This window comes from Pelomonas lactea, from assembly GCF_043555885.1.
GTDB lineage: Bacteria > Pseudomonadota > Gammaproteobacteria > Burkholderiales > Burkholderiaceae_C > Pelomonas > Pelomonas lactea.
In genome coordinates this window covers 451,041-507,488 of record NZ_JBIGHX010000004.1, presented here as the reverse complement: position 1 = coordinate 507,488, position 56,448 = coordinate 451,041, and the positions used below count along the sequence as shown (strand labels likewise).

The 56,448-nt window shown below is 70.8% G+C and carries 50 protein-coding genes and 1 other RNA gene (2 of these 51 running past the window's edge); 23 read left to right on the top strand and 28 right to left on the bottom strand.

Features of this window, described 5'->3' with window-relative positions; all coding sequences use genetic code 11:
- Positions 1-72, bottom strand: partial view of a GNAT family N-acetyltransferase gene (locus tag ACG04Q_RS15010; RefSeq protein ID WP_394511732.1) — the 5' end (the start) only. It extends 450 nt beyond the left edge of the window; 72 of the gene's 522 nt are visible here — the first part of the coding sequence; it begins with the start codon at positions 70-72; the stop codon falls past the left edge of the window.
- A gap of 37 nt (positions 73-109) precedes the next feature.
- Complete coding sequence (locus tag ACG04Q_RS15005; protein ID WP_394511731.1) at positions 110-1,258, bottom strand: pectinesterase family protein; 1,149 nt, start codon at positions 1,256-1,258, stop codon at positions 110-112.
- Positions 1,259-1,465: 207 nt separating this feature from the next.
- Between ACG04Q_RS15005 and ACG04Q_RS15000 the strand changes: the two genes are divergently transcribed.
- Positions 1,466-2,557 (top strand): hypothetical protein, encoded by a 1,092-nt coding sequence (locus tag ACG04Q_RS15000; RefSeq protein ID WP_394511730.1) that lies wholly within the window; start codon positions 1,466-1,468, stop codon positions 2,555-2,557.
- 154 nt (positions 2,558-2,711) lie between these two features.
- On the opposite strand, the gene ACG04Q_RS14995 is transcribed toward ACG04Q_RS15000, so the two are convergent.
- From ACG04Q_RS14995 to ACG04Q_RS14985, 3 genes are read right to left on the bottom strand one after another with little or no spacing between them, the layout of a single operon-like run.
- Positions 2,712-2,858 carry a hypothetical protein gene (locus ACG04Q_RS14995; protein ID WP_394511729.1) on the bottom strand — a complete coding sequence of 49 codons (147 nt, stop codon included), beginning with the start codon at positions 2,856-2,858 and terminating at the stop codon, positions 2,712-2,714.
- Positions 2,859-2,889: 31 nt separating this feature from the next.
- Positions 2,890-3,447, bottom strand: coding sequence for an Lcl domain-containing protein (locus tag ACG04Q_RS14990; protein WP_394511728.1), 558 nt, complete (start codon positions 3,445-3,447; stop codon positions 2,890-2,892).
- Positions 3,448-3,461: 14 nt separating this feature from the next.
- A complete protein-coding gene (locus ACG04Q_RS14985) occupies positions 3,462-4,790 on the bottom strand; it encodes a hypothetical protein (RefSeq protein ID WP_394511727.1) in 1,329 nt (442 codons plus the stop codon).
- Between the two features lie 83 nt (positions 4,791-4,873).
- On the opposite strand from ACG04Q_RS14985, the gene ACG04Q_RS14980 reads away from it, so the two are divergent.
- Positions 4,874-5,434: a YceI family protein gene (locus ACG04Q_RS14980; RefSeq protein WP_394511726.1), complete on the top strand. Its 561-nt coding sequence runs from the start codon at positions 4,874-4,876 to the stop codon at positions 5,432-5,434.
- Between the two features lie 252 nt (positions 5,435-5,686).
- Here the strand turns inward: ACG04Q_RS14980 and ACG04Q_RS14975 are convergent, their stop codons facing one another.
- From ACG04Q_RS14975 to ACG04Q_RS14955, 5 genes are all read right to left on the bottom strand, one after another.
- The gene (locus ACG04Q_RS14975; protein WP_394511725.1) at positions 5,687-7,885 is read right to left on the bottom strand and encodes a S46 family peptidase; all 2,199 of its coding nucleotides are present in this window, start codon (positions 7,883-7,885) and stop codon (positions 5,687-5,689) included.
- 230 nt (positions 7,886-8,115) lie between these two features.
- Positions 8,116-8,493 carry a hypothetical protein gene (locus ACG04Q_RS14970; protein ID WP_394511724.1) on the bottom strand — a complete coding sequence of 126 codons (378 nt, stop codon included), beginning with the start codon at positions 8,491-8,493 and terminating at the stop codon, positions 8,116-8,118.
- 98 nt (positions 8,494-8,591) lie between these two features.
- Positions 8,592-9,404 carry a cupin domain-containing protein gene (locus ACG04Q_RS14965; protein WP_394511723.1) on the bottom strand — a complete coding sequence of 271 codons (813 nt, stop codon included), beginning with the start codon at positions 9,402-9,404 and terminating at the stop codon, positions 8,592-8,594.
- 9 nt (positions 9,405-9,413) lie between these two features.
- Positions 9,414-10,124, bottom strand: a complete 711-nt coding sequence (locus ACG04Q_RS14960) for a sigma-70 family RNA polymerase sigma factor (protein WP_394511722.1) — start codon at positions 10,122-10,124, stop codon at positions 9,414-9,416.
- An 8-nt stretch (positions 10,125-10,132) separates the two neighbouring features.
- Entirely contained in the window at positions 10,133-10,540 is a 408-nt protein-coding gene (locus tag ACG04Q_RS14955; protein ID WP_394511721.1) for a cupin domain-containing protein, read from the bottom strand.
- A gap of 85 nt (positions 10,541-10,625) precedes the next feature.
- Here ACG04Q_RS14955 and ACG04Q_RS14950 point away from each other — a divergent pair, with 85 nt between their 5' ends.
- Complete coding sequence (locus ACG04Q_RS14950) at positions 10,626-11,114, top strand: SRPBCC family protein (protein WP_394511720.1); 489 nt, start codon at positions 10,626-10,628, stop codon at positions 11,112-11,114.
- A 5-nt stretch (positions 11,115-11,119) separates the two neighbouring features.
- On the opposite strand, the gene ACG04Q_RS14945 is transcribed toward ACG04Q_RS14950, so the two are convergent.
- Positions 11,120-11,908 (bottom strand): substrate-binding periplasmic protein, encoded by a 789-nt coding sequence (locus ACG04Q_RS14945; protein WP_394511719.1) that lies wholly within the window; start codon positions 11,906-11,908, stop codon positions 11,120-11,122.
- 97 nt (positions 11,909-12,005) lie between these two features.
- Here ACG04Q_RS14945 and ACG04Q_RS14940 point away from each other — a divergent pair, with 97 nt between their 5' ends.
- Positions 12,006-12,758 carry an alpha/beta fold hydrolase gene (locus ACG04Q_RS14940; RefSeq protein WP_394511718.1) on the top strand — a complete coding sequence of 251 codons (753 nt, stop codon included), beginning with the start codon at positions 12,006-12,008 and terminating at the stop codon, positions 12,756-12,758.
- Positions 12,759-12,774: 16 nt separating this feature from the next.
- On the opposite strand, the gene dcd is transcribed toward ACG04Q_RS14940, so the two are convergent.
- Genes dcd through ACG04Q_RS14915 form a run of 5 tightly spaced genes read right to left on the bottom strand, consistent with a single transcriptional unit; the run spans position 12,775 to position 18,157 of the window.
- Positions 12,775-13,341 (bottom strand): dCTP deaminase, encoded by a 567-nt coding sequence (gene dcd, locus ACG04Q_RS14935; RefSeq protein ID WP_394396407.1) that lies wholly within the window; start codon positions 13,339-13,341, stop codon positions 12,775-12,777.
- A gap of 14 nt (positions 13,342-13,355) precedes the next feature.
- Entirely contained in the window at positions 13,356-14,915 is a 1,560-nt protein-coding gene (locus ACG04Q_RS14930) for an ABC transporter substrate-binding protein (RefSeq protein ID WP_394511717.1), read from the bottom strand.
- A complete protein-coding gene (locus tag ACG04Q_RS14925) occupies positions 14,912-16,948 on the bottom strand; it encodes an amidohydrolase family protein (protein WP_394511716.1) in 2,037 nt (678 codons plus the stop codon). Before ACG04Q_RS14925 ends, ACG04Q_RS14930 begins: the two co-directional genes overlap by 4 nt.
- A gap of 19 nt (positions 16,949-16,967) precedes the next feature.
- Positions 16,968-17,456 (bottom strand): ribonuclease HI, encoded by a 489-nt coding sequence (gene rnhA, locus ACG04Q_RS14920; protein WP_394511715.1) that lies wholly within the window; start codon positions 17,454-17,456, stop codon positions 16,968-16,970.
- A complete protein-coding gene (locus tag ACG04Q_RS14915; RefSeq protein ID WP_394511714.1) occupies positions 17,453-18,157 on the bottom strand; it encodes a class I SAM-dependent methyltransferase in 705 nt (234 codons plus the stop codon). The genes rnhA and ACG04Q_RS14915 overlap by 4 nt, the downstream gene beginning before the upstream one ends.
- A 34-nt stretch (positions 18,158-18,191) precedes the next feature.
- Here ACG04Q_RS14915 and gloB point away from each other — a divergent pair, with 34 nt between their 5' ends.
- Both gloB and ACG04Q_RS14905 read left to right on the top strand, forming a co-directional pair.
- Positions 18,192-18,974, top strand: a complete 783-nt coding sequence (gloB, locus tag ACG04Q_RS14910) for a hydroxyacylglutathione hydrolase (protein WP_394511742.1) — start codon at positions 18,192-18,194, stop codon at positions 18,972-18,974.
- The gene (locus ACG04Q_RS14905; protein ID WP_394511713.1) at positions 18,953-20,578 is read left to right on the top strand and encodes a transglycosylase SLT domain-containing protein; all 1,626 of its coding nucleotides are present in this window, start codon (positions 18,953-18,955) and stop codon (positions 20,576-20,578) included. Before gloB ends, ACG04Q_RS14905 begins: the two co-directional genes overlap by 22 nt.
- Here ACG04Q_RS14905 and ACG04Q_RS14900 read toward each other — a convergent pair.
- Genes ACG04Q_RS14900 through dnaX form a run of 4 tightly spaced genes read right to left on the bottom strand, consistent with a single transcriptional unit; the run spans position 20,575 to position 23,820 of the window.
- Positions 20,575-20,964: an MAPEG family protein gene (locus ACG04Q_RS14900; RefSeq protein WP_394511712.1), complete on the bottom strand. Its 390-nt coding sequence runs from the start codon at positions 20,962-20,964 to the stop codon at positions 20,575-20,577. The genes ACG04Q_RS14905 and ACG04Q_RS14900 overlap by 4 nt on opposite strands.
- 11 nt (positions 20,965-20,975) lie before the next feature.
- Complete coding sequence (gene recR / locus ACG04Q_RS14895; RefSeq protein WP_394511741.1) at positions 20,976-21,566, bottom strand: recombination mediator RecR; 591 nt, start codon at positions 21,564-21,566, stop codon at positions 20,976-20,978.
- Positions 21,554-21,880 carry a YbaB/EbfC family nucleoid-associated protein gene (locus ACG04Q_RS14890; RefSeq protein WP_268165600.1) on the bottom strand — a complete coding sequence of 109 codons (327 nt, stop codon included), beginning with the start codon at positions 21,878-21,880 and terminating at the stop codon, positions 21,554-21,556. Before ACG04Q_RS14890 ends, recR begins: the two co-directional genes overlap by 13 nt.
- An 11-nt stretch (positions 21,881-21,891) precedes the next feature.
- On the bottom strand, positions 21,892-23,820 hold the full coding sequence (gene dnaX / locus ACG04Q_RS14885; protein WP_394511711.1) for a DNA polymerase III subunit gamma/tau: 1,929 nt from the start codon (positions 23,818-23,820) through the stop codon (positions 21,892-21,894).
- An 89-nt stretch (positions 23,821-23,909) separates the two neighbouring features.
- On the opposite strand from dnaX, the gene ACG04Q_RS14880 reads away from it, so the two are divergent.
- The 6 genes from ACG04Q_RS14880 to ffs all read left to right on the top strand — a co-directional run bounded on the left by ACG04Q_RS14880 (position 23,910) and on the right by ffs (position 28,804).
- Complete coding sequence (locus tag ACG04Q_RS14880; RefSeq protein WP_394511710.1) at positions 23,910-24,572, top strand: response regulator; 663 nt, start codon at positions 23,910-23,912, stop codon at positions 24,570-24,572.
- A complete protein-coding gene (locus tag ACG04Q_RS14875) occupies positions 24,569-25,894 on the top strand; it encodes a sensor histidine kinase (protein ID WP_394511709.1) in 1,326 nt (441 codons plus the stop codon). Before ACG04Q_RS14880 ends, ACG04Q_RS14875 begins: the two co-directional genes overlap by 4 nt.
- A gap of 49 nt (positions 25,895-25,943) precedes the next feature.
- Positions 25,944-27,137 carry a serine hydrolase domain-containing protein gene (locus tag ACG04Q_RS14870; RefSeq protein WP_394511708.1) on the top strand — a complete coding sequence of 398 codons (1,194 nt, stop codon included), beginning with the start codon at positions 25,944-25,946 and terminating at the stop codon, positions 27,135-27,137.
- Between the two features lie 43 nt (positions 27,138-27,180).
- Positions 27,181-28,290, top strand: a complete 1,110-nt coding sequence (locus tag ACG04Q_RS14865; protein WP_394511707.1) for an AIR synthase related protein — start codon at positions 27,181-27,183, stop codon at positions 28,288-28,290.
- Positions 28,291-28,309: 19 nt separating this feature from the next.
- A complete protein-coding gene (locus ACG04Q_RS14860) occupies positions 28,310-28,696 on the top strand; it encodes a SirB2 family protein (protein WP_394511706.1) in 387 nt (128 codons plus the stop codon).
- A gap of 10 nt (positions 28,697-28,706) precedes the next feature.
- An RNA gene (gene ffs, locus ACG04Q_RS14855) (signal recognition particle sRNA small type) lies at positions 28,707-28,804 on the top strand.
- A 99-nt stretch (positions 28,805-28,903) separates the two neighbouring features.
- Here ffs and ACG04Q_RS14850 read toward each other — a convergent pair.
- From ACG04Q_RS14850 to ACG04Q_RS14815, 8 genes are all read right to left on the bottom strand, one after another.
- Positions 28,904-29,296 (bottom strand): hypothetical protein, encoded by a 393-nt coding sequence (locus tag ACG04Q_RS14850; protein WP_394511705.1) that lies wholly within the window; start codon positions 29,294-29,296, stop codon positions 28,904-28,906.
- Between the two features lie 11 nt (positions 29,297-29,307).
- Positions 29,308-30,225: an OmpA family protein gene (locus ACG04Q_RS14845; RefSeq protein WP_394511704.1), complete on the bottom strand. Its 918-nt coding sequence runs from the start codon at positions 30,223-30,225 to the stop codon at positions 29,308-29,310.
- Between the two features lie 17 nt (positions 30,226-30,242).
- Entirely contained in the window at positions 30,243-30,611 is a 369-nt protein-coding gene (locus ACG04Q_RS14840) for a DUF4398 domain-containing protein (RefSeq protein WP_394511703.1), read from the bottom strand.
- Between the two features lie 179 nt (positions 30,612-30,790).
- On the bottom strand, positions 30,791-33,181 hold the full coding sequence (locus tag ACG04Q_RS14835; protein WP_394511702.1) for a protein kinase domain-containing protein: 2,391 nt from the start codon (positions 33,179-33,181) through the stop codon (positions 30,791-30,793).
- A 12-nt stretch (positions 33,182-33,193) separates the two neighbouring features.
- Complete coding sequence (locus tag ACG04Q_RS14830) at positions 33,194-34,987, bottom strand: HDOD domain-containing protein (RefSeq protein WP_394511701.1); 1,794 nt, start codon at positions 34,985-34,987, stop codon at positions 33,194-33,196.
- A 274-nt stretch (positions 34,988-35,261) separates the two neighbouring features.
- Positions 35,262-37,010, bottom strand: coding sequence for a methyl-accepting chemotaxis protein (locus ACG04Q_RS14825; RefSeq protein WP_394511700.1), 1,749 nt, complete (start codon positions 37,008-37,010; stop codon positions 35,262-35,264).
- 346 nt (positions 37,011-37,356) lie between these two features.
- On the bottom strand, positions 37,357-41,196 hold the full coding sequence (hrpA, locus tag ACG04Q_RS14820; protein ID WP_394511699.1) for an ATP-dependent RNA helicase HrpA: 3,840 nt from the start codon (positions 41,194-41,196) through the stop codon (positions 37,357-37,359).
- A 26-nt stretch (positions 41,197-41,222) separates the two neighbouring features.
- Positions 41,223-41,618 carry a VOC family protein gene (locus tag ACG04Q_RS14815; RefSeq protein WP_394511698.1) on the bottom strand — a complete coding sequence of 132 codons (396 nt, stop codon included), beginning with the start codon at positions 41,616-41,618 and terminating at the stop codon, positions 41,223-41,225.
- Positions 41,619-41,705: 87 nt separating this feature from the next.
- On the opposite strand from ACG04Q_RS14815, the gene argA reads away from it, so the two are divergent.
- The 11 genes from argA to dnaK all read left to right on the top strand — a co-directional run.
- Entirely contained in the window at positions 41,706-43,049 is a 1,344-nt protein-coding gene (argA, locus tag ACG04Q_RS14810; protein ID WP_394511697.1) for an amino-acid N-acetyltransferase, read from the top strand.
- A 78-nt stretch (positions 43,050-43,127) separates the two neighbouring features.
- A complete protein-coding gene (locus tag ACG04Q_RS14805) occupies positions 43,128-43,406 on the top strand; it encodes an oxidative damage protection protein (RefSeq protein ID WP_394511696.1) in 279 nt (92 codons plus the stop codon).
- 343 nt (positions 43,407-43,749) lie between these two features.
- Positions 43,750-44,025, top strand: a complete 276-nt coding sequence (locus ACG04Q_RS14800; RefSeq protein ID WP_394511695.1) for an H-NS histone family protein — start codon at positions 43,750-43,752, stop codon at positions 44,023-44,025.
- A gap of 267 nt (positions 44,026-44,292) precedes the next feature.
- Positions 44,293-47,448 (top strand): putative bifunctional diguanylate cyclase/phosphodiesterase, encoded by a 3,156-nt coding sequence (locus ACG04Q_RS14795; protein WP_394511694.1) that lies wholly within the window; start codon positions 44,293-44,295, stop codon positions 47,446-47,448.
- A gap of 9 nt (positions 47,449-47,457) precedes the next feature.
- Entirely contained in the window at positions 47,458-49,350 is a 1,893-nt protein-coding gene (dnaG, locus tag ACG04Q_RS14790; RefSeq protein WP_394511693.1) for a DNA primase, read from the top strand.
- A gap of 334 nt (positions 49,351-49,684) precedes the next feature.
- Positions 49,685-51,901 (top strand): RNA polymerase sigma factor RpoD, encoded by a 2,217-nt coding sequence (rpoD, locus tag ACG04Q_RS14785; protein ID WP_394511692.1) that lies wholly within the window; start codon positions 49,685-49,687, stop codon positions 51,899-51,901.
- A 57-nt stretch (positions 51,902-51,958) separates the two neighbouring features.
- Complete coding sequence (locus tag ACG04Q_RS14780) at positions 51,959-52,927, top strand: adenylate/guanylate cyclase domain-containing protein (RefSeq protein ID WP_394511691.1); 969 nt, start codon at positions 51,959-51,961, stop codon at positions 52,925-52,927.
- Positions 52,928-52,930: 3 nt separating this feature from the next.
- Positions 52,931-54,028: a ferrochelatase gene (gene hemH / locus ACG04Q_RS14775; RefSeq protein ID WP_394511690.1), complete on the top strand. Its 1,098-nt coding sequence runs from the start codon at positions 52,931-52,933 to the stop codon at positions 54,026-54,028.
- Positions 54,025-54,447 carry an RNA-binding S4 domain-containing protein gene (locus tag ACG04Q_RS14770; protein ID WP_394511689.1) on the top strand — a complete coding sequence of 141 codons (423 nt, stop codon included), beginning with the start codon at positions 54,025-54,027 and terminating at the stop codon, positions 54,445-54,447. Before hemH ends, ACG04Q_RS14770 begins: the two co-directional genes overlap by 4 nt.
- A gap of 80 nt (positions 54,448-54,527) precedes the next feature.
- Positions 54,528-55,052: a nucleotide exchange factor GrpE gene (grpE, locus tag ACG04Q_RS14765; protein WP_394511688.1), complete on the top strand. Its 525-nt coding sequence runs from the start codon at positions 54,528-54,530 to the stop codon at positions 55,050-55,052.
- A gap of 36 nt (positions 55,053-55,088) precedes the next feature.
- Positions 55,089-56,448: the 5' portion of a molecular chaperone DnaK gene (gene dnaK, locus ACG04Q_RS14760; protein WP_394511740.1), read on the top strand. 644 nt of this gene lie beyond the right edge of the window; only the first 1,360 of its 2,004 coding nucleotides appear in the window; its start codon is at positions 55,089-55,091; its stop codon lies off the right edge, out of view.

The window sequence follows — 56,448 nt, the reverse complement described above, 5'->3', positions numbered from 1 at the left end:
GTTGTCGGTCTCGAAGCGCAGCAGTTCGTCGGCGCAATCGGGCGTGGGCGGGGTCAGGTGAAGTGCAGGCATAGGCTGCGCATTTGAACCCCGATCCCGCCTGCGCCGCTCACGGAGCGGCGCCGCTGCCGGTGTTGGCGTACTCGGCCAGCCGCCGGTTGCCCGCGCTGCCGTAGTTGACGGGGTTGCTGCTGTTCCAGTCGGCCCAGGGCGCGGTCTTCTTGATGTGGCCACCCAGCACCACCTCGCGCACGATCATCTGGCCCGTCGTGCCGCCGTTCTGCGGCCACTGGCGCGCGAACGACACACTGTTGCTGCCGCCCGTCGTCGTGAACGAGCCGCCCGTGAAGAGAAAGCCCTTGTTGCCGATCACATGGCTGGGTGCGGCAATGACGCCGGTGCTGGTGCGCGCGTTGGTGTAGCGGATCTCGCAGCCGTCGAACACGGCGGTCATGTCGCCGAAGATGAAGTCCACGTCGCCCTGGATGAAGCTGTTGCGCACATGGGTGCGCTTGCCCGCCCCGGCCAGCCACAGCGTGTCCTGGTTGCCCAGCAGGCGCACGGTGTCCAGCTGCACCTGGTCACCGCCGTTGTTCAGGTAGGCGACGGCCTGATGCTGGCCGTTGGCGGCCGCGTTGTTCTCGCCGTAGGTGTTCTGGATGGTGAGGTTCTTGATCTGCAGCTGGCTCGCGTAGCTGACGACGGTTGCCGTGCAGTTGGTGCCCAGCGTGCTGCGGCCACCACAGTCGTTGTAGTAGGCGCTGACGCGGCTGGGCGCGCCGCTGCCGTAGTCCGCGGAGGGCCCGGCCGCCGACTTGAACGCCGAGCCGGTCATCGCGTAGTGCGCGCCCAGCTGCAGCACGACGCCGGTCTGGCTGTCGCCGTAGAGCGTGAGCGGCACACCGGACGGGATGACCACCAGCCCGGTGTAGGTGCCGGCCTTGATCTGGATGTACTTGCGGGTGGTGCCGCCGGCCGCGATGGCGGCGTTCACCGCCGCCTGCACGGTCTTGTACGGGCCGCTGGGGCTGACGACATAGTCACCCGTGCTCTTGGTGCCCACCGTGCCGGGCGCCCAGCTGCCGAGGAAGCTGGCAAGCGTGTAGCTGCCCTGTTCGGACGACGACAGCTGGGGTCGCGTCGCGGTGGACGTGGCGGCCCAGGCCGGCATTGCCATGCCGGCGGCGATGGCAAGCGCCACTGCGGCCTTGCCGTGCAGCGCACGGCGGTTCGAAGCGAAGGAATGATGTGCCGTCATCTCGGTTGTCTCGTAGGTGGTATGCGGGGCCCTTGGGGGGGCGACACATGCACCGACGATCTGCGCGGCATGGCACAGCGGCTGACGTGCAACAAATGCCTGGCGATGGAGACGGCCGGGCGGCGGCGATTCTGCAAGCGCTGCGGCCGAGCGGCACTATGGGTTTCCCGGTACGCGGCGCGGCAGCGCTCGCCGATGCTGCGGGCCGTGAAACGCTCGACCGCCCTCCTGACGATGCTGGCCTGCCTGCCCGCGCTGCTGTGGCTGGCCGTGACGGGCGACGCGCTGCCCGAGCCGCCAGCCGAAGCCTCGGCCGCTGCCGCCGAACTGCCCGCGCCTCCGCTGCCTGCGGCACCGGCCGACGCCTCGCAGCCCGTGCCTGCCACCCTCAGCCCGCAGCCGCCCGCGACCAGCACCACCGAGCTCTGCGGCAGCGGCCGCTTCGCGCTGAGTGCCCCGCAGGACGACGCCGACGCCAACGCCGACGCCTTCGCCCGGCTGCCCGCTCCCGTGGGTCGGCTGGCGCTGCAGGAGCTGCAGGACCGGCTGTTGCCGCTGCTCGCCGCAGGCGACGCGCGCCAGCGCGCGGCCGCCTGGCTGCTGCGGCAGCCCGCCGACGGCGCCGCTCAAGCGGCTTGGGCCGCTGGCCAGCTGGCAGAGGCCCACGCAGGGGGCGACGCCCAGGCGCTGCGCTGGGCTGCCAGTGCCTGCGCCCACACCGACGACGCCTCAGCCTGCCGCCTCGCGCTGGCGCGCGCACGCGTCAACGCCGAACCGGACAACGGCCTGCACTGGCTGGCGTTGGCGCAGGAGGCGCCGCAACCGCGTGAGCAGGCGCAGGCCTGGCAAGGCATCGTGCAGGCAAGTGCTTGGCGTGAATATCCGGCGGGCCTGACCGCCACCACCCAGGCCGCGCTGTCTCATCTGCGGCCCGCACCGGCGGGCTATCTCCGTGCACGGCTGGCCCGCGACACGCTCGGTCCGGACGCCGCGCAGGCGCTCGACGGCGCCGACTGGCTGGTGTCGCAATGCGCGCACCACCGAAGCGACTGCGCACAGGTGGCCGACCGCATCGCGGCCCGCGCCGATTCCGCGGCGCTGCTGCAACTGGCCGCCACGCTGGGCCGTCAGCTTGACTGGCCGCAGGAGCGCCTGGACGCCGTGTCGGCGGTGACACAGGCCTTTCACACCACGCTGCCCGCCTGGCAAGACAGTCCGCTGGCCTGCGGCGCGGTCGACCCACAGCTCGCCCATGTCGACGCGGTGGCGCAGCGCGGCGAAGTGCCTCGCACGCGCTGACGGCGCGCCGGGTAGGTCAAGGCGTCGGCACGCGGACGGGCGTCATGGCAGGCCTGGATGGCAGGCTGGCATCAGCCCGCGGAGCGCGGGCCGAACATCATGCCCGCCATGCCCGCCATGCCGGCCAGGCAGCTCGCGGCACCGGTCCCGCCGTTCATCGTGGGCTTGATGCCATCCCCGTCGGCCAGAGCGGCGCCACGCCGATGTAGACGCCATCGCGGGCCGCGGAGACCCCAGCCGCAGCCACCGCGTGCAGCGACCGCTGCCACGCCAGCAGCGCAAAGGACTGGCGCATGTCCATGGCCGCGCATTGTCGGCGCGGCGCCACCGGCTCAGGGCGCCAGGCTGCGCACCAGCCGCAGCGGCAGGCGCTCGCGCTTGGGCATGTCGCCGCGCACCTCGCCACTGTGCGGGTCTGCCGCCCAGCCGACCTGCACCACCAGCCGGTTGGCTTGCGTCTCGGTCACGCCGCGCTGCACGTTGCGGTAGGCGTAGGGGTTCACCGACTCGCTGTCGATGCGCACGGTGCTGCTCCAGTACCAGCCCGCGGGCGCGGCCGGGGCCAGCGTGGCGCGCTGCGGCGCATGCGCCAGCCGGTCGGCGAAATGCTTGAGCTCGGGCACGCGCGGCACGCGCCAGGTGCGGCCCTCGGCCTCGCTGCGTGCCCGCGCAATCGCCAGCGCCTCGGCATGCGTGAACAGCGCCGGGCGCCCCTGGCAGGCGCGGCCATCCCAACGCATGCCCTCCACACAGCGCGACCAGGCCTGGCCGCCAGCGGCGTCCAGCAGCTCCGCGCCATCCGCGCTGGCCACGAGGCCCGGTGGCGCGTCGGCGGCACGGGCCGATGTGGCGAGCATCAGCAAGACGGCGGCGGCAATGGCGATGCGCATCGCCGCATCCTGCCTCAGCGGCCGGCCGCCGTCACCAGCGCCAGCGCCTCGGCCGGCGTCACGGCGCCCTGGCCGGGCAGTTCCACGACGATCAGATAGCCGGCCAGGTCCTGCCGCGCACCGGCAGCCGCGTAGGCCTGCGCCAGCGCGAGCTGGCCGCTGGCCAGCAGCCGGCCGCTCGCCGCATCCCAGGTCTCGGCGGAGATCATGCAGCCCTGCTGCGGCGTACCGGGGAAGTAGCTCGTGCCGGCGTAGTAGGCGGGGTTGATCGTCGTGCCGTGCACGATGAGTTCGTCGCGCCCGGCGCGGCCGGCCAGCCAGGCCTCCTGGAACGGCGCCCAGCCTCGCCAGCTGGCGGGCAGAAAGCTGTTGTAGGTGGCCAGACTCCAGTCGGCGGGTGCGGTGTCGGCATGCTCGAACTCGGCCGGCGTGGCTTCCACCGGCAGCTTGCTGTGCAGATAAGGCGTGGGGCCGATGTTGGGGTTGCTGGCCGTGCCGGCGCCGACCAGCGTGAACAGGCCCTGGGGCGTGTTGCCATTGGTGATCGTGCCCGGCAGACCGGTCCGCGCCAGCGCGAGCTGAGGCGACGTGAACAGCTGGCCCGACGCCTCGCGCACGAAGCGGCCGTCGGCGCCGCGCACCAGTGCCAGGCCCATCTGCTGGCGGCCCGGGCGCTGCAGGCTGACGATGACCGGGAAACCGGGCCGCAGCGGGGCGGCCAGCAATTCGGGCAGCGGCGGCGGCACGGCGGCAGACGGCTGCAGGCGGTGCATCAGCGCGGCCAGCCGCGGGTCGTCGGCCCAGCCAGGGAATTGCTGCGGCACCAGCACGCGCAGCCGCTCGCCGTAGCCGGCATCGGCCTGCAGCAGCGTGTAGGCGGCAATCGCGAACGGCTTGCTTGCCGTCAGCTGCGGCAGCAGCGGCCAGATCAGCGGCGCGGCGTCCGCGGCGTACAGCGTATGGGCCGCGGTCAGCACGGCGCGCTGGAACTCGGGCTCGCGCGGGCCCAGCGTGGGCAGCGCCTCAAGCAGCAGCGGTCGGGCTGCGGCGATCTCGGCGTTGTACTGAGCGACGAGGTCGAACAGCTTCGGCAAGGCCGCATCGCGCTCGGCGCCCGGCGACAGCGCGATGCGAGCCCGGATATCGGCCAGCGCTGCCTCGCGCAGCGCGCGCTCGCCGTCAGCGGACGCAGCGGGCCACGCCAGGCCGGCGGGCTGCAGCGCCAGCAGCTCGGTGGCGGTATAGCGCTTCTCTGCGGGCTTCTCGGCGGGCCGCTGCGGCGTCAACGGCGCGCATGCGGCCAGTGCCAAGGCAAACAGGGCGGTCAGTGGGCGGGCATTCATGGCGGCGATGATGGCTCCTGTCGAAATCGGGTGGCCTGCTTCGTCATAGTGTCAGGCATCCCCCACCCCACCTCAGGACCCCGATGAAGCCCCTCGCACTCGCCGCCACCCTGCTCGCCGCCTCGCTGGCCCAGGCCGCCCCGGTCACCTACGACATCGAGCCCACCCACACCTACCCCAGCTTCGAGGCCGACCACATGGGCCTGTCCTACTGGCGCGGCAAGCTCAACAAGAGCGCCGGCACCATCGTCTACGACAAGGCCACCGGCAGCGGCAGCGTGGACGTGCAGATGGACCTCGCCAGCATCGACTTCGGGCTGGACGCGATGAACGCCTGGGCCCGAGGCGACAAGTTCTTCAACGTCGACAAGAACCCCAGCGCCACGTTCAAGGGCCGCTTCGACGGCGCGCTGCCCGCGAAGCTGGTGGGCGAGCTGACGCTGAACGGCCGCACCCAGCCGCTGACGCTGACCATCCACCAGCTCAAGTGCATCCCGCACCCCATGCTCAAGCGCGACTTCTGCGGCGCCGACGCGTCGGGCACGTTCAACCGCGACGACTTCGGGCTGGGCGCCGGCAAGGACTGGGGCTTCAAGATGGACGTCAACCTGCGCATCCAGGTCGAAGCCATCGCGAAAGAGTGAAAAAGGAACGGCGGCCAGAGGCCGCCGTTTTCTATTCCGTATTTCGGGCCGAGCGCCGGGCCGACCCAAGCCGGCCCGCCTGGCGATGTGCGAGCGGCTCCATGCCGCGAGCATCGCCGTCCCCTCGGAGGCTGAGACCGGACACATTGAGTCCAGTGGGCTCGATGTGCCTGACGAAGCGCAGCGGCCACTGGCCGCGGCGCGGCCCCGACCAGACTGCCCGCGTTCAGCGGGGCAGCCTGGGCGAGGGGCTCATTGCTTGACGCCCATTTCGTCGAGCAGGCGGGTCGTCTTGTCCACGGTGCTCATCTGCCACAGCATGTAGCGCGAGTCGACGCAGATGCTGCGGACCATCTTGGGGTTGAAGTCCCAGTCGGAAATGACGGCGTCCAGCGTGCCGTCGAACAGCAGGCCCACCAGCTCGGCCTTCTTGTTCAGCACCGGCGAGCCGGAGTTGCCGCCGGTGGTGTCCAGCGTGGCCAGGAAGTTCACCGGCACGGAGTCCAGCGCCTTCACGCCGTAGGGGCCGAAGTTGCGGGCCTTGATGGCGGCCAGCTGCGCGGCCGGCGCGTCGAACTCGCCGCCGGCCTCGTTGGGGCCCTTGTGCTTGGCGACGATGCCGCGCAGCGTCGTGAACGCCGTCCAGGTTTCGCCGTCGCGGCCCACCGGGCGGCCCTGCACCTTGCCGAAGCTGATGCGCAGCGTGCTGTTGGCATCAGGGTAGACGGCGCGGCCCTGGGCCGCGTTGAAGTCGATGACGGCCTGCATGGTGCCGGCATAGGCCTGCTGCAGCTTGCCCGCCAGTTCCTTGTCGCGGTTCTCGCGCTTCTGGTCGTCGTCGTACAACGCCACGGCGGCCTTGATGAAGGCGTCGTCGCTGGCCTTGAAGGCGGCCACGTCCTTGCCCAGCCAGGCCAGGCGCGTCGCGCTGTCGGCCAGCTTGGAGCCGGCATAGAAGCCGTCGAGCTTGGCGCGCACGGCAGCCTCGTCCATGCCGGGCTTCAGGCCCAGCGTGTCCAGCAGCGCGGCGTTCAGCGTGTCGGCCGGCTGGGCCAGGTACTTGGCCAGGAAATGCGAGGCGCTCTTCTTGTCGGTGGGCTCGTCGTAGCGGCGGTCCAGGCGTTCCTGGTTGGCCTTGATGCGCGAGGCGTCGCGGTCCTGGTAGCCGCTCTTGCGCTCGGCGTCGGGCTTGGCGCGTTGCACGGCGGCCTCGTACAGCTGGCGGGCGGCCTGCAGCAGTGCCGGCGACGAGAAGCCCAGCAGCAGTTCATTGCGCGTGATGGCCTCGCGCTCGGCCAGCAGCGCCTCGGTGGCGGCGATGTCGGCGCCGTAGCGGGCCTGGCGCTTCGCGTCGGCCTTGACCCAGGTCTTCACGGCGTCAAAACCGGCCGTCTTGCGGGCCAGCACGTCACCGCCGTCATAGCTCTGCTGCTGCCCTTGCAGGTTCTTGAAGTAGTTCTGCAGGCCCTGCATGCGCGCGGCAATCTTGATCTCGGCATCGCGGCGGTTGGCGGTCTCGGCCTTGATGAGGTCGATGGCCTCGCCCATGGTCTCGATCTGCTTGGGATGCTGCCAGCCGAAAGCGAAGTCCACCTCGCGCGGCAGGCGGTGGCGGTCGGTGTGGCCCGGGTAGCCGGCCACCATGACGAAGTCGCCCTCGTTCAGCGGGCTGGTCGTCGGCGACGCCACTTTCAGGTGGTGCTTGGGCTGGTAGGGCTTGTTGTCCTTGCTGAAGTCGGCCGGCTTGCCATCCGCGCCCACGTAGGCGCGGTAGAAGCTGTAGTCGCCGGTGTGGCGCGGCCAGATCCAGTTGTCGGCATCGCCGCCGAACAGACCCACGCCGGTGGCCGGCGCGTGCACCAGGCGCACATCGCGGATTTCCAGCTGCTTGATGAGCTGGTACTGCAGGCCGCCGTAGAAGGCGTAGACGTTGCAGCGGTGGCCAGCGTCGGCCTCGCAGGCGGCGACGAGCTTCTTCTCGGTCGCCTCGATGGCGTCGGTGCGGGCCTTGCCCGTGAGCTTGACCGTGTTCGCGTTCAGGATGTCCGCCGTCACATCCTTCATGTCGACGGTGACGAGGATGCGGCTGCCGGGCGCGGCGGGCAGTTCGTCGGCCAGCGTCGTGGCGTAGAAGCCGTTCTTCAACAGGTCGCGGTCGGGCTTGGAGTTGTACTGGATGCTGCCGTAGGCGCAGTGGTGGTTGGTGACCACCAGGCCCTGCGGCGACACGAAGCTGGCCGTGCAGCCGCCCAGCGACACGACGGCGCCCATCGGGAACGCGGTCAGGTCATTGAGCTTGGCCGGGTCCAGCGCGAGGCCGCCGGCCTTCAGCGGCTTGGCGATCTGCGGCAACTGCTTGGGCATCCACATGCCTTCGTCGGCATGGGCGGCGGTGGCGGCCAGCGCGGCCAGGGTGGCGGCAGCCAGCAGCGAGAGGGAGTGACGGTTCATGGAGCGGTTCGGCGAGAAGACGAAACCGCGAGCGTACTGCGGGAAGGCCGGCGCCCCCGAGTGAGGAAAGACAGGCTTCGGTCTCGGGAAACCCCTGGGGTGGCCTCAACCACCTTTCCCGCGTGGGCGGGCCGAGCGACGGGCCGCCCCAAGCCGGCAAGCATCGCCGTCCCCTCGGGGGACCGGCCAGCCGCGCGCGCGTCCAGCGTCGCGCGGCTGGACGAGAGGCATCAATGCGCCAGGCCTATCCACTCACCGGCGGACTGGTAGGCCTCGAACAGCTCCAGCGCCAGCTCGCGCAGGCCCGGGTGGGCGCTGCCATGGCCGTCCGCCAGGCGCTCGTAGGCGTAATGGCGGTCGTACAGCATGCGGGTGGGGTTGATGGGCAGGCCGGCGTCGTTCATCAGCTGGCCGAAGCGCAGCAGGCTGCCGGTGCTGACCGGGCCGTTGGTGGCGCCATGCACGGTGAGGCCCAGTGCGCGGATGTCGCCCAGGTGCACGCCGGCCGCGATCTTCAGGCCGCCGTCACCCTGCCACGCATGGCCCGGGTCGCCCAGGCCGCGGGGTTCATCGGCGGGAACGGGGATCAGGTGCAGGGGGATGAGCATGGCGGACCTCGGTCGTGTGCCGCCATGGTGCCGGGGGATGAAAAAACTGAAGGGCGGATAAAGGCGGAAAAGCCGCCCTTCACCGCCGCTGATGTCGCTCAAGTACCGTTGAACTGCAGGTCCAGATCGCCGTGCGCGTAGATGATGACGCCGGTGTCCGTCTGCGTGATGCGGTGCCCCGTGCCCGCCGGCGCGAGCTGGTAGTCGCCCGGCTGCAGCAGCACGTCGTCCAGGAACAGCTCGCCCTGCACCATCAGGCATTCCTCGTCGTGGCCATGGCTGTGGCCCGGCACCGCGGCGCCGGGATCGGCGCGGTACAGCAGCGCGGCCTGGCCGCCGGCCGTCCACAGCACGCGGCGGCGGATGCCCGGCGCGAACTCGGGCCAGCCGGCCTCGCGGTCGCGCACCAGCGTGCGCCCGGCCCCCGGCTCATCGGCCTCACGCACGAAGACATGGGCGCCGTCGGTGCTGCGCAGGCGCGGCGCATTGCCAGCAGGAAGCAGCAGGAAGTCGCGCAGGCTCAGGCCTTCGCCGTCCACGTCGACACTGCCGCGCAGCACGAGGAACTCGCGCGCGCCCCCTGCCGGCAGCGCCAGCGCGGCGCCGGCCTGCAGCTCGACGACGCTGGCCGCCCGCGGCTCGCCGGGGCGGGCCGGGCGGTCGGCAGGCGCGCGGTACAGCGGGCGCTGCAGCGCGCCGTCGCCCAGGGGTTGCGCGGCCGCGTGCCGCCGGCGCACCGTGCACATGCCTTGCTCGGCCCGCAGCGAGCGAGCCAGGCGGTCACCCAGGCGTTCGGCCAGCCTGCGCGGCAGGCCCGGCGCAGGCGCGGCCCAGGCACGGGCGAAGGGCTCGCTGAGCAGGAGGCTCAGGTCGTCGTCTTGCGGTTCAGGGGTGGTGGGCATTGTCGTCATGGCGGCCCCTCAGGCTGGCAGCGCATGGGCGCCAGTGTCACCCAGCGATTCGCGCAGCGTGATGAGCGCGCGGCGGATCTGGGATTTGACGGTGCCCAGCGGCAGATGGGTCTGGCTCGCGATCTCCTCGTGCGACAGGCCGTTGAAGAACGCCAGCGCAACGAGCTGGCGCGGCTGGGGCTTGAGCAGCAGCAGCGCGCGGTGCAGCTCGGCGTGGCCTTGCGCCACGGCCAACAGCTCATCGCCCGATGCGGCGGCGGGCGATGAGCTGCTGGCCACGTCATCGTCCAGCTCCTCGTGCTGGAAGCGGGCTTCTCGGCGGATGGCGTCGATGGCGCGCGAGCGGGCCATGCCCAGCAGCCACGTCAGCGGCCGGCCGCGCGCAGGGTCGAAGCGCGGCGCCTGGCGCCACACCTGGAAGTACACGTCCTCCGCCACCTCCTCGGCCAGCTGGCTGCGCCGCACCAGCCGCAGCACCAGGCCATAGACGCGCGACAGCGTGGCCTCGTACAGCGCCAGCAGCGCGCGCTCGTCGTGGTTGACGATGGCGGCGATCCAGCCCTCCAGCTGCACGTCGTCCAGCGACGGGCAACCCGCCGGGGCAGCATCGCGCTCGGCGCAGCTGTCCTCGCCCCCGGCATCGTGCAGCTCGGCGTCGTCGAACAGCTGGGCAGCCTCGGGCGGCGGGTCGTCGGGCTCGGACGGTTGCGGATAGACCATGTCAAACCTCACACCAGCAGTTGGTCCACATGCGGCTCGGCGCCGCGCAGGAAGAGGGTCGCCCCCGTCTCGGTGCTGATCGGCGCGTGCAGGCTGCCCGCGCGCGCCAGATGGTAGCCGCCCGGCCCCACCTCGACGCGGCTGCCCACCTTGAGCACACCTTCCAGCACCACGCACTCCTCGTCCGCCGGGTGGCGGTGCGCCTCCAGCCGGGCGCCGGGGGCCAGCTTGAGCAGATAGCTCAGCAAGCCCGCCTGCCCGTGCAGCACCTTGATCTGCACGCCGTCGCCGAATGGCTGCCAGCCGACCGCGCCAGGCGGCACGGTCAGGTGGCTGTCATCGGTGTCGGCCACCCGCTCCAGCAGGCGCCGGCGGATGGCGCGGGCCTGGGCGGGGGTGGCGGCGGACGAGGTCATGGCAAGCTCTACGGGGCGTGAAGTTTTTTGGATGCAGCCTACTCCTTGGCATCTGCCCTGCCCAGCCGCACCGTATCCCTGTTGCATGTCTCAGACCGCTTACTTCGACCTCGTCAGCCACTGGCGCCTGGATGCGCCGGTGCCGCGCGTCTGGCAGGCCATCACCAACACCGAGCACTGGCCCCGCTGGTGGCCGGGCGTCGTCGCCGTGCAGCGGCTGGCCCCAGGGGACGCGACGGGCGTGGGCCGCGTGCAGCGCATCAGCTTTCGCACCGGGCTGGGCTACCGGCTGCACCTGGCGCTGGAGGTGACGGAGGTGGTGCACCAGGAGCGGCTGCGCGCCCGTGCGGGCGGCACGCTGGCCGGCGAAGGCATCTGGCTGATGAAGCAGGCCGCGCCCGCAGCCGGCGGCCACACGGACGTGACCTTCGTCTGGCGCGTGACGCTGCCGCCAGGCGTGCTGCGCAGCCTGGCCCCTGTGCTGGCGCCGCTGTTCCGCTGGAATCACAAGCGCGTCATGCGCGCGGGCCGGCTGGGTCTGGAGCGCCACCTCGCCCGTGCGCAGCCGGGCTGAACGGCTCAGGGCGCCGCGTCGGCACCGCCATGTTCGCGCAGCAGGGCCGCTGGCACGCCGCGGCGCTGCAGCGCGGCCCAGCCGGCGCGCAGACGCTGCACCGTCGGCTCGGGCAGGTCGCGCCGCGCGAACAGCGCATAGCCGCTGCCGCCGACGCTGATGGGCGGGGCGAACGCGGCGCGCTCCAGGCCCGGCTGGCGCAGCGCGTGCATCAGCAACAGGTCGGTGGAGATGACGGCATCCAGCCGCCCCAGCGCCAGCATGCGCAGCCCCTGGTTGGGATCGACGATGGTGAACTTGCGGATGGTCTCGTCGTCGTTGATCAGCGCGTTGTAGTAGGCATTGCGGGCGATGCCCAGCAGCTTGCCGCGCAGCTGCGCGGGCTCGGTCAGCGGCGCGTCGGCGCGGCTGATGACGAGGTAGCGCACCGGGTGCAACACGGCCACGCGCTGGCCCTGGGCGTCCTGGTCGGGCGTGGCCAGCGTGACGACCAGGTCCGCCACGCCGTCGGCCAGCGCCCGCGATGCCCGCGCGTACAGGCCGGCACTGAAGTCGAACTGCAGGCCGGCTTCCGCGGCCAGCGCGCGCAGCAGGCTGGGGTGCAGGCCGGCCAGCTCGGCACCGTCGCGCCAGCTGTACGGCGCCACCTCGTTGACCATCACGCGCAGATGCAGCTCGGCGGCGACGGCCGGCAGCGGGCCCAGGTCGGCCAGGCCCACCAGCCAGGCAAGACAGCGGCGCCGCGCGGCGGCGGGCGACGGCAGCAGCGGGCGTTGTGATCCGGTCCATCCCATGCGGGCAGTATGCAGGCCTCACGGTGAGTCTGACGGGTTTGGCTGTCGTTGGGCTGGCTGCGTTTCCAATGCCTGGACGTCCCCACACCGAACACGCATGTTGCTGAACAAGACCCTGCCCCTGCTGCTCGCCTGCCTGCTGCTGCCTGCCTGCGCCAGCGAGGCGCCGCCGCCCGAGGCGGCCACGGGCCCCGTCGTCGTGCTGCAGGCCGGGCTGGGCGACGACTCGGGCGTCTGGCAGCGCGTGCGGGCGGCGCTGCCGGCCGGCGCACTGACCGTCGTCGCCCCCGACCGCCCCGGCTATGGCCGCACGCCGGCCACGTCAGCCCCGCGCGACCCCTGCACCATCGCCGCCGAGCAGCACGAGTGGCTGGCGCGCAGCGGCCTGAAGCCGCCCTATCTGCTGGTGGGCCACTCCATCGGCGGGCTGTACCAGTACGCATTCGCGCGGCTGTACCCCGGCGAGGTCAAGGGCCTGCTGCTGCTGGAAGGCACGAACCCGCAGCACCTGGCGCGCGTGAAGGAGAAGGCGCCGGCCATCGCCACGATGCTCCGCGTCGTGCGACTGGCAATGACCGGCGCCACCGCCGCCGAGTTCGACGCCCAGGCCCGCTGCACCGATGCGTGGGACGCCGCCCCGCCGCTGCAGCTGCCGGTGCGCGTGCTGGCGCGGCGCGACTTCCGCGGGCTGGAGCAGGGCGCGTTCGAGGCCGTGTTCCGCGAGCTGCAGCAGGACTGGCTGCGCCGCACCGGCGCCGCCCGCGTGGAGCTGCTGCCCGACACGGGCCACTACCTGCAGAAGGACCAGCCCGCCGCCGTCGCGCAGGCTATCGTGGAGATGGCGCGCTGAGGTCGCCGCCCGTCGCTCAGGTCTTGGGCAGCGTGACGCCCACCTGGCCCTGGTACTTGCCGCCGCGGTCCTTGTAGCTGGTCTCGCAGACCTCGTCGCTCTCGAAGAACAGCACCTGCGCGCAGCCTTCGCCGGCGTAGATCTTGGCCGGCAGCGGCGTCGTGTTGCTGAACTCCAGCGTCACATAGCCCTCCCACTCGGGCTCGAACGGCGTCACGTTGACGATGATGCCGCAGCGGGCATAGGTGCTCTTGCCCAGGCAGACCGTCAGCACGTTGCGCGGGATGCGGAAGTACTCCATCGTGCGCGCCAGCGCGAAGCTGTTGGGCGGGATGATGCAGACGTCCTTGTTGACGTCGACGAAGCTGTTCTCGTCGAAGTTCTTCGGGTCCACCACCGTGGAGTGGATGTTGGTGAAGACCTTGAATTCGGGCGCGCAGCGGATGTCGTAGCCATAGCTGCTGGTGCCGTAGCTGACGATCTTGCGGCCGTCCTGCTCGCGCACCTGACCGGGCTCGAACGGCTCGATCATGCCGTGCTGCTCGCACATGCGGCGTATCCACTTGTCGCTCTTGATGCTCATCTCGTTGTCCTTGCTCAGCGGGGCAGCGCCCCATCGAAATATGTGCTGCCGTCCATCTCCAGCACGAAGCCCTTGACCGTCGCGCGCATCGGCACGGCGACGCGGCCATAGGCCATCGGCGTCCACGGCAGTTGCTCCAGCACCAGCTTCTGCGCCTTCGCGTAGAGCGCCTTGCGCTCGCCGGGCTGCTGGGCCTGGCGCGCCTGGGACAGCAGCTGGTCGTAGGCGGGATTGCACCAGAAGGTGCCGCTGGCCGACCCGCAGGCCAGCTGCGCGAAAGTGCCGGAGGGCTCGGGGTCGCCATTCCAGCCGGACATGGCCACGTCGTGCTCGCCGGCATCGATGCGCCGCAGGTACTCGCCCCACTCGTAGGTGACGATGCGCGCCGTCACGCCCACCTTGGCCCAGTCGGCCTGGATCATCTGCGCCATCACCTGGCCGTTGGGGTTGTAGAAGCGCACCACGGGCATGGCCCACAGCGTCAGGTTCAGCGGCAGCACGCCGGCCTTCTTCAGCAGCTCGCGCGCCTTGGCCGGGTCGTGTGGCGCGGGCTTGAGCGAGGCGTCATGCGCCCAGTTGGAGGCCGGGATGATCGTCGTGGCCGCCGTGCCGGCGTCGCCGTAGACGGTGCGCAGGATGGCGGCCTTGTCGATGGCCATGTCCAGCGCCTGGCGCACGGCCAGGTTGGCGAGCACGGGCTTGCGGGTGTTGTAGGCCAGGATGCCCACGTTCATGCCGGCCGCGGTCGCCAGCTTGATGGCGGGGTCCTTCTGCAGCTGCGCCAGTTCGGCCGGGCCCACCGGGGCGGCGATGTCGCATTCGTCGCGCCGCAGGCGCTGCGCGCGCACGGTGGCATCGGGCGTGATTGCGAACACCAGTTGGTCGGCGCGCGGCACCTCGGCCTTGCGCCACCAGCCCGGGTGGGCGGCGTAGCGGATGACGCTGTCCTTGCGGAAGCTCTTGAGCTGGAACGGCCCCGTGCCCACGGGCAGCTGCGCGATGCGTTGCGGCGTGCCGCGTTGCAGCAGCTGCGCGCCCAGTTCGGCGGACTGCAGCGACGTGAAGGCCTGCGTCAGCGTGAACAGGAAGCCGGCATCGCGTTCGGCCAGCGTGATGCGCACCTCATGCTCCGACAGCTTCTCGACCTGCCGGATCAGCTTCTCCCACCCGAAGGACACGACGTAGGGCACGACGCCGGGCAGGGCCTTGGCGAAGGCACTGTCGCGGTTCAGCAGACGGCTGAACGTGAAGACCACGTCGTCGGCATTGAACGGCCGCGTGGGCTTGAAGTCGGCGCTGCTGTGCCAGGCGACGCCGCGGCGCAGCTCGAAGGTGTACGTCAGGCCGTCGGGGCTGACCCGCCAGCTCGTGGCCAGCCCGGGCATCAGCTCGTCGGTGCCGCGGCGGGTTTCCACCAACGTGCCGAAGATGGGCAGGTGGGCGATGTGGTCGATGCCGCTGTCGGTCACCGCCGGGTCGAAGGTCTTGGGGCTGCCGGCGGCGCAGAAGCGCAGCGTGGTGTCGGCGCCGGCGAGCAGCGGCAGCGCCAGCAGCAGCGGGGCCAGTCGCTTCATTTCAGGATGTCCGCAGCCGGCACGAACGGCAGGATGCCCATCGATTGATACAGCGCCGCCGGCGACAAGGCCCGCGTCTCGCCTCCCTGCCCCTGGATGACCAGCGCCACGCGGCGGATGGCGCGGATGTCGGCCACCGGGTCGCCGTCCACCAGCAGCAGGTCGGCACGCTTGCCGCGTTCGATGCTGCCCAGGTCGTTCAGCCGGTCGCTGTACTTCGCGCCGTTCCACGTCGCGATCTTCAGCGCCTGCGCGGCCGGGATGCCGGCCTGCACGTACAGCTCCAGCTCGCGCTGCAACGCGAAGCCGGCCGTCGCGTCGGTGCCGGCCACCAGCGGGATGCCGGCCGCATGCATGCGGCGCAGCAGGTCGGTCATGACCGTCCAGCTCGCGCCCCAGCGCCTGGCCTTCGCATCGTCCAGCTCCGACTCGGCCGACAGCAGGCTGCGCTGCACCGCGGCCGGCAGGTTGGCCGCCACCACCGCATAGCTGGGGTTGGGCTGGCCCTGGCGCTGCGTGTACTGGCCCTCGAAGGCCACCAGGGTGGCGTCGACGACGGTGCCCTTCTTCTTCAGCAGCGCGATGAAGTCCTGCGTGCGGCGGTCGTTGAGCTTCAGGTCGGCCGCCTTGTCGCCGACGAGGGTGAAGCGCAGCAGCGTGCGCGTGTCGTCGGTCTTGCTGACGAGGAAGTTCAGCGTCACCTGGTTGATGTGGTGCAGCTCGTCGTAGCCGGCCTCGACGGCCTCGCGCGCCGTCATGAACGCCGGCACATGGCCGCCGGTGCGCAGCCCCAGCGAGCGTGCATGCGCCACCATGGGCTTCACCCACTCGGGGCGGATGGAGTTGTAGAGCTTGAGCTGGCGGTAGCCGTGCGCGGCGTACCAGTCGATGGCGGCCAGCGCATCGGGCAGGCTGTCGGGCACGAAGTCGGCCTGCGATGAGAACGGGCTCTTGCCCTCGATGAAGCCGTTGGCCGCGATGTCCGTGCCCAGCAGCTCGCCGCGCCCGATGCGGCCGCGCAGTGCGGCCAGCTCGGCGTTGTTGTTGCCCACGTCGCGCACGGCCGTCACGCCGGCGGCCAGGTTCAGCAGCAGGTCGCCCGGCGTCACGTGCGCATGCATGTCGACGAAGCCCGGCAGCAGCGTGCGGCCGCGGCCAGCGATGCGCTGAGCCGGCGCGGCGTTCTTCAGGCTGCCAGGCTTGGCGATGAAGGCGATGCGGCCGTCCTGCAGGTAGACGTCGGACGGCCCGCGCAGCTGCGCCGCCTGCGCGTCGAACCAGCGCACGCCCTCGATGACCGTCAGCCCCGGCAACGGCTGCGGCAGCTCCTTGGCGATGCGCTGCAGACGCGCGAACTGCGCGGCGTTCTGCGCGTCGCCCAGTCGGTCCACCTCGGCCTCGAAGCCCTGCAGCACCGTGCCGCCCCAGCCCGGGTAGACCTGCGCGAACAGCGCGCGGTTGTCCTCGCGCAGCCAGACGTAGACCGGCTCCAGGTCCAGCCCCGTGATCGCGTACAGGCCGACCTCGTAGGCCTGGCCCGGCACGGCCAGGCGCTGCACGCGCTCGATGGACAGCCGCCCGACGGGCAGCACCTCGGTGCGCTGTGTCTTGCTGGCCAGCAGCGCCTGCGCCAGCCGCGCGGTCCAGGCCGGGCTGGCGGCTACCGGCAGGTAGACGGCGTCGCGCGCCAGGCCGGCGCGTTCGCCGCGGTCCACGGGCGAGCGCCAGGTGGCCTTGTCGGCCGCGTCGCGCTCGAAGCTCTCGTCGATGCGCGCGCCGAAGGTCGCCACGCCCTCGGTGCGGTAGCGCAGCCAGGCGCCGTCGGGCGCGGTCTCCAGCAGCTCCTTCTGCTCCGGCCCGCGGCCGTTGTTGCGGTAGCGGTAGTCCACCTCCAGCCGGCCGCCGTTCTCGGTGGCCTTCAGCTGGCCGCACGGCGTCTTCTTGCAGATGACCGTGTAGTTCGTCTGCGTCTGGGCCTGGGCCGCGCCGGCCGCCAGCAGCGCGGCAGCGATCAAGGTGGGCAACAGCTTCACGGGCGACTCCCTGCGGTGTTTAGGTGGAGCGCACTTTACTGATCGAGGCCACCCCCTTGTTGGCCAGCATGTCGGCGCGCTCGTTGCCCGGGTCGCCCGCGTGGCCCTTCACCCAGCGCCACTCCACCGCGTGCAGCTTGCGCAGCGCATCCAGCCGCATCCACAGGTCGGCGTTCTTCACCGGCTTGCCGTCGGCCGTCTTCCAGCCACGACGCTGCCAGTTCGTGATCCATTCGGTGATGCCCTTGCGGACGTACTCGCTGTCCAGGTAGACGACCACGTCACAGCTGCGCTTGAGCGAGGCCAGCGCCTCGATGGGCGCCGTGAGCTCCATGCGGTTGTTGGTGGTCTCGCGCTCGCCGCCGAACAGTTCCTTGTCATGCCCGGCGCTGTGCAGCCATGCCCCCCAGCCGCCAGGGCCCGGGTTGCCCTTGCAGGCGCCGTCGGTGTAGATCGTCACCTGGGGCTTCTTGATCGCCACGGCAGGTCGGGTCGCTTCTTCGGTCATCGTTTCTTGTGGTTGTTGTTCAGCGCGACGGCCGGTGCCTTCTTGGCCGCCATGCGCGCATTCTTGGCCAGGCCGATCATGCGCATGCCATGCACGCGCTTGACCGCCTGGATGAAATAGACGGCGCCCAGCACCGGCCACCAGCGAGCGCCCACGCCCTCGACCCACTGCCAGCGGTCCAGCCAGGCCTCGGTGCGCAGCGGCGGGCGGTACACGCCGAAGCGGGCCGCCTCCACCTCGAAGCTCAGCAGCTTCAGCCAGTCGCGCAGCCGCCAGTAGCCGATGAAGTCCCCGTCCTCGGGCAGGTAGGGCTCGCCGCGGCGCTTGAGGCGGCCGAGATTCTGGCGCAGCCCCCACAGGCTGGCCGGGTTCAACCCGAAGACGATGAGCCGCCCCTCGGGCCTCAGCACCCGCTCCACCTCGCGCAGCAGCGCGTGGGCGTCGCAGGCCAGCTCCAGCGCGTGCGGCAGCAGCACGAGGTCCAGGCTGGCGCTCTCGAACGGCAGCGCGTCAAAGTCGGCCTGCAGGTCCTGCCCCACCAGCCAGCGGTGCGGCATGCGGTTGGCCTGCAGGCCGTCCAGCTCGGGCATGCCCAGCTGCAGTGCATGGAAGCCGAACAGGTCGGCCACGGCCGCGTCCACCTGCGCCTGCTCCCACGCCAGCAGGTAACGGCCGGGGGGAGTCTGCAGCCACGCAGCCAAATCTATACTCGACCCTTTATTGGTGACGCTCACGTTGACGCTCACGCCTCTCCCCGCTTTCGACGACAACTACCTCTGGCTGCTGGACAACGGCCGTGAGGCCCTGGTCGTCGATCCCGGCGACGCAGCGCCGGTGGCCGCTGCGCTGGACGCCCGGGGCCTGACGCTCGCGGGCATTCTATTGACCCACCACCACGGCGATCACGTCGGCGGCGTCAACGCGCTGCGCGGCCGGCTGCTGGGTCCCGTCTACGCGCCGGCCCACGAACAGATGCCCGAGCCCGTCTCGCGCGTGCAGGGTGGCGACACCATCGAGCTGCTGGGCCTGCGCTTCGCCGTGCTGGACGTGCCGGGCCACACCGCCGGGCACATCGCCTACTTCGCCACACCCCACGGCGCCGATCCGCTGCTGTTCTGCGGCGACACGCTGTTCAGCGCCGGCTGCGGCCGGCTGTTCGAGGGCACGCCCGCGCAGATGCACGCGTCGCTGCAGGCGCTGGCCGCTCTGCCCGGCGACACCCGCGTCTGCTGCGCCCACGAGTACACGCTGTCCAACCTGCGCTTCGCGCGCGAGGTGGACCCCGCCAACCCGGCGCTCGCCGCCTACGCCGCCTGGTGCGAAGCCGAGCGCGCAGCCGGCCGCCCGACGCTGCCCGGCCGCGTCGGCACCGAGCGCCAGATCAACCCCTTCTTGCGTTGCGCCGAACCGGCGCTGCGTGAATCTGCGCGGCGCCATGCGCCGCTGAAACTCCCGGCCGCGCCCAGCCCGGTCGACGTCTTCGCCACGCTGCGCGAATGGAAGAACGGATTCCGATGACGCTGATCCACCGCCTGACCCCGCTCGCGCTTGCACTGCTGCTCGCCGCCTGCGCCACCACCGCCCCGCCGCCCGCCGCCACCGCGGAGCCGGCCGCCCTCCCCACCCCCGCCCCCAGCGTCGAAGCCGCCCCGGTCACCGAGGCCACCACCGCCGTGCCCGTGCGCACGATGGCCTCCGAGCTGCTGGAGGACAACCTGCGCCCCGGCGAGAAGATCGACCTCGATTCGCCCGACGCCAGCGCCGACCTGTGGGCGCGGCTGCGCGGCGGCCTGCAACTGCCCGATCTGGACGACGACTGGGTGCGCAAGGCCGAGGCCTGGTACAGCGCGCGGCCCGACTACGTCGAGCGCATGACCACACGCGGCAGCCGCTACCTGTTCCACATCCTCGAAGAGGTCGAGAAGCGCGGCATGCCCGCCGAGCTGGCGCTGCTGCCGTTCGTCGAGAGCGCCTTCGTCACGCATGCCGTGTCCAGCGCCAAGGCCACCGGCATGTGGCAGTTCATGCCGGCCACGGGCCGCGACTTCGACCTCAAGCAGAACATCTTCCGCGACGACCGCCGCGACGTGCTCGCGTCCACGCGCGCCGCGCTGGACTACCTGGGCCGCCTCTACAAGCAGTTCGGCGACTGGCACCTGGCGCTCGCCGCCTACAACTGGGGCCAGGGCAACGTCAGCAAGGCCATCGCACGCAACCAGCGCCTGGGCCTGCCCACGGACTACGCCAGCCTGAAGATGCCGGACGAAACCCGCTACTACGTGCCCAAGCTGCAGGCGGTCAAGAACATCGTGCTGAACCCCGACCGCTTCGCGCTGTCGCTGCCGCCGGTGGCCAACCACCCCTACTTCCTGAGCGTGAAGATCGAGCGCGACATCGACGTCGCGCTGGCCGCCGAGCTGGCCGGGCTGTCGCTGGAAACCTTCCAGCAGTTCAACCCGCAGATGAACAAGCCCGTCATCCTGGCCGCGGCCACGCAGCAGGTGCTGCTGCCCTACGACCAGGCCGGCAACTTCGCCGAGAACCTGTCGCGCCACACCGGCCCGCTGGCCACGTGGACGGCCTGGGTGGTGCCCAAGACCATGAGTCCGTCGGAAGCCGCCAGGCGCACCGGCATGGCCGAGGCCGCGCTGCGCGACGTGAACCGCATCCCGCCCAAGATGCTGGTCAAGGCCGGCTCCACGCTGCTGGTGCCGCGCGCCGCGCATGTGCAGGACGACGTGTCCGAGCGCCTGGCCGACAGCGCCAGCCTCAGCCTCGCGCCCGACGCGCCGCCACCGGGCGCGCTCAGGCGCGTCAGCTTCAAGGCCGGCAAGGCCGATACGGTGGCCGGCGTGGCCGCACGCTACAAGGTCAAGGCCGAGCAGGTGGCGCAGTGGAACAAGGTGGGCAGCGGCACCCGCTTCAAGCCGGGTCAGTCGATCGTGGTCTACACCGCGGCGCAGCCCATCGTGGCCAAGGCCGCCACGCCTGCGGCCCGCCCGGCTGCCAAGGGCAAGGCCACGACGACGGCCCGCGCTGCCAAGCCCGCCGCGCCCCGCGTGCTGGCCAAGGCTCGCGGCGGCAAGGGCCGCGGCAACGTCGTCGCGTCCGCCGCGCCCTAAACGAAGAACAGCGCGACGCTGGCAGCCAGGCCCGCCACCCACAGCAGCGAGCGCAGCGACGCCAGGTCGGCCAGGTACAGGCCGATGTAGGCCAGCCGGGCGGCCAGGAAGCCCAGCGCCAGCATGTCCACCGTGCCCTGCGCAGCCTGGTGCTGGTGGGCCACGAACAGGCCGGCGATGAACACCGGCAGCGCCTCCCAGCTGTTGGCCTGTGCCGCGTTGGCGCGTGCCTGCCAGCCCTGCAGCGTCGCCAGCCATTCGCGCGGCGAGTGGTTGTCGAAGCCACCATCGCGGCGGCGCTTGCCGAAGCCCTTGGACTTGGCCAGCGCCGCGCACGCGACGGGCAGCACACAGGCCACGAGCAGGCAGAGTTGGGCGAGGGTCATGAGGGGCTCCTTCAGCGCCGGTCAGACAGGGCGTGGGCGATGGTGCCCAGGTCCACGTATTCGAGTTCGCTGCCCACCGGCACGCCGCGCGCCAGCCGCGTGGACTTGATGCCGCGGGCGCGCAGGGCCTCGGCCAGCACATGCGCCGTGGCCTCGCCTTCGGCGGTGAAGCTGGTGGCCAGGATGACCTCGCCGACCCCTTCCTCCGACGCCCGCGCCAGCAGCTCCGTGGCGCCGATCTGGCGCGTGCCCACGCCGTCCAGCGGCGACAGCCGCCCCAGCAGCACGAAGTAGTAGCCCAGGTAGGAGCCGGTGCGCTCCAGCGCCGCCTGGTCGGCCGGCGTCTCGACCACGCACAGCAGCCGCGCGTCGCGCTTGTCATCGGCGCAGACGTTGCACAGCGGCGTCTCGCTGAACGTGTGGCAGCGCCCGCAGTGCTTGATGCGCTCCTGCGCCGCCGTCAGCGCGCCCGCCAGCCGCGGCATGGCCTGTCGGTCATGCTGCAGCAGGTGGTAGGCCATGCGCTGGGCCGATTTCTGGCCCACGCCGGGCAGGCGCTTGAGCGCCTCGATCAGCGAGTCGAGTGCGTTCAAAAGGGAAATTTCATGCCCGGAGGCAGCGGCATGCCGGCGGTCAGCTTGCCCATCTTCTCGGCGCTGGTGGCCTCCGCGCGGCGGGCCGCGTCGTTGAAGGCGGCGGCGACGAGGTCTTCCAGCATGTCCTTGTCGTCGGCCAGCAGGCTGGGGTCGATGGTGACGCGGCGGACTTCGTTCTTGCAGGTCATCAGCACCTTCACGAGGCCGGCGCCGCTCTGGCCCTCCACCTCGACGTTGGCGAGCTCTTCCTGCGCCTTCTTCAGGTTGTCCTGCATCGCCTGGGCTTGCTTCATCAAGCCGGCGAGTTGGCCTTTCATCATGGTCTTGTCCTTTAAGGTGAGGGAGTCAGCACGGGCTGCACGGAGCCCGGCAGGATGCGTGCCGACGGGAATTGGGACAGCAGCGTGCGCGTCATCGGGTGCGTGGCGGCGATGTCCTCGGCCGCGCGCTGCTGCGCCTCGGCGCGCGCCACGGTGCGCAGCGCGATGGAGTCCTCGGCCACGCCAGCCTCGATGTCCAGCTTCGCGTCCAGCGCGGCTTCGAGCTTGGCCACCAGCGCCGGCGCTCGCAGGGACTCGCGCTCGACGCGCAGCGTCCACACCTCGCGGCCATCGACGGTCCGGCGGCTCAGGGCCTGCGCCTGGCGGGCCAGCTCGCCGGTCATGCCGAGGATGTTGGCGGCCGCGATGCGCTCGGCCCACTGCGCGCCTTCGGGCGTCTCACGCAGTTCGACGCGGCGCGGCGCGTCGGGCTCGCGGGCATCGGGCGGGGCGGCGGAGGACGGCGAGTCGTCGGCCTCCATCCAAGGCGGTGGTGCGTCGTCGGGCGGCGGGCCGTCGCCGAAGTCGGCGTCATCCTCCACCGCCGGCTGCTCGACGGGACGCGGGCGCAGACGCGCGCCAAAGCTCGTCGCCGGCTCGGCCGCCTTCAACGCAGGTGCCGCCACCGGGGCTGCGACCGGCGCTGCCACTGGAGCCGACGCCGGGGCGGCTACCGGTGCCGCAACCGGCGCGACGGCCACCGGGGGGGCGGCAACCGGCGCTGCAACAACCGGCGAGGGCGCCGGCGGCACGGCCTTGGGCAGCGGCACCGCCACCACGGCCTTGGCCACGGCAGGCGGGCGCACCAGGGCGGCCGCCTTCACGGGCTTGGGCGTCGTGCCGGCCGGGCGAAAGGCCAGCATGCGCAGCAGCACCATCAACAGGCCGGCGTACTCGTCCGGCGCCAGGTGCAGCTCGGCGCGGCCGTGCAAGGCCATGCTGTACATCAGCTGGATCTCGTCGGCCGGCAGCGCGGCGGCCAGGCGGCGGATCTCGGCGGTCTCGCCGTCGGCGTCGTCCAGCGCGGCGGGCGCGGCCTGGGCCAGCGCCATCTGCTGGAATAGCGTGGCCAGGTCCTCCAGCGTGCCGGCCGCCGACAGGCCCGCGCCGCGCAGCGCATCGGCCTGGGCCACGACGGCCTCGCCGCTGGCCGCCGCCAGCGCGTCGACGATGGCCACGACATGGCCGCGGTCCACGCTGCCCAGCATTTGCCGCACACCGGCTTCGGTGAGGCTGCCGGCACCGAAGGCGATGGCCTGGTCAGTCAGCGACAGTGCGTCGCGCATGGAGCCCCGCGCCGCGCGCGACAGCAGCCGCAGCGCGCCCGGCTCGGCCGGCACGCTCTCGGCGCCCAGCACATTGCCCAGATGGCTCTGCACATCCGCCGCCGCCATGGGCCGCAGGTTGAACTGCAGGCAGCGCGACAGCACGGTGACGGGCACCTTCTGCGGGTCGGTCGTCGCGAGCACGAACTTCAGGTACTCGGGAGGCTCCTCCAGCGTCTTCAGCATCGCGTTGAACGCGGTGTTCGACAGCATGTGCACTTCGTCGATCATGTAGACCTTGAAGCGGCCGACCACGGGCTTGTAGACCGCCTGGTCCAGCAGCTGCGAGATCTCCTCGACGCCGCGGTTGGACGCCGCGTCCAGCTCCACGTAGTCGACGAAGCGGCCGGAGTCGATGTCGCGGCAGGCCGCGCAGACGCCGCAGGGCTGGGCCGTGATGCCGCCCGTGCCGTCCGGCCCGGTGCAGTTCAGGCTCTTGGCAAGGATGCGCGACACCGTCGTCTTGCCGACGCCGCGCGTGCCGGTGAACAGGTAGGCGTGGTGCAGCCGGCCCTGCGTCAGCGCGTTGGCCAGCGCCTGCACGACGTGCTCCTGGCCGACGAGCTGCTCGAAACTCTGCGGGCGGTATTTGCGGGCCAGGACCAGATAACTCATGGGCGCGGATTCTAGGAGCGGCGGCGGCCCCGGCCGGCCGGCTGCCGATATGCTGCGCGCCTTCCTGGCATGACTGCCCCGCCCTGCCCATGCTGGTGCTGCTGATCGAAGACGACCTGGCCCTGGGCAGCGCGCTGCACCGGGCCCTGCTGGCCGCGGGGCATGACGCGCTGTGGGTGCGCCGCGCGGCCGACGTGCCGCCCGAGCCGGGCGACGCCGGCGTGCAGGCCGTGCTGCTGGACCTGGGCCTGCCCGACGGCAGCGGCCTGGCGCTGCTGCGGCGCTGGCGGCAGGCCGGCATCGGCATCCCGGTGCTGGTCATCACGGCGCAGGGCTCGCTGCACCAGCGGCTGGACGGCCTGGACGCCGGCGCCGACGACTACCTCGTCAAACCCTTCGAGGTGCCCGAGCTGCTGGCCCGGCTGCGCGCCGTGGCCCGCCGCAGCGCGCAGCAGAGCAGCGACGACTGGCCCTTCGGCGCCCTCGTGCTGCAGCCCGGCCGCGCCCGCGCGCTGCTGCACGGCGAGGTGCTGGCGCTGTCGCCACGCGAGTTCCAGCTGCTGCAGGCACTGGCCGAGGCGGGCGGCCAGGTGGTGCCGCGCCACCAGCTCGCGCAGCGGCTGGAACCGCTGGGCGACGCGCTGCAGCTCACCGCGCTGCAGATGCACCTGAGCAACCTGCGCCGCAAGATCGGCGCCGAGCGCATAGGCACGCTGCGCGGCGTGGGCTACTGGCTGGAGGCGCTGCCATGACCTGGCCGCCGCGCACGCTGACCCGGCGCCTGGTGCTGACGCTGCTGACGGCGCTGGCCGGCGTCGCCGTGCTGCTGACGGCCTTCAACGTCTGGGACATCAAGCGCCAGGCCGACGCGGCGCAGGTGCGGCCCGTGGCGCAGGTCATGCTGCACCTGGTGGACAGCCTGCCCGACGCCGCCACCGCCCGGCAGGCGCTGCAGGGCTTCGTGCAGCAGCTCAACCGCGAGCGCGCACAGCTGCCCATGCCGCTGCAGCCGCTGCACGTGCAGCTGTGGGACGCGGCCGGCCAGCTGCAGCTGGCGCTGCCCGACGCGCCGCCGCCGGCCGACGCGGCGCGCGCGACCGTGCAGGGCGAGCGCTGGCGGCTGCAGGTGCACGAGGCCTTGCCCGACGACGCCACGCTGCTGCGCTGGCAGGCCGGCGAGCTGCTGGTGCAGCTGCTCATCGCGCTGCCGCTGCTGGCACTGCCGCTGTGGCTGGCCGTGCGCAGCGGGCTGCGGCCGCTGCGGCGCTTCACGGCCCGGGTGGCTGCGCTGGACCCGCGCGGCCCGCTGCAGCCGCTGGGGCTGGACCTGCGCTACGCCGAGCTGGCGCCGGTGGGCCGCGCTTTCGACGCCCTCATCGCGCGCCTGGACGAGCGCCTGGCGCTGGAGCGCGCCTTCGTGCAGGACGCCGCCCACGAGCTGCGCACGCCGCTGGCGGCGCTGGCCGCCCAGGTGCACCTGCTGCTGGAGGCCGGCGACGCGCGCGATCAGCGCGCCAGCGCCGCCGAGCTGCTGGCCACGCTGCAGCGCACCGCCCACCTGTCCCAGCAACTGCTGGACCTGGCGCTGCTGGACCGCGGCGACCGCCCGGCCGAGGCGCTGGACCTGGCCGAGCTCGGCGCCGAGCTGCTCGCGTCGCTGCATGCCCAGGCCCGCGCCCGGCACCAGCAGCTGGCGCTGGCAGGGCCCGAGCAGCTGCCCTGGCACGGCGACCGCGCCGCCCTCGTCCACGTGCTGCAGAACCTGCTGGACAACGCGCTGCGCTACACGCCCGACGGCGGCCACATCGAGCTGCGCCTGGACGCCGCACCGCCGCGGCTGGCCGTGCTGGACGACGGCCCGGGCATCCCCGAGGCCGAGCGCGAGCGGGTGTTCGACCGCTTCTGGCGCTCGCCCGGCCAGGCCCAGCCCGGCACCGGGCTGGGCCTGGCCATCGCCGCGCAGGCCGCCCGGCGCCTGGGCGGCCACCTGCGGCTCGTGCCCGGCCTGCACGGCCGCGGCGTGGGCTTCGAGCTGACACTGCCGGAGCCCACCCGAGATTTAGCGAGTCTTTAGGGTCAGACCCGAAGAATCCGCGGCATTCCCACTGCCCTGGATTGCCCCCTTGTCCTACCCGGCCCAACCGAGCCGCCGCCACCTGCTGGCCGCCCTCATCAGCACGCCCACCCTGCTGGCCGCCTGTGGCGGCGGCAGCGCGCAGCGCGACGAGATCCTCGACCCGCGGCTGCTGACCGAAAACCAGCGCCTGCAAGACCAGGCCAACGCCGCCGTGCTGCCCGGCGGCCTGGCCGGCGTCGTCATCGCCAGCCAGTACCGCAGCGCCAGCAAGCTCTACCGCGCCTGCGCCGGCCGCCGCCGCCAGCCGCAGGGCGCGCCGCTGCAGGGCGATGAGAGCTTCAGCACCGGCTCGCTGGGCAAGGCCATGACGGCCGCGCTGGCCGCGCGGCTGGTGGAGCAGGGGCGGCTGCGCTGGGACAGCCGGCCCGTCGACCTCATCCCTACGCTGGCCACGCAGCAACAGCCCGCCTACGCCGGCATCACGCTGACCCAGCTGCTGGACCACCGCAGCGGCCTGCCCTACGGCGGCGAGGACGACCTGGCCCAGTTCCTCGACGCCTGGGCCGCCGGCGGCCAACCCGAGCCCGCCACGCCGGTGCTGCGGCGCCGCGCCGTGCTGGCCTGGGCGCTGCAGTCACCACCCGCCGGCCCGGCCGGCGAGTTCCTGTACTCCAACATCGGCTACGAGCTGGCGGCCTGGATGCTGGAGGCCGCCACCGGCGACAGCTTCGAGGCGCTGCTGCAGCGCGAGATCCACCAGCCGCTGGGCCTGACGCTGCTCGTGCAGCCGCCGGCCGATGCCGCCACCGGCCATGCCGGCCCGTCGCCCGCCGCGCTGGCCGTGGCCGAGGTGCCCGCGGCTGTCGACGCGTGGCTGCAGGCGCTGCAAGGCAGCGGCGGCCAGTGGCTGAACGCCCGCGGCTACGCGCTGTGGCTGCGCGAGCACCAGCGCGCGCTGCAGGGCCAGCCCAGCCTGCTGCCCGGCACCTATGTACGCCGCCTGCAGGGGCTGCGCCCCGGCGAGTACGCGCTGGGCTGGCAGGGCGGCGGCACGGTGCAGTCGCCACTGCTGGTGCACAGCGGCGGCATGCCGGGCTTCACCAGCCTGGTGGCGCTGCGCCAGGACGGCCAGGCCGCCTGCTTCGCGTTCAGCAACACCCAGGCCAGCGGCGGCGGCGCCACGGACTGGGTGGCCGATCGCCTCGATTCGGCGCTGTCGGCCGTGCTGCTGGGCCACTGAAGAGACAATCGCGCCTGAACACCTTTCACAGCCGCGGCGCGACATGACCTCCAACAGCCCCCTCACCTACGACCAAGCCGGCGTCAACTACGACCTGATCGACCCCCTGAAGGTCACCGCCCAGCGCGCCGCCGCGGCCACCGCGTCACACCTGGCCGGGCACGGCTTCAGCGAGGTCAAGGCCTCGCGCGGCGAATCGGCCTACGTCGTCGACGTGGGCCCGTTCTACGTCGCCTCCATCGTCGAATGCCTGGGCACCAAGACGCTGGTGGCCGACGAGATGGCCAAGCTGACCGGCAAGAGCTTCTTTGCCGGCATCGCGCAGGACACCATCGCGATGGCCGTCAACGACCTCATCACCGTCGGCGCCACACCGCTGGTGGTGCAGGCCTACTGGGCCGCCGGCGGCAGTGACTGGTTCGGCGACGCGCAGCGCGCGCAGGCGCTGGTGGCCGGCTGGAAGGCCGCCTGCGACACCTGCCAGGTCGCCTGGGGTGGTGGCGAGACGCCGGCGCTGGCCGGCATCGTCGAGGACGGCCGCATCGATCTGGCCGCGTCCTGCACGGGCCTCATCAACCCCAAGGAGCGACTGTCGGTGGGCGACAAGCTGGGCGCCGGCGACGCCATCGTGCTGCTGGCCTCCAGCGGCATCCATGCCAACGGCCTGTCGCTCGCCCGCAAGCTCGCGGAACGCCTGCCGAACGGCTACCTGACCGAGATCGCCCCCGGCCTGACCTACGGCGAGGCGCTGCTGGCGCCCACCGCGCTGTACTCGCCCGTGACCGAGGCGCTGTGGAAGGCCGGCATCGCGCCGCACTACTGCGCCAACATCACCGGCCACGGCTGGCGCAAGCTGCTGCGCCACCCGAGCGCGCTCACCTACCGCATCCACACCGTGCCGCCCAAGACGGCCGTGCTGGAGTTCATCCAGCAGCAGGCCGGCCAGGACGACCGCGAGGCCTACTCGACGCTGAACATGGGCGCGGGCTTTGCGATCTTCGTCAAGGCCGAAGACGCCGAGCGCACCGCGCAGGTGGCGCGCGACTGCGGCATCGCCGCCTGGGTGGCCGGCAGCGTCGAGGCGGGCGAGAAGCAACTGCTGATCGAGCCGCTGAACATCCGCTTCAGCGAAGACGACCTGGCACTGCGCTGAACCACGCGGCACCTCTGCGATGACGTGGTTTTATTCGCAGATGGTCCAGTGGCACGTGCTGCTGGCCTGGTGCAGCCTCGGCCTGTTCTTCACGCGCGGGGCGCTGTTCCAGTTCGGCACGCCGCGGCTGCAGGAGCTGGCCAAGGACGCGCGGCTGCTGGTGCTGGTGTTCGGCGTCAACGCCTGCCTCGTCGTCACCGGGCTGAGCCTGTGGGGCGCCATTGGCTACAACCCGGTGCGTGACTCGTGGCTGGGCATCAAGCTCGTCGCGCTGGTGGGCTACCTGGTGTGCGGGCATTGGGCGATGAGCCAGCAGCGCCTGCATCTGCTGGGCTACTTCACGGCGCTGGCGCTTTTGATGCTCGCCATGGACCTCTCGATCAATCGAGGCTTTCTGCCCGGTTAGAATCTCGCTCGACGGGCCTCCCCGCATGGAAGCGCGCCCAACCGGGTCAGGTGGGGAACCAAGCAGCCCTAAGCGTTGCAACCAGTGCCGGGGGTAAGGCTCGTCACCCTCCCCAACAACACGCCGCTGCATCGCGGGCCGAGCGCCGGGCTGCCCCAAGCCGTCCCCCGAGGGATCGGCCAGGGCAAGGCCCCGAGGCGAGGCGTTTCAGCTTCCCGAGATGTCCGTCGACCGCACGGTCAGCGTGGTCATCCGGCCGCCTGCGGACACGCTGCCCGCCACCTCGCCTTCGCGAACGCGGCGCTCGCAGAGATCGCGGTCTTCCGGCGGCTGGGCCTGGCAGCGCCTGAGCGCGTTGGCCGCCCACTGCTCCGGGCGGTCCCCGGGCGTCGTCAGCCGCCCCTGGCGGGCCTGGGCATAGGCGGCACCCGCCTCCTTCAGGCAGACATCGCGCGGCTGGCCGGTCTGGCCCTGCAGGCAGGCGGCACGCTCACGCTCGTACTGCAGGCGCAGTGGGTCGACGTTGTTGCCGGCCTGTGCGGCCGTGACGCCCAGCACCAGCAGCGCGGCAGTCAGGCAACTTCGGTGGACGTGGTTCATGACGGTCTCCTTCAACCGCGTGCGCGCACGGGCTGGTTGTCGTTGGAGATGTAGACCTCGACGCGGCGATTCAGCGCGCGGTCGGCGGTGCTGGCGTTGCTGGCGACCGGGTAGGCCTCGCCGTAGCCGCGGGTGTCGACGCGTGCCGGGTCGACACCCTGGGCGCGCAAGGCGTCCGCCACGGCCTGCGAGCGACGCTGCGACAACGTCAGGTTGGCCTGGTCGCTGCCGACGCTGTCGGTGAAACCTTCGATCAGCACGCGGCGGTCGGGGTGCTGCTTCAGGTAGTTGGCCAGCTTGCCGATGGCGTTCTGCGCGGTGGGCTTGATCTCGGCGCGGCCGAACTCGAACAGCACATCGCCCAGCGTGACCAGCATGCCGCGGTCGGTCTGCTTGGCCTGAAGCTCGGCGAGTTCCTGCTGCAGCGCGGCGGCTTGCGCCTGCGCGGCGGCGGCATCGGCCTGCGCTGTGGCGGCCTGCTGGCGGGCGGCGTTGGCGTCGGCGCTGGCGTTGGCGGCAGCGATCTGCGCGTTGGCGGCCTGGGCCTGCGCGACGTTGGCGCGGCGGGCGTTGGCGTCGGCACGGGCGCGCTCACGGTCGGCCTCGGCAGCCTTGATGGCCTCTTCCTCGGTCGCGGCCTTGGCCAGCGCCATCGCGGTGCGGGCCTGCGTAGAGGCGATGTAGGCGGCCGAGTCGATGTCGGCCGGCGATTCACGGTTGGCGCTGAGCTCTTCGGCGCGCTTGAGCGAGTCACCGGCCTTCTTCACGTCCAGCGACGCGTACTTCAGCACAGCCGGATCGGCTTCGGCACTGCGCACGGTGCTGCGTGCCTGCTGCAGGCCGGGCGTGACGGTGGGGGCGCTGGCACAGCCGGCGAACAGCGCGGCCGCGGCGGCCAGGGTAGACAGTTGGGCAAGGGTCTTCTTCATGATGTCGCCTTTCGCAATCAGGAACGGTTGAGCTGCGCCTGCAGCTGCTGGATGCTTTCGCGCACCTCGGCAAGCGCGCGGCTGGAGCGGGCATTGCGGGCTTGCGCCTGGGCGAGCGCGGCGTCGGCCGCGGCCTCGTCGGCCAGCTGGCGCGCGGCCACGTAGTCTTTTCGGGCGGCCGCGGCGTTGGCGCGGGCCAGCTTGTCGCGGGCCGTGGCCAGCTCGGCAGGTGCCTCGGCGGCGTTGCCGGTGGCGGTGTCGACGGCGGCGTTGGCCACAGCCAGCTGTTCCTTGGGTTCGGGCGTTGATGCGCACGCTGCCAAGGCAAGCGCTGCGCCCACGGCGAGCACGGCACGGCTCTTCTTCACGATGGTTTGCGGATTCATCTGGGGCTCCTGGTTGTGGTCATGCCGGTGCGGCTGGCGGGGCCAGTCCAACCCGGTTCCTGTGCTTGCAGGCTGCGAAATCAGTATTCGCGAGCACAGGTTCACGACCCGTCGGAAGCCGGCCGCGCGCGCGGTCAGCCCCGCGCCCCACCTGCTGTGGGAATCGCCCTACGCCTCTGTCAGCTGGAGGCCTGGCGGAAGGCCATCACGGCCTGGTTGCGCAGCGTGCGCAGCAGCGACAGCTCCTTCTCGCCCAGCTGCACGGCGCCCGCCTGCGCATGGTCGGCGTAGATGAGCCCCAGCGGCGCGCCCTTGAGCATCAGCGGCAGCAGCAGAAAGCTCTGCGCCTGCAGCTCGCCCTTGAACCACACCGGCAGCCGCGCGGCGATGTTGGCGGCGCGGGCGTCCTGGATCAGCGTGTCGGCGCCCTTCAGGCACACCGCCGCCAGCAGGTCGGGCGGCTGCTGCACCAGGTCCACGCGCAGCAGCGGCGCCAGGCGCTCGACGTCCAGGCCCACGCCCAGCCGGCCGGTCAGCGTCTGGCCGCGCGCGTCACGCAGGCAGAAGATGACACGGCGCAGGTTCAGCGCGCGATAGATGGTCTCCAGGATCATGCGCAGCACGGCGTTGAGCTGGAAGCTGTTGACCATCGCGTCGGTGATCTCCTGCACGCCGGCGGCCAGCAGCTCGACAGGCGCTGCCGGCGGCGGCGGCCCGCCAAGCGCCTCGGTGCGTTCCAGCACCAGCGTGGGCGCCAGTTCGTGCGCGGTCAACGAGTCCTGCACCGACGGTGTCAGCGGCGCCAGCAGCCGCTGCGCCGGCGAGTGCTTGGGCAGGTGCAGGTCCAGCGCCTCGGTCATCTGCGTGAGGCGTTGGCGGGCCGTGTCGGCGGCCTTCTCGAAGGCGTCTGCCTGGATGCCCAATGCGCGCGCATGCCGCTGCGCCAGCGCCTTCACCTTGGCATGGGCCTGCTCGGGCGGCGTCTGCAGGATGAGGTCGGCCATGTCGTTGGCCGCGCGGGCCAGCCAGCGCTGGCGCTCGGCCGCATCGTCGATGAGCTTGACGGGCGCCTCGCCGCCGGGGCGGCGCATCGCGCGCTGCAGGCTCTCGGGCAGCCCCCATTGCCGCGCCACGCCCAGGCCCAGCGCCTCGTAGCTCATGCCCAGCACCTGGGCCGACGCAGCGGCCTCGCTGAGGGCCAGGCCGTCGTCGGCGGGGCTGACGAGGCGGCGCACGGCATCGGCCTCCTCGGGGAAGTAGAACTCGGTCAGCGTGCGCCCCAGGTGGTGCAGCATGGCGCCGAGGAAGGCCTCCTCGGCCTCGCGCTCGCTCAGGCACAGCTCGCGCGCGACGGACGCAGCCATCAGCGAACGCAGGAAGTCCTCGCGCAGCCGCTGCGCATGGCCCTTGTTCTCCATGCGCTCCAGCAGCACGAGGCTGAGCGCCAGGTTGCGGATGCCGGCGAAGCCGATCAGCGCAACCGCGCGCGACACGGTGCTGATGCCGCCGCCACCCGTGTGCCGGTAGGCCGCGGTGTTGACCAGGCGCAGCAGCTTCTGCGTCAGTGCCACGTCCTTGAGGATTTCGTTGGACAGGCTGGCCAGGCTCTCGTTCTCGGACTGCGTCAGCCGCTGGATGCGCTGGATGGCGTCGGACAGTGCCGGGAAGTCGCTCTTGTGCCGCATGCGGCGCAGCAGGAAGTCCAGCACCGGCGCGTCCTGCGCGTCGGCGTCGGGCTCGGCCACGGGGCGCAGCCAGGACGCCAGCGCATCGCGCATCTGCGTGGCGCTGGGCCAGCGGGCGTGCGGGTCACGCGCCAGGCCGCGCTGCACGATGGCACGCAGCGCATCGTCCACATCCGGCGCCAGGCCGGACGGCAGCACGAGGTCGGTCGTCTGCACGCGCTGCACGGCGCGCCAGGGGTCGGGGTCGTGGTTCAGGCGCTGGCCGCTGAGCATCTCGGCCAGCACGACGGCGGCCGCGAACACGTCCATCTGCGGGTGTGGCGGCGCGCCGGCCGCGGCCTCGGGCGAGATGTAGCCGGGCGTGCCGACGACGCGCGCCGGCACGTTGGTCGCGGGCGACACGCGGGCCGCGATGCCGAAGTCCATGACCCGCGCACGGCCACGGGCGTCGAGCAGGATGTTGCTGGGCTTGAGGTCGCGGTGCACCAGGCCGGCGGCGTGCGCGGCCGTCAGGCCGTCCAGCGCGCCCAGCATCAGCGTGACGGCCTCGGCCGCCGTCAGCCGCGGGCCGGCGCGCAGGCGCTGGCTCAGCGTGCCGCCGCTGACGTACTCGAACACGAGGTAGGAGCGCCCGCCCTGCGTGTCGGCCTCGAAGACGGGGACGATGTTGGGGTGCGTCAACCGGCTGACCGCGCGGGCCTCGTGCAGCCATTCGTCGACGGTGCCGGGCTCGGTGGCATCGACGCCGCTGGTCTTGAGCAGCTTGACGGCGACCTCGCGGTCCAGCAGCGGGTCATGCGCCAGCCAGACGGTCGCCTGCGCGCCCTCGCCCAGACGCTGCAGCAGACGGAAGCGGCCCAGCTGGGGTGGCAGGTCGTCGGTCATGGATCAGCGGCCTCAGCCGCGCCCTGCCAGGCGGCTGCGCAGCGGGCTGGGCGCGACGGCCGGCGTGGCCGGGGCTGCCGTTCTCGCGCCCGCGGGGGCCGGCGGCGTCTGCCCGGGGCGGGCTGCACCGGGGTTCAGCGCCTCCATGACCTCGCGCAGCCCCAGGCCCAGCGCCTTGGCATAGCGGCGCGTGGCGGCCTCCACGCCGGGGCGGCGGCGCGCCTCGGGCAGCGCCAGTGCGTCCAGCAGTTCGTTGGCCAGGCTGCTGGTCAGGCGCAGCGTGTCGGCGTCGCTGCGCGGCGGGTGCACGGGCGCGTCCAGCGGCTGGCGGCGGATCATCTGCAGCAGCTCGTCGCCCAGGCCCCAGTGGCGGGCCACGGCGGCGCCCAGCGCGTCCAGGTCGCAGCCCAGCACGGCGTAGGCGGCGGCCTGCTCGCTCAACGTGGGCGGGTTGGGCAGTTCCTCGGTGGGCTCGGGCGGCACCATCAGCTGGCGGATCTGCTGGGCGTCGTCCGGGAAGTGGTACTGCAGCAGCAGCCGGCCCAGGTTCTGCATGACGGTGATGAGGTAGACGACCTCGCCGTCATAGCCCGCCGGGCGCAGTGCCTGCGCGACCTGGCCGGCCTTGACGACGCGCGCCATCACCTGGCGCAGCATCTCGGCCGCCACCGGCGCCAGCGGCCCCGGCCAGGGCTTGAGCGCGTTGGCGGCCAGCTGCACGCCGTCCAGGCCGATCATCTGGATGGCGCGCTGCATGTTCAGCACCGTCTCGCCGGCATGGCCGCTGAGCTTGAGCGCGTTGTTGACGCGGCGCACCAGCTCCAGGCTGAGGGCCATGTCCTTCAGCACGAGATCGGACAGCGCGCTGGCGTGCTGCGCCTCCAGGCCCGAGCCGGCCGTGAAGCGGTGGATGCCGGTCGTCGTCGTCGGCAGGTGGCCCTGGCGCTGCAGCTTGTCCAGCAGCAGCACGATGGGGCCGCCATCGTCGTGCGCGGCGGCCTGGCGCCAGCCGTCCAGCGCGCGCCAGAAGCTGCGGGCCAGGTGGTAGCGCTGGCGCAGCTGGCGGTCGGTCGCGCGGTTGCAGATGGCGCGCAGCGGGTCGGGGATGGGGTGCGGCGTCTCCCAGCCCAGGCGCACCATCTCACGGCCGATGGGCTGCATCTGCTGCACGACGTGCTGCAGGTCGTTCTCTTCCAGCACTGGCTTGCCGCTGAGGATGCGGTTCAGCAGCAGGCCCACGCACAGCACGTCCTCCTCGGCCGACTCGCGCACCGCGCGGCGCGTCACGGCGTTGAAGTCCACCGTGGCGGGGAACACCTCCTGCGCCACCTCCAGGCCCATCAGCCGCACCTTGTCGCTGGCGTCGATGAGCAGCGTGGCGGTCTGCAGGTCACGGTGGGCATGGCCGGCCTCGTGCGCAAAGGCCAGGCCTTCCAGCAGCTGCGCCACCCAGCCGGCGGCGTCGATGGGCAGAGGCGCGGTCTGGCGGGCCAGGCGCTCGTCCAGCGTCTCACCCAAGGCGCGGTCATAGGCCACGTAAGGCCAGTTCTCGACCTGGCCGATCTCGAAAGGCGGGGCAAGGTTGGGATGCTGCACGCGCTCGGCGCCCTGGGCCATGCGCAGCCAGTGCTCCAGGGCCGGCGTGCTGTTGGGCTTCTCGCGCGGCATGCACAGCATCAGCTCCTGGCCGTGGCGGGCGTCGTAGACACGCCAGATCAGGCTGCGGGCGCTCTTGGACAACAAGGCACGCAGCTCGAAGCGGCCAAAGGTCCTCAGCGGGGTCGAAGCAGGGCTGGTGTCAGACACGGCGGGAGCGGGCAGGATGTAACCAATGCGATGGCTGCATTGGACTCCAGCCTAGAAGGGCCGGGCTTGCTGCCAAGCGTCGAAATGCGACGGATTTCCACCCGACGACCGCGCATCCACCGGCTTTCGTGCAGCAGCTCACGAGTGAGTGCGGGCTCGCATGCGCCTGGGAGCTGCCCGCCGCTGAAGGCGCCTCGCCCCCACCCGGCTCGCGCCGCCGGGGCGTCGCGCCCATCACTACCCGCACGCTCCGTTGCGCAGCGCGCGGCGGGGTTCAGAACGATTCCCAGGCTGCATCGTCCGCGATGGGCTGGGCCGGCTTGCGCACGGGCCGCGGCACGCTCGCTGGAGCGCGCGCCGACGCAGGCGCCGGCCCGGCCGGGGCGGATGCCCGCGCTGCAGGCTGCGGCACCGCCGGCGCGGGGCCCGCCGTGCGCAGCGGCAGGCTCGGCGCATCGCCGCCCATCTTGAACACGCGGACCACCTCGGCCAGGCGGTCCGCCTGGTACCTGAGGCTGTCGGCGGCCGCCGCGCTCTCCTCGACGAGTGCGGCGTTTTGCTGGGTGACCTGGTCCAGCTGCGCCACTGCCGTGCTCACCTGGCCGATCCCCAGCGTCTGCTCGGCCGTCGCGCTGCTGATCTCGCCGATGAGGTCGGCGACCCGCTTGACCTGCGACACGATGTCCTGCATGGTCGCTCCGGCCTCGCTGACCAGCCGCGATCCGTTCTCCACGCGGTCCACGCTGGTTCCGATCAGCCCCTTGATCTCGCGGGCGGCGCCGGCGCTGCGCTGCGCCAGGCTGCGCACCTCACCCGCCACCACCGCAAAGCCCCGCCCCTGCTCGCCGGCCCGTGCAGCCTCGACGGCGGCGTTCAAGGCCAGGATGTTGGTCTGGAAGGCGATGCCATCGATGACGCCGATGATGTCGGCAATCCTGCGCGAGCTGGCCGTGATCTCGTCCATGGTCATGACCACGCGGCCGACCACCTCGCCGCCACGCTCGGCGGCGGCGCTCGCGGAGGCAGCCAGCTGGTTGGCCTGCACGGCGGTATCGGCATTGTTTTTGACCGTGGCCGTCATCTGCTCCATCGACGACGCCGTCTGCTGCAGGTTGGACGCCTGCTCCTCGGTGCGCTGCGACAGGTCTGCATTGCCGGTGGCGATCTCGCTCGAGCCGGTGGCGATGGAATCCGACGCATTGCGGACCTGCGCCACCACTTGCGCCAGCGCGGCCTGCATCTCGCCCAGGCTGGCCAGCACGCTGCCACTGGGCGCCGCCGCGGCACCGATCACCTCCCCCAGATCCCCGGCGGCAACCCGCCGCGCTGCGGCACCCAGCTGCGCCGGCTCTGCCCCGAGGGCTCTGATCAGCGAGCGCGTGATGAGCAGCGCCAGCACCACGGCCAAGGCCATGGCCAGCCCCGCCAAGCCCAGCAGGAGGGCGCGGCTCTGCGTGAACGCCGCATCGGCGGCGGTCACCTGCAGCTCCCCGCTCTTCTTCAGAAAGTCGTCGTACTTGCGCGAGACGGCCACCAGTGCGGCCAGCAGCGGACGGCAGTCCGCATTCATCCTGCTGATCGCCTCATCGGCGCTGCCCGCGAGGGCCAGGTCCACGATCTTGAGCGCGACGGGCGCGTACTTGGCCTCGATGGCTTCCAACTCCGCGAACAGCCGGCGCTCCTCGTTCGTGATGCCGGCCTTGCCCACGGCTTGCTTGAGCGAGGCCATGCTCCGAGTCAAGCGCTCGTGGGCACTCACCACATCGGCCTTCTCGGCATCGCGATCGGCGGCGCGCGTGACCAGCACCAGGTTGCGTGCTGCGATGGCCCGTGCATCAGCCGCGGCCTGGATGTCCTGAGCCAGGCTGTTGCGGGCGGCGGTTTCGTCGATGTAGCGCGAGAAGTCCTCGTGGCTTCGCCCCAGCCCCCAGACCGCAAGCGCAGACACCATGAGCAGCACACCCACCACCGTGCCGAAGGCCGCGAACAGTCGCGCCCGCACGGACATTGCGTCGAGATTCATTGGCTTTTGTTCTCCATCAGATCAGATGCCCGCGTCGCAGTTGAGCAACGACTACGCACAGCGCCTTGCCGCATCGCCCGCAGGGGCGGGCTGCCGAGCACAGCAGGCGCCGTGAGGGGCGCCACTCTAGTGCGACGCATAAATTCCTTGCGGCGCAAATTTATTGGCGAGGCAGCGCAAATGTGCAATTGTTTGCAAAGCTGCTCTTCGCATCTGATCGGGGCCCCACCCTGGCGGGCCCGCCACAGGCCGGCCCGCGAGACCGACGGGCATCCTCGGCGTGCCGGCCCGCGTGACGGTGACCCCGCACCTTGGAGCGGGTGAACAACCTATCGGAACGTCACACCTAGCTCACCATCTGCGCCCAGACCTTGTCCAGCCGCTTGACGCTGACGGGCTGCGGCGTGCGCAGCTCCTGTGCGAACAGGCTCACGCGCAACTCCTCCAGCTGCCATCGGAAGTCCTCCAGCCGGGCGTCCCTCACGCCCTTGAGCTCGGCCAGTCGGCGGGTGTAGCGCTGCTCCAGCGGCTTGACCTCGCTCATCAGCTTGGCGTCTCGGGCGGGGTCTGCGCGCAGCTTGTCCAGCCGGGCGGTGATGGCTTTCAGGTACCGCGGCAGGTGCTGCAGCTGCGACCAGGGCGTGTCCAGCGCAAAGCGTTTGGGCACCAGCCGCTGCAGCTGCGCGGTGATGTCGTCACCCACGTCCTTGGCCGGGCGCGAGTCCTTGAGCTTGCGGCTGGCGTTGGCCAGCTCCTGCAGCACCGCGTGCACCGCGCGGGCCACCTCCTGGGCGATAAGGTTGAGCCGGCTGCGGCCTTCCTCGATGCGCTTCTTGAAGCTGATCGGGTCGATGGGCAGCGGGTCGCCCAGGAACGCGCGGTCCAGCGCCACGCCGATGATCTGGTCACGCAGCTCCTCGGCCGTGCCCAGGCCCATGTAGAGCACCGACATGCGCTGCAGGTCCGGGATGTTCTTTTCCAGGAACTTGAGCGGCTCCTTCAGTTGCAGCGCGATCAGGCGGCGCAGGCCGGCGCGGTGCTTGGCGGCGGCGACCTCGGGCTCGTCGAAGACTTCGATCTCGACCGCGTGGCCCTTGTCGATCAGCGCGGGGAAGCCGATCAGCGTCTGGCCGCCCTTGCGCACTTCCAGCAGCTCGGGCAGTTCGCCAAAGGTCCAGTCTGTGTAGGCCTGGGCGCTGTCACGCACGGGCTCCGGTTTCCTGACGATCTCGGCCCGCACACCCTTGCCCGCCACCGGTGCCGGCGCCGCCTTGGGCGCCTCGGCTGCGGGGAGTTTGAGCGCGGCCAGCGCCTGAAAGGCCGAGCGCGCCTGCCCGCCCAGCTCCGCCTTCAGCGCCGCCAACTGGCGGCCCTGGCCCAACTGGCGGCCGTGCTCGTCCACCACGCGGAAGTTCATGAACAAGTGGGGCGCCAACTGCTCCAGCTTGAAGTCGTTGCGCTGCACGGCGAGCTGGGTGCGCTCCTTCACTGCCTTCAGCAGCACGTCCACGAGACCGCCCTGGGCGAATGCGTTCAGCTCGATGAACTCGGCCACGAAGTCCGGCAGCGGCGTGAGCCGCGCGCGCGGCTTCTGGTGAAGGCTCTTCAGCAGCGCCGTCACCTTGGCCGCCAGCATGCCGGGCACCAGCCACTCGGCGCGCTCCTCGCTGACCTGGTTGAGCGCAAAGATGGGCACGGTCACGGTCAGGCCGTCGCGCGCGTCGCCGGGCTGGTGCAGATAGGTTGCCGCGCAGTCCACGCCGCCCAGCCGGATGACCTTGGGAAAGGCCTCGCTGGTGACGCCCGACGCCTCGTGGCGCATCAGCTCGTCCTGGCTGAGCTGCAGCAGCTTGTCGTTGCCCTTGCTGGCCTCGCGCCACCACTTCAAGAGTGTGGCGCCGGAGAACACGTGGGCGGGCAGCTTGTCGTCGTAGAAGGCGTAGATGAGCTCGTCGTCCACCAGCACGTCCTGGCGGCGCGACTTGTGCTCCAGCGCCTCCACCTTGGCGATCTGCCGGCGGTTGTGGCCGATGAAGGGCAGTTGCTTGACCAGGTCGTCCGGCAGTTCGTCGTTGACCAGGCCCTCGCGGATGAAGATCTCGCGCGCCGTCTTCGCGTCCACGCGGCCGAAATTCACCCGCTTGCCGCTGTACAGCACGATGCCGTAGAGCGTGGCCCGCTCCAGCGCCACCACCTCGGCGGCCTTCTTCTCCCAGTGCGGCTCCAGCAGCTGGGTCTTGATCAGGTGGCCGGCGATGGGCGGCAGCCATTGCGGCTCGATGTTGGCGAGACCGCGGCCGTACAGCCGGGAGGTATCGACCAGCTCGGCGGCGACGATCCAGCGCCCCGGCTTCTTGCTCAGGTGCGCACCCGGGTGGCGGTAGAACTTGATGCCGCGCGCGCCGAGGTACCAGTCCTCGTCGTCGCTCTTCTGGCCGATGTTGCCCAGCAAGCCGGCCAGCATCGAGAGGTGCACCTGCTCGTAGGTGGCCGGGCTCTGGTTGAGCCGCCAGCCATGCTCGGTGACGACGGTGTGCAGCTGCGAATGCACGTCGCGCCACTCACGCACCCGGCGCGGGCTGACGAAGTTCTCGCGCAGCAGCGCCTCGTGCTTGCGGTGGGACAGCTTGTGCTCGCCCTCCGCGCCCCGGGAGTCGCCCAGCCACTTCCAGAGCTTGAGGTAGCCCATGAACTCCGACTTCTCGTCGTCGAACTTCTTGTGCTTCTCGTCGGCGGCCTGGGCGGCTTCCTGCGGTCGGTCGCGCACGTCCTGGCCGCTCAGCGCCGACGCGATGACCAGCACCTCGGTCAGCGCGTCGCGCGTGCGGGCTTCCAGGATCATGCGGCCCACGCGCGGGTCCAGCGGCAGGCGGGACAGTTCCTTGCCCAGCGGCGTCAGTTCGTTGGCGTCGTCGGTCGCGCCCAGCTCGTTGAGCAGTTGGTAGCCGTCGGCAATCGCCTTGGGGCGCGGCGCCTCCAGAAACGGGAAGCGCTCCACGTCGCCCAGGTGCAGCGACTTCATGCGCAGGATGACGCCGGCCAGGCTCGACCGCAGGATTTCCGGGTCGGTGAACTTGGGCCGCTCGTTGAATTCCTTCTCGGAGTACAGCCGCACGCAGATGCCGTTGCTGACCCGGCCGCAGCGGCCGGCGCGCTGGTTGGCCGCCGCCTGGCTGATGTTCTCGATCAGCAGCTGCTCGACCTTGTTGCGGTAGCTGTAGCGCTTCACGCGCGCCAGACCTGGGTCGATGACGTAGCGGATGCCCGGCACCGTCAGCGAGGTCTCGGCCACGTTCGTGGCCAGCACGATGCGGCGCGCGCCGTGCGGCTCGAACACCTTGTTCTGCTCCGCCTCGGACAGGCGCGAGAACAGCGGCAGGATGTCCACGCCGGGCGGGTGGTGCTTGCGCAGCGCCTCGGCCGCCTCGCGGATCTCGCGCTCGCCCGGCAGGAAGACGAGCACGTCGCCCCCGCCCTCACGCCACAGCTCGTCCACCGCGTCGCAGATGGCGTTGTTCAGGTCGTACTCGCGGCTTTCCTCGAAGGGGCGGTAGCGCTGCTCAACCGGGAACAGACGGCCGCTCACCATCAGCACCGGCGCCGGGCCTTTGCTGGACTCGAAGTGCTTGGCGAAGCGCTCGGCGTCGATGGTGGCCGAGGTGACGATGATCTTCAGGTCCGGCCGGCGCGGCAGCAGCTCGCGCAGGTAGCCCAGCAGGAAGTCGATGTTGAGGCTGCGCTCGTGGGCCTCGTCGATGATCAGCGTGTCGTACGCCTTCAGCAGCGGGTCGCTCTGCGTCTCGGCCAGCAGGATGCCGTCGGTCATCAGCTTGACCGACGCGTCGCGCGAGAGGCGGTCCTGGAAGCGGACCTTGTAGCCCACCACCTCGCCCAACGGCGTCTTCAACTCCTCGGCAATGCGCTTGGCCACGCTGCTGGCGGCAATCCGCCGCGGCTGGGTGTGGCCGATCAGCCCGCCGCCGTTGACGCGGCCACGGCCCATCGCCAGCGCGATCTTGGGCAGCTGGGTGGTCTTGCCGGAGCCGGTCTCGCCACAGACGATGACGACCTGGTGCTCGGCCAGCGCCGCCATGATCTCGTCGCGGCGCGAAGAGACCGGCAGGCTTTCGGGGAATGAAATGGAGAGAGCCGGCTGTTGCCGGCTCTCGGGGTTCAAAGCTGTCATTGCCGCGGGATTGTCCCGCAACCGCCCTACTCGGGTCGCGGGAAGTAGTTGATGACCTGCAGCACGGCGCCCTGCGGGTCCTGGATCACGGCCATGCGGCCGACGCCGGGAATGTCGAACGGCCCGGCCAGCAGGTTGGCGCCCAGCCCTTTGGCCTTCTCCACCGTCGCGTCACACGACTCGACGGTCACGTAGGCTCCCCACATGGCCGGCGCACCCGGCTGCATGGGTGCGCAGACGCCGCCCACCGCCGCATCGCCAACCTTGATGACGTGGTAGTCGCCCTGGCCGAGATTCATCGTGTCGAAGCGCCAGCCGAACAGCGTGCCGTAGAACTCGGTGGCCTTCTTCGGGTCGGGACAGGACAACTCGTTCCAGCTGAAAGCGCCGGGGGTCGTGTAGACGTCGTTGTATTCCTTCATCGCGATCTCCGTGTGGTGGAGCGGCGATGCTGCGAGTCAGACATGACAGCGTCAAGTGCGCGTCGTCACACGCGACAATCCCGCCCCATGACCGGCCTCGTCTTCCCCCACACCTTCGTGCCCTGGTTCCGTTCCGTGGCCCCCTACATCCACGCCTACCGGGGCGAGACCTTCGTCGTGGGCATGCCGGGCGAGCTGGTGGCCGCCGGCAAGCTGAACAACTTCGTGCAGGACCTGGCCATCCTGCACGCCATGGGCATCAAGATCGTCCTCGTCCACGGCTTCCGGCCGCAGGTCAACGAACAACTGGCCGCCAAGGGCCAGACACCGCGCTACAGCCACGGCCGCCGCATCACCGACGCCGTCGCTCTGGACTGCGCCCAGGAGGCCGCCGGCCAGCTGCGCTTCGAGATCGAGGCCGCCTTCAGCCAGGGCCTGCCCAACACGCCCATGGCCAATGCCACCGTGCGGGTCGTCTCGGGCAACTTCCTGACGGCCCGCCCCGTCGGCATCGTCGACGGCGTGGACTTCCAGCACTCGGGCCTGGTCCGCAAGGTCGACGGCGCCGCCATCCAGCGCGCCATCGACATCGGCGCCATCGTACTGCTGTCGCCCTTCGGCTTCTCGCCCACTGGCGAGGCCTTCAACCTCAGCATGGAAGACGTCGCCACGTCCACCGCCATCGCACTGCAGGCGGACAAGCTGCTGTTCGTTTGCGAAGTGCCCGGCGTGCCCGAGAACCCCGGCGACCCCGACAGCGCCATCGACACCGAGCTGGCCGTGGCCGACGCCGACCGCATGCTGGCCAAGGCCGCCCCCAACCCCGAGCCCACCGACGTCGCCTTCTACCTGCGCCACTGCGCCGAGGCCTGCCGCGCCGGCGTGGAGCGCTCGCACATCATCCCGTTCGCGGTGGACGGCGCGTTGCTGCAGGAGGTCTACACGCACGACGGCATCGGCACCATGGTCGTGGACGAGAAGCTGGAGAGCCTGCGCGAAGCCAGCGCCGACGACGTCGCCGGCATCATCCAGCTCATCGAGCCGTTCGAGCGCGACGGCACGCTGGTCAAGCGCAGCCGCACCGAGATCGAACGCGACGCCGAGCTCTACACCGTCATCGAGCACGACGGCGTCATCTTCGGTTGCGCGGCGCTGTACCCCTATGTTGAAGCCCGCACCGCCGAGATGGCCGCCCTGACCGTGTCTGCCGAGGTACAGGGCCAGGGTGACGGCGACCGGCTGCTCAAGAGAATCGAGCAGCGCGCCAAGGCCATGGGGCTGGACAGCATTTTCGTGCTGACGACGCGCACCATGCACTGGTTCATCAAACGGGGTTTCCAGCAGGTGGACCCCGAATGGCTGCCCGAGGAACGCAAGCGCAAATACAACTGGGACCGCCGCTCGCAGGTTCTCGTCAAACGATTCAACTAAGCCCCACGGGGCCCGCCCAAACGGGCCACGCGCTAAAGTGCCGGCCCATTTCCTTTCTCGCGTCCGCAGGAGTCCGACATGCCCCGCACCGTTCAATGTGCCTATCTGAAGAAGGAAGCCGAAGGCCTGGACTTCCCGCCCTACCCCGTCCACACCGAACTCGGCAAGAAGGTGTGGGAATCCGTCAGCAAGGAAGCCTGGGCGGCCTGGATGAAGCACCAGACCATGCTCGTCAACGAAAACCGCCTGAACCTCGCCGATCTGCGCGCACGCCAATACCTGATGCGCCAGGCCGAGCAATTTTTCTTCGGCACGGGTGCCGAAGCGGTGGCGGGCTACGTGCCGCCCGCCGCCTGACTGTGGCGGCTGGCGCCGGTGAAATAGGCGCCCGCCCATTTCGCCACGCCATATTGCCGGGGCCGGGACGCAAGTCGCCGGCCCCGGCCGTTTCCGGCGCAGGCCTGCGCGGGCACACCCACTGCAGCAGTCATATGCCAAATTGGCCGCATACAAATGGAAACCCGTAGCCGTCGGCCAACAAAAACTCTTGCATGAAACCCATCCCCGCGATTTAATTCGTGCCACGGAGATATTCAGCGCATGCCCGGCATGCGCCACTCCGAGGCCGCGACGGCAACTTCGCGCGTCTCAATGCCCAAATCGCAAGAGGAATAGCAGCATGTCCAGTCTCAAGGAACTCTTGGCCCAGCGCGCCGCGCTGGATGAGCAGATCAACCAAACCAAGGACCGCGAGCGCAGCGAAGCCATCAACAAGGTCAAAACCCTGATGAGCGAATATGGCCTGACGATTGCCGATCTCAGCGTCCGCACGCCCAAGCCGGCCAAGGTCTCCAAGGTCGCGGCCAAGTATCGCAACCAGGCCACCGGCGAAACCTGGAGCGGCCGCGGCCTGCAACCGAAATGGCTGAAGGCGGCCATCTCCGGCGGCGCCAAGCTGACCGATTTCGCCGTCTAACTGCTTTCCTTCTTGCCGCAGCGGGTCCGCCCGTGCGGCGCACCCCCATAAATCAGGGCCATCCGCGGGATGGCCCGTTTCTTTTCGGGCACGGGCGGCCCATAAACTCCGCGCATGGCTTTCGTCATGCTGTCGACCCCGCCGGGCCCAGGGTTTCACCCAGGCGCGTCGGCATGGACGCGCGACGAGATTCCCGGCATGCCGGTCCGCCGCCCCAAGCCCTTTCTGCGCCGCCCCGCCGGTGCCCGCCGCGGATCACGCTGAGCCATGGACCTGCACTCCACGGTCAGTGACATGCTGGAAACCCGCGGGCTGACCACCAGCGGCGCGCCGCCAACGACGTCACTGCCTCCCGGGCCGCGCCGCATCCACGATCGCCGCCGCGGCTGGCGCCGGCTGCGGCGCGTGGGCCTGGCCGCCGTGACCGGGCTGGCCGGCGGCCTCATCGCCGCCTGGGCGCTGGCAGGGGGGCTCCTGCCGCCGCTGCTGCGCCTGCCGCAACCGGCGACCGCGCTGCCGGCCGTCGACCTGTTCGTCCCGATGCTCCTGGCTGCCGTCGGCCTGGCCGCGCTCTGGCGGCTCAGCGCCTGGGTGCTGCCGCTGGTGATGGCCGGCCTGCTGGTGGGCTGCAGCCTGCCGCTGCTGCTGGCGCCCGGCTTCCCTGCACGGGGCCTGCTGGCCTCGCCGCCGCTGCTGACCGTGCTGGCCCTGCCGCTGCTGGCGGCGGTGCTGAACCGCACGCTGCTGCGCCGCATCGGCCTGACCGGACGGCTGGCCCATCTGCGTGACATGACCAGCTTCGCACTGCTGGCGGGGCTGGCTGCGCCCGCGCTAGCCGGCCTGCTGGCGCTGGCCGCCCTGCTGATGGCCGGGCTGCCGCGCGGGACGGCGTTCATGACGGCGCTCGGGCTGGCGGGCCTGTGGGGCCTGGCGCTGCTCAGCGCCGGCACGGTTCTGCAGGCCAGCGCCGCTCAGCCACGTCGCAGCGGGCGCTGGACCGGCGCGCTGATCGCCACCGCCGCACTGCTGCTGCAGGCCGCGCAGCCCTGGCTGCCGCCGGCCAGCCTGCTGGCACTGACGCCGCATCTGCTGCTGTGCCTGCACGCACTGCAGGCCTCGCCGCGCAACAACGCGCGGCTGGGCGCCGCGTTGCTGGGCCTGTGGGCGCTGGGGGCATCCGTCCAGCCGCTCACCCTCGTGGCGGGCGCATTGCTGGCCACGCTTCCGCTGGCCGTCATCGCGCTGACCCAGCACCAGATCCGAGACCGCGACAGCTGGCGCGGCGCGCTGGATGCCCAGGGGCTGGCGCTGGTGGAATGGCTGCTGCCTGAGGGGCGCCGGCACGCGTCAGCGCGCTGGCTGGCCCTGACGACACCGATCGATCCGGCGGCCGCAGCCGGGAACGCGCCGCTGGACTGGGTTCGCATCGCCCACCCACGCGACCGCGAGAGGGCGCGCCGCGCGCTGCGCGACCTGCTGGCCATCCCGGGCCAGGACCGGCTCAATCTGTCGCTGCGCCTGGCCGCCGACGGCGGCGACTGGCGCTCGCACGAACTGCACGCCCACGTGCCGGTGCGCGACCGCAAGGGCCGCGCGCGCCACCTCATCATGACGCTGGCCGACATCAGCTGGCGCCACACGGCCGAGGAGCGAGAGCGCATGTCGGCTACGCTGTTCCAGCAGGCCACCGAAGGCCTGGCCGTGCTCGACATGCAATGGCGCATCGTCGAGGCCAACCCGGCCTACTGCGAGATCCTGCACACGCCCCGCGAGGCGCTGGTGGGCCGCGTGGCCACGCCGCTGAGCGCATCCAACCTGCAGCGCAGCGGCCACGAACCCGCCGAGCTGCAGGCCCGCCTGGCCGCCGGCCAGGCCTGGAGCGGACAGCTGCAGGCCGAGCTGGACGACGGCGGCCGCCACGTGTTCGCGGCGCGGCTGAGCGCCGTGCCCGAGCCCGACGGCGCCAACCCGCGCTGGCGGCTGCTCAGCCTGACCGACATGGGCGAGACGCTGCGCCAGCAGGAGCAGTTGCGTCGCAGCCTGCGCTTCGACACCGCCACTGGCCTGCCCAACCGCGAGGAATTCATGCGGCTGATGCAGCAGGCCATGGCCGCCGCCAACCGCGACAACTTCAAGCTCGTCGTCGCCGTCATCGACCTGGACGACTTCGCCCGCGTCAATGCCGAGCATGGCCTGCTCGTCGCCGACGCCGTGCTGCTGCAGCTCAGCGGCCGGCTGCAGGCCACGCTGCGCGGCGCCCGCGGCGCCTGGCCCGACACGGCCGACCAGCTCGCCCGCCTGCACGGCGACGAGTTCGGCGTGCTGCTGCGCGTGCAGACCCCCGAGGAGGCCCAGCGCGCCGTGGACCGGCTGATGGCATTGCTGTGCACACCGGTGGCCATCCGCGAGAGCCGCATCGGCGACGGCCTGGCGCTGGAGATCGGCGCCAGCATGGGCGCGACGCTGTACCCGCTGGACGACGCCGACCCGGAGACGCTGCTGCGCCACGCCGGCCATGCGCTGTACCGCGCCAAGCATGCCGGCCGGGGCGTCGTGCAATTCCATGACCCGGCGCTGGACCAGCGCGACGAGGCCAGCCTGATCGCGCTGGCGCGGCTGCAGCGGGCGCTGGACAGCGACGAACTGCTGCTGCACTACCAGCCGCAGATCGACCTGCGCACCGGCCAGGTCATGGGCGTGGAGGCGCTGCTGCGCTGGCAGCACCCCGACCGCGGCCTGCTAACGCCGGCGCACTTCCTGCCGCTGGCCGAGACCACCGGCCTGGCGCTGCAGATCGGCGACTGGGTCATCGAGCAGGCGCTCGCGCAGGCGGCGCTGTGGCGGCGCCAGGGCGTCAACGGCGGCCGCGGGCTGCCGGTCAGCGTCAACGTCGGCGCGCGCCAGCTGCGCCGTCACGACTTCCCGCAGCGGCTGCAGGAGCTCATCCAGCGCCAGCCGCCCGAGATAGCGTCGCTGCTGCACCTGGACGTGCTGGAGTCCGATGCGCTGGAGGAAACCGACGCCGCCCAGGCCCTGATCCAGCGCTGCCTGGTGCTGGGCGTGGGTGTCGCGCTGGACGACTTCGGCGCCGGCTACTCCCACCTCGCGTCGCTCAAGCGCCTCAGCGTCGACACGTTGAAGCTGGACCGCAGCTACGTGCAGGGCATGCTGGGCGACGCGCAGGACCTGTCGCTGGTGGAAAGCGTCATCGGCCTGGCCCGCAACATCGGCTGCGCCGTGCTGGCCAAGGGCATCGAGAGCCGCGCCCATGCGCGTGAACTGCTGCGGCTGGGCTGCCGCCTGGGCCAGGGCAACGGCATCGCCGCCGCGATGCCGCCGCAGAACCTGCCAGGGTGGATCCACGCCTTCGCCGACACCCCCTGGGCCACCCAGTTGAAGCTGCCCGCGCAGACGCGTCTTTAAACTGCCGGGGTGATTCCCCAAGGCTTCATCCAGGATCTGCTGTCCCGCGTCGACATCGTCGACGTGGTGGGCCGCCACGTCGACCTCAAGAAGGCCGGCATCAACCACAAGGGCCTGTGCCCCTTCCACGGCGAGAAGTCACCCAGCTTCATCGTCAGCCCCAGCCGCCAGACCTACCACTGCTTCGGCTGCGGCGTGCATGGCAACGCCATCGGCTTCCTGATGGAGCACACGGCCGCCACCTTCGTCGAGGCCGTGGAAGACCTGGCCCAGCAGGTGGGCATGGTGGTGCCGCAGGACGAGCGCTCGCCCGAGCAGCGCGAGAAGGCCAAGGCCGAGAAGCAGAAGCAGCAGAGCCTCACCGATGTGCTGGCCCGCGCGGCAGACTTCTACAAGGCCAGGCTGCGCGAGTCGCCGCGCGCCATCGGCTACCTGAAGGCCCGCGGCCTGACCGGCCAGATCGCCGCACGCTTCGGGCTGGGCTATGCACCCGAGGGCTGGCGCTCGCTGGCCAGCGGCTTCCCGTCGTACGACGACCCGCAACTCGTCGAGTCGGGCCTCGTCATCACGCCCGAGGCCGAGCCCGGCCAGGACACCAAGCGCTACGACCGCTTCCGTGACCGCGTCATGTTCCCCATCCGCAACGTGCAGGGCGAGGTCATCGGCTTCGGCGGCCGCGTGCTGGACAAGGGCGAGCCCAAGTACCTGAACTCGCCCGAGACGCCGGTCTTCCACAAGGGCCGCGAGCTGTATGGCCTCTACGAGGGCCGCCAGGCCATGCGCCAGCGCGGCTACGCGCTGGTCGTCGAGGGCTACATGGACGTCGTCGCGCTGGCCCAGTACGGCATCGGCAATGCCGTCGCCACACTGGGCACCGCGTGCACGGCCGACCACGTCCACAAGCTGTTCCGCCACACCGACACGGTGGTGTTCAGCTTCGATGGCGACGCCGCCGGCCGCCGCGCCGCCGTGCGCGCGCTGGAGGCCGCCCTGCCCCACGCCACCGAGACGCGTACCGTCAAGTTCCTGTTCCTGCCGACCGAGCACGACCCCGACTCCTACGTGCGCGACCTGGGCGCCGACGCCTTCGAGCGCTGCGTCGAAGGCGCGGTGCCGCTGTCGCGCCAGCTCGGCAGCGTCGCGGCCGACGGCTGCGACCTCGGCACGCCGGAAGGCCGGGCCCGCATGCTCAAGCAGGCCCACCCGCTGTGGAGCCTGCTGCCCGACGGCCTGCTGCGCCGCCAGCTGCTGGGCGAATTGGCCCGCCAGGGCCAGATGCACGAGGCCGAGCTGCAGGCGCTGTGGCTGGGCCAGGCACCATCACCCAGCGCTGCAGCACCCGACGACGCACCGGGCGAGCCACCGGCCGAGAAGCCACGCTGGCAGCCCAAGGGCGAGTGGAAACCCAAGGGCGAGTGGAAGGGCAAGGGCGACTGGAAGGGCAAGCGCCGCGGCGAGGAAGAGCGGCCGGCCGGCCCGCGCACCGCCCCGCCCACACCCACCGACAACGCCGTGCGCCTGCTGCTGCAGCACAGCGAACTGTGGGAGCCCCTGCCAGACGAGGACCGCGCGCTGCTGCATGAACTGCCCGGCACGCACGGCCAGCTCATCCACTGGCTGGAGCGCCACCTGACGCATCACGGCGCCAGCCCCTGGGCCGTCGTGCAGGCCGGGCTGCAGGCCGACGGCCTGGGCGAGCAAGCACAACGGTTGGTGCGTCCGTCACAGGAGCTGGGCATCGAAGAGTCCGACCCCGCCGGCGACCTGTCCCATGCTGTCTCCGAACTGCGCGCCCGCGCGCCGGCTGCGCTGCCCGGCGGCAACGGCGCCACCGACGACGAACGCCGCCGGGCGCTGGAGGCGCTGGCCCGCCTGCGCGAACGCCACGGCGTTCAGCCCTAGGGTTCTCCCTGTCACAGTTTTGCAATTCAGCGCTTTATCGCTGATAATCTCGTGTTTTCCGCGCGCGTCAACAAGAGTGACGGCAGAGAGATGCCGGACCCGGCCACCCAGCGACACTGGGCAACCCACCGAGGGTTTTGATGGCCAAATTCCCCGCCACCTCTGCACTCCAAACGATCACGCCAGCTTGTTCGCGCCACGACGGGGTCCCTCACCGACACCCCGCCGGTGAAAGCCACCGCCCCCAGCCCCGCCGGTTTGACGCCGAGCCCGGGCCGGCTGCGGTGGCTGCTGCATTTCTGAATTGACCCGCGCAACCCCTCGAAGGACCTGCATGACCGCCAAGAAGACCGCGCCCAAGGCCAGCCCCGCCCCCGCCGAAGACCCCAAGAAGAAGCCTGCCGCGAAGGCTGCGGCCGCCAAGCCGGCCGCGAAGGCCGCCAAGGCGACGGATGAGGACAAGCCCAAGCGCGGCCGCAAGCCCAAGGCGGAAACCACGTCCAAGAAGGCCGGCAAGAAGGACGCCGACGAGGACGAGGACTTCTCCGACATCGACGCCGAAGTCGAGGGCGAAGGCGAAGAGGCCGAGGTCGAGGAGACCACTGCCGTTGCGGAAGAGACCGTCAAGGCCAAGCCGCTGCGCATGAAGGTCAGCCGCGCCAAGGAGCGCGCGCTGATGCGCGAGTTCGGCCTGGAAGAGACCGCGCTGACGGAAGAGGAAGCCCTCAAGCGCCGCAGCGAGCTGAAGACCCTCATCAAGATGGGCAAGACGCGTGGTTTCCTGACGCACCAGGAAATCAACGACCACCTGCCCGAGAAGCTGGTCAGCGAGGAAATCCTCGAAGCCATCGTGTCCATGCTCAACGACATGGGCATCGCCGTGTACGAGCAGGCGCCCGACGCCGCCACGCTGCTGATCCAGGGCAACACGACCGCCACCTCGACCGAGGAAGAAGCCGAAGAAGCCGCCGAGGCCGCGCTGTCCACGGTGGACTCCGAATTCGGCCGCACGACCGACCCGGTGCGCATGTACATGCGCGAGATGGGCACGGTCGAACTGCTCACGCGTGAAGGCGAAATCGAGATCGCCAAGCGCATCGAAGGCGGCCTGCAGGCCATGATGCTGGCCATCTCGGCCTCGCCGACGACCATCGCCCACATCCTCGAGTACGCCACCAAGATCCGCGCCGGCGAGATGCAGATCTCCGACGTCGTTGACGGCTTCGTGGCCGAGGACGAGGCCGACGACTACGTGGCCGAGGAAGACTTCGACGAATTCGACGAAGAAGACGACGACGACGGCAACGGCGGCTCCAAGGCGCTGACCAAGAAGCTCGAAGAACTGAAGAACGCCGCGCTGATCAAGCTCGATTCGATGTCGACCAGCTTCGACAAGATGCGCAAGGCCTTCGAGAAGGAAGGCTACAAGTCGGCCTCCTACAACAAGGCCCAGCAGGCCATCAGCGCCGAGCTGATGACCATCCGCTTCACCGTCAAGACCATCGAAAAGCTGTGCGACATCCTGCGCAGCCAGGTCGACGATGTGCGCCGCTACGAGCGCGAACTGCGCAAGATCGTGGTCGACAAGTGCGGCATGCCTCAAGAGCACTTCATCAAGACGTTCCCGCCCAACGCGCTGAACCTGAAGTGGGCCGAGAAGGAAGTGGCCGCCGGCAAGAACTACAGCGTCATCCTCAGCCGCAACCTGCCACCGGTGCAGGAGCTGCAGCAGAAGCTCATCGACATCCAGGCCAAGGCCGTGGTGCCGCTGGATGACCTGAAGGACATCAACAAGAAGATGAACGAGGGCGAGAAGGCCTCTCGTGACGCCAAGAAGGAAATGATCGAGGCCAACCTGCGCCTCGTGATCTCCATCGCCAAGAAGTACACCAACCGCGGCCTGCAGTTCCTGGACCTGATCCAGGAAGGCAACATCGGCCTCATGAAGGCGGTGGACAAGTTCGAATACCGCCGCGGCTACAAGTTCTCGACCTATGCGACGTGGTGGATCCGCCAGGCCATCACGCGCTCGATCGCCGACCAGGCCCGCACCATCCGCATCCCGGTTCACATGATCGAGACGATCAACAAGATGAACCGCATCTCGCGCCAGCACCTGCAGGAGTTCGGCTACGAACCCGATGCGCCGACGCTGGCCGAGAAGATGGAGATCCCGGAGGACAAGATCCGCAAGATCATGAAGATCGCCAAGGAGCCGATCTCCATGGAAACGCCGATCGGTGACGACGACGACAGCCACCTGGGCGACTTCATCGAGGACACCAACAACACCGCGCCGATCGAGGCCGCCATGCAGGCCGGCCTGCGCGACGTGGTGAAGGACATCCTCGACTCGCTGACGCCGCGCGAAGCCAAGGTGCTGCGCATGCGCTTCGGCATCGAGATGCAGAGCGACCACACGCTGGAGGAAGTCGGCAAGCAGTTCGACGTCACCCGCGAGCGCATCCGCCAGATCGAGGCCAAGGCCATCCGCAAGCTCAAGCATCCGAGCCGCTCGGACAAGCTGCGCACCTATCTCGACAACCTCTGATCGGGGTAGCAACAAAGGCCGGTCCGCCGGCCTTTTTTGCGCCTATAAACTTTCGACATGACCGCGATCCGCGAGCGCACCGTCCTCTTTGCCGACCTCCGCGGCAGCACCGGGCTCTATGAGTCCCTCGGCAATGCCGAGGCCAGCGGCCTGGTCACGCAGACGGTGAGCCAGGTCAGTGAGGCCGTGCTGGAGAGTGGCGGCCACCTCATCAAGACGCTGGGCGACGGCCTGATGGCCGCGTTCGAGACGCCGCGCGACGGCGTCCGCGCAGCGCAGCGCATGCAAGAGATGCTGGAAAAGACCGTGCAGCGCGCACGCCGGCTCAACAACCCCGCCATGCTGGCGCTGCGTCTGCAGGTGGCGCTGGCACGCGGCGAGGTGGTGGAGTTGAACGGCGACTGCTTCGGCGACGCGGTCAACGTGGCGGCCCGGCTCATCGACCACGCCGGCGACGGCGAGATCCTCATCACGGCCGAGGTGCTGGCTGGCCTGCACCACGCCTCCAAGGGGCGCTTCCGCAGCCTGGACCGCATCTCGGTGCGCGGCCGCATCGAACCCGTGCACGTCTATCGCCTGGACGCCGCGCCGCTGCTCAGCGCCGACGACACGGCCACGCAGTTCGGCGAGCCGATGCGTTCGGTGGAGCCGGACGGCATGCGCCTCATCTGGCACGACCTGGACCGCGTCTTCGACATCGGCGCCATGCCCATCGTGCTGGGCCGCAGCGTGCAAGCCACCTACTGCATCACCGACGCCCGCGTGTCCCGCTCGCACGCCCGCATCGACTGGCAGGGCAGCAGCTTCGAGCTGACCGACCTGTCCTACAACGGCACCTACGTGCGCTTCGGCGACTCGGGCGAACTGCTCAGCCTCAAGCGCGGCAGCTGCACGCTTCACGGCAGTGGCGTCATCGGGCTGGGCGGGCTGCCCACCGACGAGCAGTCGCCCGTCGTGCGCTTCGAGGTGCTTCACTTTGCCGACACGGAGCCGCAGGCCTTTGGCGGCCCGCGCTCAAGGCGCTGACGCATGCCTTTTCTTCCCGAACCGCCGCGGCGCCACGGCGCCGCACCCGCTGGCCCTGAGGTGGCCGTGCTGCTCTGCAACCTCGGCACGCCCGACGCCCCCGATGCGCCGGCGCTGCGCCGCTACCTAGCGCAGTTCCTGGCCGACCCGCGCGTCGTGGAGATCCCCAAGCTGGTCTGGGCGCTGATACTGCACGGCATCATCCTGCGCGTGCGGCCGGCCAAGTCGGCCGCCAAGTACGCCACCGTCTGGATGCCCGAGGGCTCGCCGCTCAAGGTGTGGACGGAAAAGCAGGCCAAACTGCTGCAGGGCCAGCTGGGCGAGCGCGGTCTGCGCGTGCGCGTGGCCTATGCGATGCGCTACGGCCAACCCGCCATCGCCACGACGCTGGACGCGCTCAAGCGCGACGGCGTGCGCCGCGTGCTGGTGCTGCCCGCCTATCCGCAGTACTCGGGCGCCACGACAGCCAGCGTCATCGACGATGTGGCGCGCTGGGCGCTGCAGACCCGCCATGTGCCTGAGCTGCGCTTCATCAACCGCTACCACGACGACCCGGCCTACATCGCCGCGCTGGCCCAGACCGTGCGCGAGCATTGGCAGCGCGACGGCCGCGCCGAGAAGCTGGTGATGAGTTTCCACGGCATGCCCGAGCGCACGCTGCACCTGGGCGACCCCTACCACTGCGAGTGCCTGAAGACCGGCCGCCTGCTGGCCGAGGCACTGGGCCTGCAGGCTGGCGAGTGGCTGGTCACGTTCCAGAGCCGCTTCGGCAAGGCCAAGTGGCTGGAGCCCTACACCGAGCCCTGCCTCGTCAAGCTGGCTCAGGGCGGCACGAAGAGCGTGGACGTCATCTGCCCCGGCTTCGCGGCCGACTGCCTGGAGACGCTGGAGGAGATCGCCCAGGAGGCGCGCGAGGCCTTCCTGCATGCGGGCGGGCAGCGCTTCGGCTACATCCCCTGCCTGAATGACCACCCGGCCGGCATGCGGGCCCTGGCCAGGCTGGCCGAGCGCCATCTGCAGGGCTGGCCGCTGGAGGCCCCCCACCCCGACACGCTGGCCCTGCAGCGCGAGCGCGCACTGGCGGCCGGGGCGCCTGAATGAGCAATGCACCGGCCGGCATGCGCCTGGACAAATGGCTCTGGGCCGCCCGCTTCTACAAGACCCGAGCGCTGGCCGTGGACGAGATCAACCTGGGCCGCGTGCGTGTGGGCGGGCAGCCGGTGAAGCCGGCACGTGACGTGAAGGTGGGGGATGTGCTGAGCATCCGCATCGGGGCCGTGGCGCGCGAGGTGGAGGTCAAGGGCCTGTCCAACCAGCGCGGTCCGGCGCCGCAGGCCCAGGCGCTCTACGCCGAGACCCCGGCCAGCATCCTCGCCCGCGAGGCCGCAGCGGAGGCGCGCCGCCTCGCGCCGGAGCCGGCCGCCACCATCGAGCAAGGCCGGCCCACCAAGCAGGACCGCCGCCGGCTGGCGGACTGGGACCGCTGGTCCGCATCGCTGGACGATGAGGATCCGGGTTGACCCGGATAATTCGCCGCCAATTCCCCTCTTGAAACCAGGGCATCGCGCCCCATGTCGTCGCGGTTGCCCCTTTTTCTGCCATGACTACCGACACCTCCCTGCCCGAAGACGCCGCTGGCGCCCCCGAGCCCACGGCCGCCGAACTGAACCCCGAGATCAAGATCGCCGAGCTCGAAGGCCGCCTGGCCGAGATGAGCGACGCGTATCTGCGTGCCAAGGCCGAGGCCGAGAACGTGCGCCGCCGGGCCGATGAAGACATCGCCAAGGCGCGCAAGTTCGCCGTCGAGGCCTTCGCCGAGGCGATGCTGCCGGTGATGGACAGCCTGGAAGGCGCCATCGCCACACCCAACGCCAGCGTCGAGACGGTGCTGGAAGGCGTGCACGCCACGCGCCGGCAGCTGTCCAGCGCGCTGGAGCGCAACCGCGTCGTCGAGATCAACCCGGGCCAGGGCAGCAAGTTCGACCCGCACCAGCACCAGGCCATCTCGGTGGTGCCGGCCCCCACGCAGGACGCCAACACGGTGGTCACCGTGCTGCAAAAGGGCTTCCTGATCGCCGACCGCGTGCTGCGCCCCGCGCTCGTGACGGTTGCCGCACCGAAGTAATACACATGCAGCCGTTCCCTTGAAACGGCGCAAGTTATCCACAACTCGAACACATCACCAAATCCTCAGGAGCATCCCATGGGAAAGATCATCGGCATTGACCTCGGCACCACCAACTCGTGCGTCGCGGTCATGGAAGGCAACACGACGCGCGTGATCGAGAACGCCGAAGGCGCCCGCACCACGCCGTCCATCATTGCCTACCAGGAAGACGGCGAGATCCTCGTCGGTGCCTCGGCCAAGCGCCAGTCGGTGACCAATCCGAAGAACACGCTGTACGCAGTGAAGCGCCTGATCGGCCGCAAATTCACCGAGAAGGAAGTGCAGAAGGACATCGACCTGATGCCCTACACCATCGCCGCCGCCGACAACGGCGACGCCTGGGTGGAAGTGCGCGGCAAGAAGTTCGCGCCCCCGCAGGTCAGCGCCGAAGTGCTGCGCAAGATGAAGAAGACGGCCGAGGACTACCTCGGCGAGGAAGTGACCGAGGCCGTCATCACGGTGCCGGCCTACTTCAACGACGCCCAGCGTCAGGCCACCAAGGACGCCGGCCGCATCGCCGGCCTGGACGTCAAGCGCATCATCAACGAGCCCACCGCCGCGGCCCTGGCCTTCGGCCTGGACAAGCACGGCAAGGGCGACCGCAAGATCGCCGTGTATGACCTGGGTGGCGGCACGTTCGACGTGTCCATCATCGAGATCGCCGACGTGGACGGCGAGAAGCAGTTCGAGGTGTTGTCGACCAACGGCGATACCTTCCTGGGCGGCGAGGACTTCGACCAGCGCGTCATCGACTACATCGTCACCGAGTTCAAGAAGGAACAGGGCGTCGACCTGACCAAGGACGTGCTGGCCCTGCAGCGCCTGAAGGAAGCCGCCGAGAAGGCCAAGATCGAGCTGTCGAACTCGTCGCAGACCGACGTCAACCTGCCCTACATCACGGCCGACGCCTCGGGCCCCAAGCACCTGAACGTCAAGCTGACCCGCGCCAAGCTGGAGTCGCTGGTGGACGAGCTCATCGAGCGCACCATCGCCCCCTGCCGCATCGCCATCAAGGATGCCGGCGTGTCGGTGTCGGACATCGATGACGTCATCCTGGTCGGCGGCATGACCCGCATGCCCAAGGTGCAGGAGAAGGTCAAGGAGTTCTTCGGCAAGGAGCCGCGCAAGGACGTCAACCCCGACGAGGCCGTGGCCGTCGGTGCCGCCATCCAGGGCCAGGTCCTGGGCGGTGAGCGCAAGGACGTGCTGCTGCTGGACGTCACCCCGCTGAGCCTGGGCATCGAGACCCTGGGCGGCGTGATGACGAAGATGATCAAGAAGAACACGACCATCCCGACGAAGTTCTCGCAGACGTTCTCCACGGCTGACGACAACCAGCCGGCCGTGACCATCA

Coding starts and splice junctions, on each gene's coding strand:
- ACG04Q_RS15005 (WP_394511731.1), bottom strand. CDS start 1,258: ATGACGGCACATCATTCCTTCGCTTCGAACCGCCGTGCGCTGCACGGC.
- ACG04Q_RS14995 (WP_394511729.1), bottom strand. CDS start 2,858: ATGGACATGCGCCAGTCCTTTGCGCTGCTGGCGTGGCAGCGGTCGCTG.
- ACG04Q_RS14990 (WP_394511728.1), bottom strand. CDS start 3,447: ATGCGCATCGCCATTGCCGCCGCCGTCTTGCTGATGCTCGCCACATCG.
- ACG04Q_RS14985 (WP_394511727.1), bottom strand. CDS start 4,790: ATGAATGCCCGCCCACTGACCGCCCTGTTTGCCTTGGCACTGGCCGCA.
- ACG04Q_RS14980 (WP_394511726.1), top strand. CDS start 4,874: ATGAAGCCCCTCGCACTCGCCGCCACCCTGCTCGCCGCCTCGCTGGCC.
- ACG04Q_RS14975 (WP_394511725.1), bottom strand. CDS start 7,885: ATGAACCGTCACTCCCTCTCGCTGCTGGCTGCCGCCACCCTGGCCGCG.
- ACG04Q_RS14970 (WP_394511724.1), bottom strand. CDS start 8,493: ATGCTCATCCCCCTGCACCTGATCCCCGTTCCCGCCGATGAACCCCGC.
- ACG04Q_RS14965 (WP_394511723.1), bottom strand. CDS start 9,404: ATGACGACAATGCCCACCACCCCTGAACCGCAAGACGACGACCTGAGC.
- ACG04Q_RS14960 (WP_394511722.1), bottom strand. CDS start 10,124: ATGGTCTATCCGCAACCGTCCGAGCCCGACGACCCGCCGCCCGAGGCT.
- ACG04Q_RS14955 (WP_394511721.1), bottom strand. CDS start 10,540: ATGACCTCGTCCGCCGCCACCCCCGCCCAGGCCCGCGCCATCCGCCGG.
- ACG04Q_RS14950 (WP_394511720.1), top strand. CDS start 10,626: ATGTCTCAGACCGCTTACTTCGACCTCGTCAGCCACTGGCGCCTGGAT.
- ACG04Q_RS14945 (WP_394511719.1), bottom strand. CDS start 11,908: ATGGGATGGACCGGATCACAACGCCCGCTGCTGCCGTCGCCCGCCGCC.
- ACG04Q_RS14940 (WP_394511718.1), top strand. CDS start 12,006: ATGTTGCTGAACAAGACCCTGCCCCTGCTGCTCGCCTGCCTGCTGCTG.
- dcd (WP_394396407.1), bottom strand. CDS start 13,341: ATGAGCATCAAGAGCGACAAGTGGATACGCCGCATGTGCGAGCAGCAC.
- ACG04Q_RS14930 (WP_394511717.1), bottom strand. CDS start 14,915: ATGAAGCGACTGGCCCCGCTGCTGCTGGCGCTGCCGCTGCTCGCCGGC.
- rnhA (WP_394511715.1), bottom strand. CDS start 17,456: ATGACCGAAGAAGCGACCCGACCTGCCGTGGCGATCAAGAAGCCCCAG.
- ACG04Q_RS14905 (WP_394511713.1), top strand. CDS start 18,953: ATGGAAGAACGGATTCCGATGACGCTGATCCACCGCCTGACCCCGCTC.
- ACG04Q_RS14900 (WP_394511712.1), bottom strand. CDS start 20,964: ATGACCCTCGCCCAACTCTGCCTGCTCGTGGCCTGTGTGCTGCCCGTC.
- ACG04Q_RS14890 (WP_268165600.1), bottom strand. CDS start 21,880: ATGATGAAAGGCCAACTCGCCGGCTTGATGAAGCAAGCCCAGGCGATG.
- dnaX (WP_394511711.1), bottom strand. CDS start 23,820: ATGAGTTATCTGGTCCTGGCCCGCAAATACCGCCCGCAGAGTTTCGAG.
- ACG04Q_RS14880 (WP_394511710.1), top strand. CDS start 23,910: ATGCTGGTGCTGCTGATCGAAGACGACCTGGCCCTGGGCAGCGCGCTG.
- ACG04Q_RS14875 (WP_394511709.1), top strand. CDS start 24,569: ATGACCTGGCCGCCGCGCACGCTGACCCGGCGCCTGGTGCTGACGCTG.
- ACG04Q_RS14865 (WP_394511707.1), top strand. CDS start 27,181: ATGACCTCCAACAGCCCCCTCACCTACGACCAAGCCGGCGTCAACTAC.
- ACG04Q_RS14860 (WP_394511706.1), top strand. CDS start 28,310: ATGACGTGGTTTTATTCGCAGATGGTCCAGTGGCACGTGCTGCTGGCC.
- ACG04Q_RS14850 (WP_394511705.1), bottom strand. CDS start 29,296: ATGAACCACGTCCACCGAAGTTGCCTGACTGCCGCGCTGCTGGTGCTG.
- ACG04Q_RS14845 (WP_394511704.1), bottom strand. CDS start 30,225: ATGAAGAAGACCCTTGCCCAACTGTCTACCCTGGCCGCCGCGGCCGCG.
- ACG04Q_RS14840 (WP_394511703.1), bottom strand. CDS start 30,611: ATGAATCCGCAAACCATCGTGAAGAAGAGCCGTGCCGTGCTCGCCGTG.
- ACG04Q_RS14835 (WP_394511702.1), bottom strand. CDS start 33,181: ATGACCGACGACCTGCCACCCCAGCTGGGCCGCTTCCGTCTGCTGCAG.
- ACG04Q_RS14825 (WP_394511700.1), bottom strand. CDS start 37,010: ATGAATCTCGACGCAATGTCCGTGCGGGCGCGACTGTTCGCGGCCTTC.
- hrpA (WP_394511699.1), bottom strand. CDS start 41,196: ATGACAGCTTTGAACCCCGAGAGCCGGCAACAGCCGGCTCTCTCCATT.
- ACG04Q_RS14815 (WP_394511698.1), bottom strand. CDS start 41,618: ATGAAGGAATACAACGACGTCTACACGACCCCCGGCGCTTTCAGCTGG.
- argA (WP_394511697.1), top strand. CDS start 41,706: ATGACCGGCCTCGTCTTCCCCCACACCTTCGTGCCCTGGTTCCGTTCC.
- ACG04Q_RS14805 (WP_394511696.1), top strand. CDS start 43,128: ATGCCCCGCACCGTTCAATGTGCCTATCTGAAGAAGGAAGCCGAAGGC.
- ACG04Q_RS14795 (WP_394511694.1), top strand. CDS start 44,293: ATGGACCTGCACTCCACGGTCAGTGACATGCTGGAAACCCGCGGGCTG.
- rpoD (WP_394511692.1), top strand. CDS start 49,685: ATGACCGCCAAGAAGACCGCGCCCAAGGCCAGCCCCGCCCCCGCCGAA.
- ACG04Q_RS14780 (WP_394511691.1), top strand. CDS start 51,959: ATGACCGCGATCCGCGAGCGCACCGTCCTCTTTGCCGACCTCCGCGGC.
- hemH (WP_394511690.1), top strand. CDS start 52,931: ATGCCTTTTCTTCCCGAACCGCCGCGGCGCCACGGCGCCGCACCCGCT.
- ACG04Q_RS14770 (WP_394511689.1), top strand. CDS start 54,025: ATGAGCAATGCACCGGCCGGCATGCGCCTGGACAAATGGCTCTGGGCC.
- grpE (WP_394511688.1), top strand. CDS start 54,528: ATGACTACCGACACCTCCCTGCCCGAAGACGCCGCTGGCGCCCCCGAG.